This window comes from Ensifer canadensis (genome assembly GCF_017488845.2).
Lineage (GTDB): Bacteria > Pseudomonadota > Alphaproteobacteria > Rhizobiales > Rhizobiaceae > Ensifer > Ensifer canadensis.
This window is the reverse complement of sequence record NZ_CP083370.1, coordinates 2135826-2193496: the sequence shown is the minus strand read 5'-3', so window position 1 is coordinate 2193496 and position 57671 is coordinate 2135826. Positions and strand designations below refer to the sequence as shown.

Below are 57671 nucleotides of genomic sequence, written 5' to 3'. Positions count from 1 at the left end.
GCAAGGGCTGCTTCAGACGCGGGAGGATGTGGCAGAAGGCATCGAGGCCGTACCCCACGCCTTCATTCGGATGCTGAAGGGTGAGAACTTCGGGAAGCAGCTCGTCAAGCTGTGATATCGGATCGAAAACAAGAGCAATTTCGCGGCCACAAGCGGGCATGAAGCTGCGAAGGATTGCGAGTGCGTGACTTCCGTCTCGCACTCTTCATTGGTGCATCAATTGAATCGAAGGGGCGTCCAAGCACCGAAAACGCCGGGGGATGATCAGCGCTTCTTCAGCGTTAGGAGCGAAAAGGAGTGCTTCGAGGATTTCAGCCTTGGAAGGGCCAAGATCGACTGCTTCTTCGTATGACCGGCATGCATCCGTCGCAGCAGCGAGGGCCGGAAACTATCCGCCCCCGAGCCTAACGCTAGAGGGATTCCAGTAGGGAGTCGAAGCCCGGTTGGATGAGAGCCATGATCTCCTCGCCGGGAAGCTTATCGAGAGCGGCCGAGAAAATCTCCGGACCGACGCTCGTGAGATGGCCGGCATCCCTTAGGAGTTCAAGGATATCCTTGTTCGCCAATTCGCCGTCGCCGATCGGAACCCTGTACGAGAGGCAGTCAATGACATTGGAACGGCCTGCTGGAGCCACTTTGGTGCCATCGGCTATCTGGACGGTGTCGATCATACCTGCGGGTATTTCGGCGATGATCTTGTCGTTACGACCGGCACGCGTGTAGTGCCACGTATCGAAGATGATGCCGCTGTTAGGCTGCGCGGCGTCCCGGACGATCTGGTGGACTTCTTCCACCTTTCGCAAGCCCCACAGCGGCATTGCTTCAATCAAGCATTTCAGACCGTATGTCGCCGCGCGCTGGCACGTCCGAGCATAGTATTCAGTAAGCTCCGCGATCGAGTAGCGGCCTTCGGGGAAGGCCCCAATCAAGTGGATGCGGTCGACCTGAAGTTCTTCGGCAATGCGAAAGAAATCATCGGGCGAGCGATCGAGGTAGGTGATCAGGCCCTCGTCACCTTCGCTCGGAAGACCTTGCGGGACCCAGAAAACCATCGGGTCAAGATAACTAAGGCGAACTCCGTGATCCGACGCGATGTTGCGTATGTCGGTCAGAGAAAGACCGCTCGCAAGCGTCCGGTCGTAGTCGGCCGGCGAGGTGCTGATGGTGCCGTATCCGTGGCGAGCCGCCAGTTCCACGCGTTCCCGGTACGGGACCGAACGGACTTGCGACAACCAAAGGACTCTCTGATCGCTACCGAATTTCATACTCTTCTCCATTGAATAGGGGTCGTCATCGGCCCGTGGCCGCTCCGGCCGCGTGCGAGCGGGGAGGTGGTCATCGGGCCGCCGGCGAGGACTCGTAAGGAAATGGCGGCTCGAAACGCCGCCATCGAAAGCCCAAACTTCAGTTGGCTTTGTCGGCTCCGCTGATCTTGCTGATGTACAGCGCAATCAGGATGATGCCTCCGGTGGTCGCATTGATCCAATATGCGGGGACCTGCGACAACACCAGGATGTCCTGGATAAGGACCAGAAGCAGCACCCCACCACAGGCACCGGCGATAGTCCCGCGCCCGCCGTTCAGGCTGACGCCGCCGAGTACCGCAGCCGCGAACGCGTTGAAGATCAGGTTTTGTCCGAGGGATGACGGGATGGAGGCAATTCGGCCTGCCTGCAGCAGCCCCGCGAGCGCGGCAAGCATGCCGGCGACAATGAATACGCCCATCAACACTCGTTCAACCGGGATGCCGGCCACACGGGCGGCTTGCTGATTTCCGCCGACGGCATAAAGCATCCTCCCGATCCGATGTCTGGACATGAAGACAGTCAGGACAGCCAGCAGGCTGAGCGCGATCAGGAAGGACACCGGCACACCCAAGACCGTCGAATCTCCCGGGAAAGTGAGGAGCACCGGAAGGTCGGAAAGCGTTTCCCCCCGAGTCAGACCAAGGCTGATGCCACGCAGGAGGATCAACGTCGCCAGTGTCGCGATGAAGGCGTTAAACCGAAGATAGACCACGAGCATCCCGTTAAACGCGCCGATCAGTGCGCCGATCGCGAATATAGCGGTGAGCGCCAGGATCGGCGAATTCGCGAAGTTTAGGCCGGAGCCGCCCGCTTCAAGAAGGCAATAAACACCGATCATCGGCGCGAGGCCAAACGTGGATTCAAGTGAAAGGTCGAACTTCCCGGCGATCAGGACCAGCGTCAGGCCCATCGTTAGAACGCCAAGCTCGCTGGCCTGCTGCACGACCCCGTAGAAGTTGTCGTAGGACAGGAACGCGCTATTCAGCAACGTTCCCACGACTAGAACGACAACGAGAACGGGCAGGATCGCCCATTCCGGTTGGAAGAGGTCGCTGAGCAGGCGACGTGAACGGCCGACCGGTCCGCTGGCGCTCGTGGTTTGAGTGTGGGTCATGTTTCCTCCGGAGATGTATGAAAGCCTTCCATGGCTGACACGAGTTCCTCTTCGTTCATGCCGCTCTTCTCGACGACTTTTTTTCCTCGTACCCAGACTTGGACACGGTCACAGAACGCAAGCTCTTCCGGCTCATCGCTGACCAGCAGAACCGCCAAGCCCTGGCGGCGGCGTTGTTCCACTATGTCGAGGATCGTCGCCTTGGACGCGATATCGACCCCGGCCGTTGGGTGCAGAAGAATGAGGACGCTCGGGTTAGTGCTCAGCGCCGAACCCAGAAGCACCTTCTGCTGATTTCCACCGCTGAGTTCGCCTACGTTCTGTTTTACCGAATGGCAGACCACTCCCAGGTCGCTCCGGTTGTTTTCCGCGAACCTCCGGCGTGCTCGGCCGTCTATCAGGAGGCCCTTCGTGAAGGCCCTGAGACTGGGCAACGTCATATTGTCCTCGATGGACATGCCGCCAACCAGCCCTGTCTTAATGCGGTCTTCGGGGAGAAGGGCGACGCCGCTCCTCACCGCCTTCGGCGGCGTCCAGGGCTTCTCGATCTTCTTCCCATTCACCTCATACTCACCTGACCATTTCGAATAGTGGCCGGCCAGGGCGAGGGCGATCTGACGCGTTCCGGAACCATTGTGGCCAGCGAATCCGACAACCTCGCCGTTTCGTAGAGACAGAACGAAGCTGTCCTCGCAGGCATCGAGCTTTAGATTCGCCTTCAGGACGACGGGGGTCCCTGGGCTGATCGCGGGCCGGGAAACCCTTTCGCTTGCGGTCAAAGCCTTGCCAGTCACCTCATCTCCAACCATTGCGGAGACAATCTCTGCCGTGGTCAGTTTGTGGGCGTCACCGCGCATAACGTCTCGACCGTTCCGCAACACCGTCACGGCGTCACACACTCGCGGCACTTCATCGAGGTGATGAGAGATGAAAAGGAAGGTAACACCCTTTTCCCTCAGCTCGTTGACTCTTGAGATCAGCTGATCGATCTCGCTCGAGATAAGTTGGGCCGTCGGCTCGTCCAGGATAACGAACCGCGATCCCTGGCTCAGGGCGCGTGCGATCTCGACCATCTGTGCCTCGCCGACGCCGAGGTCCCGGACCGGGGTCGTCGGGAGAATCGGGATGTTCCAGCTCTCGAGCGCGGCCGATGCCTGTTGGTTCAGGCCGCGCCACGAGATCATTTGTTTGCCCTGGTATCGCCCCAGATACAGGTTCTCGGCCACCGTCAAGTCGGGCACGAGCGTCCTATGCTGGTAGACGCAAGCCACAGCTTTGCCCCAAGCGTTTCGATCGCTCAGAGCAGGCGGCGCTTGGCCGTTCAGAAGGAACGTCCCTGAATCGATCGACCGGAGCCCCGTGAGGACCGATACGAGCGTGGACTTTCCTGCGCCATTGCGCCCGATCAAGGCGTGTGACTCGCCTCGCTTGATCGCAATGGACAGCCCGTTCAAAGCGACCGTACCTCCGAAGCGTTTTACGGCACCTTGAATGGTGACGAGCTGGTCGGAAGGGCTCTCGAGGCCCTGCGGTATTTCGGGGCGAATACTCATGGCTATTCCGCGTTGCCCCAGAGGCTGGTGTCATCGACGTTCTGCTTAGTCACAATCGGCGACTGCAGATTATCGACGAAGTATTTGCCGTCCTTGACAACAATGCTGTTGTGATCGGTCGGCCCCTCCTTCATCTCCTTACCGTCGAGCGCGGCCTGCAGGTAGATGACGCCGTACTTGGCGTAGTCGGTGACCGGCTGAGAAACCGTGGCGTCCAGATTGCCGTTTCGGATGGCCTTCAATGCGCTTGCACCGCCGTCAATGGCGACGATCGCAATGTGGCCGGGCTGGTCAACGGGCACCAGGCGGCCTCGCGATTTCAGCGCAGCGGCGACCGGATCGTAATAGAGAGTGTCAGTTGCAAGGTGGATGCCGGCGATATCAGAGTTGCCGCTCATCACGGTCGATGCGACGTTCGCAGCTTGCGGCCCTTCCCAGTTCGCTGTCTGCTCGATGACCTTGCCGCTGGACACGTTTTTGAATGCCTCGTCGAACCCGTTCTTGCGATCGCGCCCGTTCGTCGTCGTCAAGCCGCCGGTAACATGGAGCACCGTGGCATTCTTGTCCGGCATCGCGGCGGCGAGTGCTTCTGCTGCACGTGCACCCATCGCGAGGTTGTCGGCACGTACCACGGCGTAGACGTCACCCGCAGCCGGTTTGTCGTCCACGATAACGACCGGCACATTCTTGCTCTTCGCGTAGTCGAGAGACGGCTTGATCGCCGCCCGGTCGACGACGCCGGCGAGGATGACATTCGCACCCGCATTGATCAGGTTGCGGAAGTCAGTGACCTGCTGGCTGGCATCGCGGTTCGCGTTGGTCGTCTGCACAACGGAACCGCCGGTAGATTTGGCCTGGTCGGTGGCGGCATTCACCAGAACGGTAAAGAATGGGGTGTTCAGCGTCGGCATCGAGAGACCGAGTTTCATTGTCTCTGCATAGCTCGGATTGCTGGCGGCGAGAGCCGACACGCAGATTGTGGTCGCGAGAGTCAGTTTAAGCGATTTGAGCACGGTTTCCTCCTCCGTTTTCCGCAATGCATTTATGCCATTTGCGAAATATGGGAAAAAGACCGAAGAAGGGGAAAGTGTTTTGCGCCTGTCGGGAAAATCCTTAAATTAATAAACCATGAGCCGGGCACGCGCTCCACCTGACAATGGGTAAGCGAATTGCAGCGATTGTCTGATGGCGCTAAGGGAGGCGGCCTAGCTTTTCTGCTTTATGAAGAGAGCAGGTCGTCCGGCATGAAGGCAAGCTGGTCGAGATCGAACCAACATGGCTGTATGTTGACAACGTCAAAAACTGCCGTCCGGTTGTTTTCGGAAGCCTGCGGGTAGGCGGCTGGATCGACCAAGCGATCAAAGAGGGGACTTGCGCATGTGTGGGCGTTTCACCCAGATGATGGAGTGGGCCGAGTTGGTACGGCTCTATCGGCTCGCCGACAAATGGTACGGCCGCAACACCCCGGCGCGTTACAACGTTGCGCCGACGCAGACCGTGCCCTTCGTTCATCAGGGCGGCGACGGAGAGCAGGAGCTCAGCGAGGGGCGCTGGTGGCTCGTCCCTTTCTGGGCGAAGGAAATGCCCAAGCACCCGACGTTCAACGCTCGCTCGGAGGAGGCTGACGTGAAGTCGTCCTTCAAGGACTCGTTCAAAGCGAAGCGATGCCTAGTGCCCGCCGACGGTTTCTACGAATGGACCAAGGGCGAGGACGGCGGGAAGGACCCCTGGTTCATTCATCTTCCCGACCGAAAGCCATTCTCGTTCGCCGGTCTCTGGGCCTACAACAAGACGCTCGACGTCATCAGTTGCACGATCCTGACGATGGCGGCTGGCGACCCCATGAGACAGCTCCACGACCGTCAGCCTGTAATACTGGCACCCGAAGCCTACGACGCCTGGCTGTCGCCGGATACGAGCACGCCGGATGCCAAGTCGCTACTCCAGCGCTACCCGGATGGTGATCTGCGGTTCCATCGCGTTTCGCGCGACATCAACTCGTCGAAGTTTGAAGGCGATCCCGGCATCAACGTGGCATTCGCGGGTGCCAAGTAATGTCCAACTTCTTCAAGGAGACGCTACCATATCTATTCACCGGCTTCTCCGGTGCGGTGTTGGCCTGGCTCCTCTTTTGGTATCTCAGGTCGCTGTTGTTCTATTGGCGGAACGGCTGGGATTTCTCCGTCGATTTCGGCCCGCCGATGGCCTGGGGCGACGAGTTCCCAACATCCGGGAACGAAATGCAGCCTCGCGAGAAGGTTCTCTGGGGTTATCCAGTCACTGTGTTGATCTGCGCCTACATTTTCGGGATGTCGGTCTACTTCTTCTGGGGCCCTTGAGGTTTTCCGCACGATGAAATGGTTCATGGTCGTCCTCGCCGGCTTGATCTCTGTGTGTCCGGCGTTCGCTGAAGACGCAATCGTCGGCCGCGCGGCCGTCGTCGACGGAGACACAATCGAAATCGCCGGTGAGCGGATTCGGCTCCTTGGCGTCGACGCGCCGGAGTCCTGGCAGGTATGCGAAGATGGCGATGGGCTCCGATATCGATGCGGCCAAGAGGCCGCCATGACGCTCGATCGTTTTCTCCAGGAGTTCCGGCCGACGCGATGCGAGACCGTCGAGCGTGATCGATACGGGCGTTTCGTGGGTGTCTGCTTTCGCGCTGATGGCGTAGAGGTCAATCGCTGGCTCGTCGAAAGCGGTCTGGCAGTGGACTGGTCGCGATACAGTGGTGGAGCCTATGCCGACGCTCAAGACAAAGCGCGGGGGCAGGCGGTAGGTATCTGGCAGGGTGCGTTTCAGTTGCCATGCGAAGCGCGGGCGCAGCGTTCGAAGCAAACGTCCGCATGCTAATAGTCTTAATGCCATCGCCTTGCCCGGAAATCACCGACCCGCGCTTTCGCTTGAGCAAGCCGGAAGCAAGTCATGCTTTCCAATCTTCCTCATGGAAGCCTTGGTCAGCCTGCTTTTCCCTAGCGTGGCAATCGTCCTATTAGCACGACGTTATCGGTGCGGTTGCCGCAATCGCAGCGGAACCGGCTGCGTAGGTTCATCAGGTATTGGTCACCCAAACGCTCCAGCACTTCGTCCTTGTTGAGCCAGCCTATGCGACCACACGCGGAGCAACGTGCACCCAACACCTCCCACTCCCGTAGGCCCTTAATCGTGTTGTACATCGCAGGGTCATGTTCGATGTAAGTGGACGGCGGAAAAGGGGCTTTGAGTCTCATCGTTCTGCTCTGCCTGTGATAGGAAGAAAATAGGAATATATTCCTAGATGAGTCAAGGTCACGGAGTCCCTGGACTGGTTCGAGCTACGGCGCGCCCACAACCGTCGCGCCGTTTTCGAATATAGCCATCTCGGTGCAGTGATGGTCTCCCGATAGCGGCGAATTCGGAGTAGCGGCGCAAGCTTCCGTCTGCTGAATGAGCGGGCTTTAGAGGAGACCTGCCGCGACCTTATCTGGTCGCGGCAGGTAATCAGGCGACGTCTTGTAGCTGCGCTTCGCCGTTGTGAAGGAAGCATGCCTTGTTGAAAAGGCCTAGATCGACAAAGTTTGGAAGACGAATATCGCGAATGTCGGGAAGGCGTTTGCTTTCGGTATCAAACGACCTGTCGATTTGCGAAATGAACGCCAGAACAACACCGGATCGTCGCGCGAAATCTCCGAGGGTCTGTACCTGTTCGGAAAGAACCGGCTTGCTCCGCTGCTGATCGAGTAACTGAAGATAGTCGATTACAGCGACTGTTCCCGGCTCCGATCCCGACATGCACTGGATGATGTAGTCCGCACTGATTTCATCAGCGGTAACAACCTGCACTCCATCGGCAACACTGCCACCATCCCCTTCTAGTGTTCTGAGGTGCCTCCTGGCCTGTTGCTCTGTGAATTCTAATGTGGACAACGACGCCCTGCGATCATCTCGGGCTGCATCAATCAGAAGCTGAAGCCCGAGCGTGGTCTTTCCATGCCCAGGACGACCCGCGAGTAGCAGCAGGTCGCCGTTATCCAGGCGCGACAGTATCGTTTCGGAAAGCGTCCCGGAAGACATCCGAGACGACAGCAGGCTCCACCTTGCAAACCCCTCTTCTCGGGCGATCTGGTCTAATGCTTCGTTCAGGGCAACATTGTTATTGCGTGCCATCAACTTGGCGCGACGTTTAAGTTGAAATATCGGTGCAGAAAGCTTCATCAAAGACCTCCATTGCGAGCCGAAACGCAACCCCTCCTAATGCGATGCTCGAACAGATGGTTCGATGATTTAGCCTCACCCTACATGTGCGATGCTTTCCCAAAAGGAGGGGGGAGGCTTGGGTCGAGCCTGCGGTTAGAAGCTAGCGAGTTGCGTGATTCGCGGCAAGCGATCACGACCGCTAAGGGCAGATAGCGGAAGAAGCGTCGTTGTAGAGTAAGAGTCGGCTCCCTCGCGTCTGTAAGGACTAGCTCATATTTCTGTTTTCGGCCCAGCAGCAGTCATAAGGGTGTGGAGGCCCGCCCCACAACGTAAGAGACGGCTTGATCCAGCGGCACGGAGGAGGTGTCAAGGATATCGCACCCATTCGCTTTTGCCTCAATTCTCAGATAATTCGCCCAGCTCATCATCTCGGGATTAGCGAGTTCGGGCTGCTGACGGTCCATAATCAGCCGCATCGCTCTTGTCTTATCATCGCAATCAACGAGGATTGGGATATAATCGAACCAACCCGCAGCCGCTGCCCCTTCAGCTAAAAATGAAAGGCGCGTTTGACCTTCGAAGACGACCTTCCGTCCCGTCTCGGCAATCTGTGCCAGCGTGCTCATCCATTCGATAGTCTTGGCCCGCTGCCACGCCTCGCTTGACCCATATTGTCTCACCATGTCCTCGAAGCTCGGCACACCTATCCGGTCGAAGAAGAGAACTTCGACGTTGTCTAAAAAGCGCTCCGCGATGGCCTGAGCAATCGTGGTCTTGCCCGAGCCAGAAGCGCCGATCAAAATAGCGGCAGGCATGGTGCGTCCTTCTTCTTCTTCTTCCCGACGCCGCCCAGAGGAACGTCGCCACGAGCAGCCGATCCTCGATCAGCTAGATGACTTGTTCCTTGGGGATACGAGCAAGAACATAACATACCGTATGGGGTCATCAAGCGCAGCGCCACGCGCGCATGCTAGCCGGAGCCGACCTGATCTTTCATCCCGCTTGCAGCGAGATTTCTTCGTTCCAGACATGGCAGGCTCTCCTTCCGATTGTCGAATGCAAGGCTGGGCTGTGCCAAGGGATCAAATTCCTAACCGGGATCGCCGACAACGGCGTCACCACTCACAAGTGCGCAGCAGCCCATGGACCGCGTTCGGTAACGGGGTTAAAGACCACCAAAATGCCGACGGCCGCTCCTCTCCAGCGTTGACACTAGCACACCGTTTCTATCCCCGCAGGCGGGGCACCCACCCGCGAATGGTAAGGTAGCAAAGACCACCAAAAATCCGAAATTAGGTAGCAAAATCCACCAGATTTGAATGTTAACAAGAGTTATCCCAAACGGGCGGCAGCGTAGCGGTACGCCGTCACCGACCTCATCTACGGTCTCTCCGACGGTTTATGCTGGTCCGCGCTGCATTCATCCAGCCGCAAAGGCTTGTCGAGTTTCGCCAGCGCCTCGGGCGTGGCGCAGGGCGGGAATCCCGCGAGCCGCATGGTCTCGATATGCCTCTGAGTCTCGGCAGCACTGAAGGCCTTATCATTGGCGATAGTCTCGATGGTGAGGTCCGGGTGACGCCGGAGTGCTTCCTTGACCGTTGCCTCCGCCTCAGCCTTTCGGCCGAGAACGGCAAGGCTGCCCGCGCGTTCGACCCACGCATATTTGCTGTAGTTGTCGGGGGTCTGGCGTTCCATCACCTTCAGCGCGTCCTCGTAGCGGCCGGCCATGAAATATGCATAGCGCAGTCCGCCGCTTGCCCATGGTTTGTAGTTGGGATTGAGCCGAACCGCGCGATCAGCCAGTTCCGCCCCGAGCGCAGGCTCACCGAAAGCGCTCGCCCAGCTAAGATAGTATGTGAGCACGGTAAAAGAACCGGGATTGAGCCGCAGCGCGATGTCGAGTTCGGTCTTGGCTCGTCCAAACTCCCCGTTTTGGGCGAGTATCTCGCCCAGTGCCGAATGCGTGGCGTCATCATTCGGATCAAGCGACACGCCACGTTCGGCGGCCTCCATGGCAGCCTCGTAAGATTGGTCCCAGTCGGCACCAAAATTTGCTGCCATACTGTACGACTCAGCGAGACTGGACCAAGCCCGGGCGTAACCCGGATCGATGGCGACCGCCTTCTTGAGAATTTCCGTCGACTCCGCAATGCTTTCGCGCGTCGGGCTAAGCTGCTTCTCGATACCCAGAAGTGTGAGTTCGTACGCTGTTAGGTTCTGTGGTTGCTTTCGCCTCGCAACACCGAGATCGACACTTTTGATCGGACCCGTGGTCATTTCGAGCTGGCCGACGATATGATTGGCGATTTCGCTTTGAATTGCGAAGAAGTCTTGCACGTGCCTGTCCCATTTCTCCGACCAAACGTGCGATCCGGAAGCCGTGTCGATGAGCTGTGCCGTAGCACGGATTCGGTCGCCCTGGCGCTGGATTGAGCCTTCAAGCACATACCGGACGTTCAGATCGCGTCCGATCTGCCGCACGTCCGCCGATTTGCCCTTATAGAGTTCAGTCGAATTGCGCGCGATAACATCGAACTCGCGTATGCGGGAAAGATCAGTGATGACGTCTTCGGTCAGACCGTCAGCAAGCCGTGCGGTCGCGGCATCGCCGCCGTAGTCGTCGAAAGGCAGCACCGCGATCGACGGCTTTGCGCTGACGACAGCAGTCGGCCAAAATTGCCAAGCGCCTGCCGCGAGCAGCAAGACAACGATGACGGCCAAGGCACCCAACATCGCCCGACGGGGGAGCATCTTGATGCGAACGTAGCGCGCTTTCCTTCCATCAAGTCTCATGCGATAGACGCGAACTGGCCGGAGGATATTTTTCACATGCTGCTCGCCGACAAAATCGAAGGTGCAATCGACCTTGCCTTGAAGATGGTCGAAGGCTGTGCCCGATATCATCACGCCGCCAGGCTCACACAACTGTTCCAGCCGCGCGGCCACATTGACGCCGTCGCCATACACATCGCCCTCCAGCAGCGCCACATCGCCGAGGTTGATCCCGATGCGGAGCACCAAACGCTCAGATTCGGTCAATCCGGCATTTCGCGAGGCCAAGGTTTTCTGGGTTTCCGCGGCGCAGGCGACCGCGTCAACGACACTGTCGAAGACTACAAGCGTGCCGTCGCCCATCAGCTTGACGGTGCGACCGTGATGCCCGGCGATGGCGGGATCGATCAAATCGGCGCGCAGGGTTCTTAGTCGGACAATGGTGCCGGCCTCATCGGCCTCCATTGCACTCGAATAGCCAACAATATCTGCTGCCAGGATCGCCAACAGCTTCCGTTCGAACAGGGGAACCTCCATCTCGCGCCCCTCAAAGATAGGTGGATGAGTCTATACCCGTCGAAGTATCGTGGCCAGCATGACCCTCTGAAGTCATCCACGATCCGGACGGTTCATGCGTCCAAAGCGATTCTCTAATTGTGCATTATATCAGCAGGTTAAGGTCCGTTCGGTGGTCTTTGCTTATATGAGGAGGGTCAATACGGAACTGTCGTCAGGGTGACATTTTTGCACTCCGTCGGTTATTGCGGCATCCACGGTCTGAGCCCGATTGCGCGACGCGGCTCGTTGCCAAGCCAAATCCAACTTATATACGGTCGCTGTTCGAAACAGCGGCACCAACATCCCGCTTGCGGGCGGACAAGGCTCAGGAGGACGATACCCTTCTACACGAGCGGCCCATTTTCAGGAGCCATGCAAAGACTCGGTTCGTCCAACCTGGATCCGCCAGGACCAATCGGATCCTGGAAGATTGCAGAATTCAGTTCGGGTAACCGATCAGGCCGCCTTTATAACCGCGCCCTCGATAACGACGCCGGCATTGACGTATTTCCACAGCGCGACGAGCAGCTTGCGGGCGAGCGCGACAATCGCAGTCTTCTTGAGACGGCCGCCGTTCTGCTTGACCCGGTCCCTAAACCACAAGGTGAGCGCCGCGTGCGGTTGATGGCGCACCCACAGCCAGGCCATCTGGATCATCGTCGTTCGTAACCTTGGATTGCCGGATTTTGAGACCCCCTGGTCATGATCGACCGAGCCACTCTGCCAGGGTGTCGGCGCAAGGCCGGCATAGGCGGCAACCTGTCGTCGGTTGTCGAAGTGACGCGACAGCCCCTCCGACCAAAGCACGGCGGTAAACTCCGGGCCGATGCCTTTCAAGGTGAGCAACATCGCCGGTGCTGGCGAGACGGCCTGTGTGGCAGCGAGCATGGCGTCGCGGGCGGCCTCGACAGCCTTGATCTGCTCGAGCAGCAGCTCCAGCCGATCGAGTTCGCGACCGATCTGTGCCTTCAAATGTGCCGGCAGCATACGGCCGTCGCCGGTCTTGCATTCCTCCAGTCGCACGCGTCGATCGCGGCGCAGCGGCTCGTAGCCAGATACGCCCTGACTGAACAGCAGGCCCTTGATACGGTTGACGTGTCGTACGCGCTCGTTAGTCAACGCTTGGCGCTCACGCGAAAGGCGGCGCCGGTCCTCTTCCTCGGGCGTCGGCACCCGGACCATCGCGCACACCCGCGGCTCGCCCCGCTGATAGGCGAGCAACGCCCGGACCAGCGCTTCACCGTCGATCCTGTCGGTCTTGGCCCGCCGCCGGCGCGAGGTTGCAATCGAGGCCGGATCGACAACGTGGCTTTCGATCCCCTCGGCCTCCAACACGCGATGGATCCAGAAGCCGTCGAGCCCCGCCTCCTGGACGACAATGATCGGAAAGCACCGCCCGGTTCGCGCCCGCGCCTTCCTCTTGAGTTCGGCAAAACGCCCCAGCATGCCGTCGACGTCGCCGGCCGCCACCGCATGCTTAGACATCTTCTCGCCACCACCCGGCGACAGCGAGGTGATGAGCCATTTCGATTGGCTGAGTTCCAACGAGACGAAGATTGCGCCAAGATCAGTCCGGATAGCGGTCGGCGCTTCGGATCGGTGAGCTGCAACGGGCATGCTTGCCTCCAAGGTAGGGTGTTTGTGGTTAGCAACCTCACCCTGCCACAGTGCCGGTCGCTATCCACCCTCCTCATAGGATCTACCTAATTCCGCCAAAAGCGGCTTACGCATCTTAATTAGAAGAGAAATTCCAGCCAAACTCCGGGAATGCCGCCTGATGTTGATCGCGCTAGTGGCAGCCTTGCGCGTGAGCCGTCGTCGGGCTTCGTCCGGAAAGCGCCAATAGCAGTCATCACCTGAGTGCCGATATCTGAGATAAGAACCCTCTCGCCACGGCCGCCCTACTGCGAGTGGCGGTAACGGAGTGCATTGACGACCGCCGAGAATGCGGGCGTTGGCTGACGGCGGCTCGGGTAGTGCAGGTGGTAGCCTATGAAAGGCTGGCAATAGTCGTTGAGCAGCACCGTCAATCTACCTACCTCGAGGTGGGCTCTGACCCGGTTCTCCGGCACGTAGGCAAGGCCGTGGCCGGCCAGCGCCGCCGTGATGATCATGCCGACGCTGTTGAATGAGCTGGCCCTCGTGCATGCAAATCACTTGTTTTCGCGCGCAGGGTTATTCTGGTCAGTTCCGATGGCACACCAAGCCTTAACGCGAACCCAGGCCATATGGCCGTTCCGTTGTTTACATACAATGTCATGGCTCCGACTTGGTATCGACCGGAAACAAAGCCTCCGTTAGCGCGCGCGATCAAGCGGTCGAGGCCGGGAACCATGCCACCGTGTGTGTGCCCCGACAGCTGAAGTGCCACACCAGAGGCGGCCGCTTTTTCTGCCATCATCGGCTGGTGATCGAGCAATAAGATGGGAGTGTTCGCAGGAGCTCTCTTGATCGCTGCGACGAGGTCCGTCGGGGGAGCGCCGTGCCCGCGGGCGGAGAAGTCTGTCACACCCGCCAGTACGACCTCAGCGTTGCCTCTCTTGAGGATGACGTGGCTGTTGGAGAGCATCCGCATTCCCAACATATCAAGATGGCGCATCCATTCTTGAAAATCGAAGAAATACTCGTGGTTTCCTGGAATTGCGTAGACGCCGTCGGGCGCTTTCAATCCCGCAAGCGGCGCGACATCGTTTCTGCGGTGGGCCACGCCACCGTCGATGAAGTCCCCGGTGATGACGATCAGGTCGGCACCGAGCGCATTGGTCCTCGATACGACCTCTTTGGTCCATGCGGCTGGGAACAGACGGCTGATGTGAAGGTCGGTCAGCTGAATCATCCGATAGCCGTCAAATTCGGGCGGCAGTCCAGCGACTGGAATTTCTATGTCGTTGAGCGGCGGCACCCTGATTGCCTGGCTGACGCCGTACGCGGAAAGGCCAATGGCCAAGACTCCGATGGCATATCGCAGGCCTGCCGGCGCAGAGGGGAAGCCTCCCTTGAATGGGATGATCGCGAGTGAGACCACATCCAGCGCGATCTGAAACACCGCCAGCAAAACGATCGCGCCGAAGAGAACATTGAAAGCAATGACCAAAGGGCGCGAAAACTCAGGATCGAAGACCGAGCCGGAAGAGAGGCGACTAACCAGATGAAATTGCGAGGTTACCAACAACAGGATTGCCAGGGATGCCTTCGCCGACCAGTTCCATGGCAGTGGCTGGATGAAGCGTATGAGGACGACCAGCCAGGGAATTCCGAAAATGAGGTGGAACATCAGATGCTTTCATTTGGCTGTGCTGTAGCCACAGCTTATAAGGTACTGTCAGTCCTATGGGCTGACAGGCCACGCGTTGATCGCAATGCTCACGCCCGATCAGCGTGGGCGATACTGCTGCATGAGCTTGCCAAATTTCCGCAGACCCATCGCGTCGGCAATGGACGGCGATATGGCGTTCGCGATCGTAAGCATTTTAAGCGTCCCGCCGCCCATGACGTGGACTTGACGACGTTTGCGGATGGTGGCGAGAATCTCGCGCGCGACCTGGTCGGGTTCGCAGAGGTCGACGCCCAGCTTGCTCCACATGTCGAAGAAAGGCGACTCGGCCTCGGTGTTGGAGGGAACAGGCCCGAAGAAGGAAAGCATTACGTTGGTCCCGGCAAGCTCGCGGTTGGCGCTTTGCACATAGCTCGCCAACGCGCCGCGGCTCGCGGCATAGGAGCTCATAAACGGCAGCGCCACCCGGCCGTCCATGGCACCGCCGACGTGGACAACCACTGCGTTACCGGCTTGCTTGCGCAGTCCAGGCAGGAAGGCCCGGGTCACGAACATGGGCCCCTTGACGTTGATCGCGAACAGATCGTCGATGTCGGCCAGAGTGTATTCCTCAATGGCTTTGCGCGGCGAGATGCCCGCAAGGTTCACCACCGCATCGACCCGGCCGAGGTGCTCGAAGGCCGCTGCCGCCAGCTTCTCCATGCTCGCCGGATCGGTGACGTCCGCGCGCTGGTAAATCGCCGAACCGTCGTTCCGGCCGGTCAGCTTAGCGGCGTCGTTCTCGCTCCGGGCCGCGAGCACCAATCGGAAGCCCTCGGCCGCGAGAAGCCTGGCCAGCGCGTGACCAAGTCCTCCGGTCACTCCGATGAGAACGGCGGTGGGTGCGTCCTTGGCTTGCTTTGTAGCGGCGGGTCCGGTTCCGGTACCGCTAATCACAGCGGTCTTTTCGTTCATTTGCGTCATTTCGTGTTCCTTCTGATGTTGATCGGTTACGATAATAGTATCTATTTTGGGCAAAAAAATTCGCCAAAGCAGCTACCCGGACCTGGCCCTGATTTTGGAAACCACATCTGCCAAAGTCGTCTGTCTCAGATGCCCATGGACGGCCTCCTCGGTGCCAACCAGCACGTCGCCCATGACTTCCTTGATGTTGGAGCTGATAATACACTCGTTGTTCACGGGATAAGCATGGATGGCAAAAGCATCTGGAGGGTTTACCGCAGCGTAGATGTCTAAGAGCGAAATCCTATTGGGGCTTCGTGCCAAGCCATATCCGCCCGACTTACCAACCGTCGTCTTCGCCAGCTTCGCCTTCGAGAGTTTAACGAGGACTCTTTTAACGAAAACCGGATTCGCATTCACGCTGCGCGCGAGAACTTCCGATGCGAAAACCCCGTCGTGATGTGCGATTGCCGCCATCACGTGGACGGCAATCGAAAATTGAGTGTTTACTGAAGCCATTTATAGATACTATATTAGTATCCATATAATGCAAGAGCCGCGCGACGGCAAGGCTTTTCTACGTGAGCTTATGTAGCACGCTGTTGTCCACGCCGCTTGCGCCAGCCCACACTAACGGGTTTGAGCTTGAATAATACGGGACGGCATCGCCCGGCTGAGGAGACATATTGCGGTGGTTGAATAGAGTTTCCTAACAAGATTCACCGTCAGGTTTCCGGTCGTTTTTCCGACATCACGGCGACATCACACGCGGCGATAGTTCGTTCCACGATCAAATGAGTGAAGGGCCATGAAATTCGTGTGGACGCAATAACGATGTCCGGTTTGGGCCGAAAGCAGAAATATGAGTTAGCTCTTACAGACGCTGTGCAGTCGTCTCTTACTCGTTGCACATAGCTCGTTTTGACCCGATCATCGGTCATCGTAGCGTTGCCATCAGAGAGCATGACATGAGAACCATCCGGGTCGCGGCCGCTCAGACTGCCGAATACAGGGAGGATACAGAGGGCGCTCTATCCGCTGCGGTCAAGCTTTCGCAACAGGCGGAAGCCGAAGGTGCGAGGCCACTTTGTTTTCCCGAGGGATACCTCCAAGGGTATATGACCGACGAAGCTTCGGCACGTCGAGTCGCGTTGGATGTCTCCTCCAGCCAGTTCAACGACCTGATGGAACGCTTCCCCAAGGTCGGGCCCACGATTGTCATGGGCTTCATCGAGGTGTCGATGGGGAGGTTATTCAACAGCGCCGTGGTCATAGATGGCGCGACTGCAGTCGGATGCTATCGCAAAAGACATCTCTTGGATGGGGAGCGCTCCTTCTCCGCAGGGACAGAAACTCCGGTTTTCAACGCGGGCGGCCTGAAGTTCGGAATAAATATTTGCTACGACACCAACTTCCCTGTAGCGGCGCAGCGTGTTGCTGATAGTGGCGCAACACTCATCGTATGTCCCGCAAACAATATGATGCGAAGAGATAGGGCTGAAATCTTCCGAAATGCCCACAACTCTGTACGCGGTGACCGATGTCGAGAGACTGGCCTTTGGCTTGTATCGGCGGATGTTACTGGCGAACGCGATGGCGGCGTATCATGGGGGCCGACAGCGGTGCTTGATCCAGATGGAGCCGTCGTGAAGCAGCTACCTTTGGAGAAGCCAGGTCTGCTAGTGGCGGATATCCCCGTCTGGCCTTGACCAAATCCATCAAGGGTTTTCAGCGCTTTGATGCCCTATATGCCCTGCATCCCTCGTCGCAGCTTCTTCGCAGCCTCTGCGACAAAAGCGAGTTCCGCTTCCGAGTTCATGCTATCTCGGGCATGGAGTAGCGCGGGACGTACCGCGTCAATAGACTTTCCGAACCGCGCCATCCATTCGAGTGGTGCGACGTATCCTCGTTATAAAAATAGTAGACGTACTCGATACCAAGTTGGCTCGTCTGTTGCCTTCTGAGCTTTTGAACAAGCGGTAGAAATTCGGATGTCTCATCCGGGGTCATGTCGGTCAGAAGCTTGAAGTGTCGCTTCGCAGCTACGATAACCTGTCCCGGCACTGGATAAGCGACGTCCTGGTGAGCATGAAAATACTGTGTCTCAAAAATTGTCCCGCCGGGAATCGGCTTGCGCCCCGACGTCAGTTCACAACTTAAACACACACTTGTAACCTGGTGGTGGGCCATATCGAGAGTCGTTCGAGGTCTGTTCTTACCCGTAATTCAAGATCGTGGTGACCGATCCGATTGTCAACTTCAGGGAGAATCTTTGACGTGATAGCTCCTATCCGCCTTGAACCTTTCTTGACAATCGACGACGCAAGACGCGTCTACAGAGTGCTCCGAAAGTTGACTGCCTGTGGGATAGATTACGCTGTCACTGGAGGTATCGCCCTGGAAGCGGCGCTCGGCACTAACCTTGGACGCCGTCGCGCCCTCAACGATATAGACGTCGTTATCTCAGGATTCGAGGGATTGCCAGCTATTCTCGGGCGCGAATTCCTCATCAGTCATGCACATCCGCATCGGCCCGTCGGCAAGCTAATCCTTCAACTCGTAGATCCGTCAGAACGCGTACGCATCGACATCTTTGGCGCGTACGGCGGAACACTTGAGCGAGCAAGAACCGCGCTGGTCGACGATCTTCCGGTCAAGACCGTAGCCTTACAGGACATTGCATGTCGTATCGCTTCGGAAATGATGTGCTTTAGCAGGGGAGATACAGTTCCGCCCAAATGCGCTGACGACCATGAACGGGCGAAACAGATCGTTGATATCGATCTCGTAGAAAAGGCTTGGGAGGATCACCGTCGTCCGATTGACCCTTTAACTTATGCTGGAGCGACCGTTCAGATTACCGACGCCTTGGAACGGCGCACCGGAAAGCTCGAAAAACAATCCTATTCCACGGATGCAGATGCCATCTGCCCTCATTGCCGCAACACGCTGCACTTCACAGTGGAGTCGCCCAAATCCATTCTTCCTATACTCGGTTACTGCTAATCCAGTCCTGATCGAGCCTGTCCCGCCACAGCGTGGACATTTGCCTCGGTTCGATAGTAAGCGCGAATTTCCCCGCACCTTCTGTGATTGAGTGAGCTTTGGCATGAGGTGTCCACCTAAAAAAGGTGGACACCAAGTGATGGAAGAAGTTCAAAAACTTGTCGTGCGGCTGGTTGGTAGGAATGGACGACGCCGGTTCGATCCAGCATCGAAGGACCGTCTTATTGCGGCCTGCCTTAAGCCTGGCGCATCAGTATCGAAACTTGCGCTCGAACACGGCGTCAACGCGAACCTCGTTTGGAAATGGATAAGGAAACACACCCAAGCCGCTCCATTCCCGCTGTCTTCGACATCGGCGTTTATTCCGGTTCAGGTCACTGCGGCGAGCAGCAAGTTCTCCTTGGAGATGCCTGCCACCTATGGTGAAGAGCTGCCGCCGAAGGCAGAGAGGATCGGCCCTCTGTCTTCCCCAGCGAAAGTGAGCGCGTCACTGCCGAACGGTGTGAGGTTGACGCTGGAATGCGGTGATGTGGACGTGTTGGCTGCACTAATCGGAGCACTGGGTCATGTTCAGACTGGGCGCTGATCTTCAAGTCTACCTGCATCGCGAACCGATCGACTTCCGGGCCGGCATCAACAGCCTTGCGGTTCTGGTCCAAGAGACGATGGCGCTCGATCCGTTTGCTCCAGCGGTTTTTGCCTTCTGCAATCGCCGTCGAGACCGGATGAAGCTGCTGTTCTTCGATCGGTCGGGCTTTGTCCTTATCCTGAAGCGGTTGACCGAGGACAAGTTCAGATGGCCCCGCCGCGAGGTGCCGGTGGTTTTGCTGACGACTGAGCAACTGCATTGGATACTCGACGGCATCGATATCGATGCGATGATCCGACATCCCGTGCGGCAATATCAGATCGCCGGCTGAAGATGGCGAATTGAGCTGTTGACGCGGCGAAGCGGTTCAGATTCAAAACTAAGATGACTCGAACCGGCGAACCTGATGTTGCAGAGCTGATGGCGCAATTGGCGGCCAATGCTGCCGAAATCGCCGCGCTCAAAGCCGAAAAGGAAGCGCTCTCGCGACGGGTCGTCAAGCTGGAAGAGGAGCTGGCACTCGCAAGGCTCCATCGCTTTGCCCCACGCAGCGAAAAGCACATTGATCGCATCTTCAACGAAGCCGAAGAGGCTGCGGACGAGGACGACAATGAGGAAGGCGATGTCGTCGATCTTCCGGACACAGGCTTGCCGCCGGTCGAAGGCACGACGGGAAAAAAGCGCGGCCGCAAACCTCTGCCGGAAGACTTGCCGCGCGAGCGTGTCGAATATGACCTTCCCGACGATCAGAAGGCCTGTCCTTGCTGCCATGGCGCAATGCATCGCATGGGCGAGACCGTTACCGAGCAGCTTCATATCGAGGTCAAGGCGAAGGTCTTGCAAAATGTGCGGTTCAAGTATGCTTGCCGCCATTGCGACCGCACCGGGATCAACACGCCTGTCGTAATTGCACCGATGCCGACGCAACCCCTGCCGGGCAGCATCGCCACGGCCTCGACGCTAGCCTTCGCGCTCGTTCATAAATACGTCGACGGCACACCGCTCTACCGTGTGGCGCAGACATTCGAGCGTGCCGGTGTTCCGATCAGCCGGGGCGCTCTCGCTCACTGGGTGATCGGTTCGAGCGAGAGGCATTTGCATCGCATCTATGATGCGCTGAAACTGCGGCTTCGATCGCAGCCTCTCATTCATGGTGATGAGACGACGGTTCAGGTCCTGAAGGAAAAGGACAAGGAAGCCACCAGCACATCGTATATGTGGGCTTATCGCAGCGGCGAGGACAGTGACCAGCCAATCGTGCTGCTCGATTATCAGCCGGGCCGCGGCCAGATACACCCGCAGGCTTTCCTCGGTAACTACCGCGGCATACTGATGAGTGATGGCTACACCGCCTGGCGCACATTGGATGGCGCGACCCATGTTGGATGCATGGCCCACTCAAGGCGACGCTTCGTCGAAGCCCTCAAAACCAGAAAGAAAGGTGGCGGACCGCCGGAACAGGCGCTCAGGTTCTTCGAACAGCTCTACCGGATCGAGAGGCAGGCGCGAGACAAGAAGCCTGACGCCGGTGAAACGCAGGCCGACTGCATTCGCCGCTTCCGCCAACATCACAGCTTGCCTGTCCTGAATGCCCTAAAGTCGTGGCTCGACGACATCGCGCCGAAAGTCGCGCCGGATACCAAACTCGGCGACGCCGTGTCCTACACCCTGAACCAATGGGATTATCTGACGCGCTACACCAGCGATGGCAGAATGCCGATCGACAACAACATTCTCGAACGTGACATCAGAGTTTTTGCCACCGGCCGGAAATCGTGGTTGTTCAGCGATAGCGTCGACGGAGCCAAGGCAAGCGCCGTTATCTATAGCCTGATGCTGACTTGCCGGGCCTGTGGCATCGACCCATTAGCCTGGTTGCGCAACGCTCTTACGGAATTACCTCAACGCGCTGTCGATGCTGAACTCGACGACCTGTTCCCGTTCAACTTCCCCAAAACGTCCAACGCATAACCAAGCCGGATACCGTTACCAATCCGAAGGCGATCCATGGGTGTCGCAGGCGTCAACGTGCGGGGAAAATCGCGCTTACGTTCGATATGCAGGACATAGGCGGACAAACCCGACGACGATCAGCGACAGCGCCTCCGGCGCTCAATATTCCTTTCGGTTCATGCTCCGAGGGTCGTTAACAATCCTCTCTCTATAGATATCGCCCGATCTTGCCCTCTTTCGCCATGGGCGTGCCTTTTGTAGCGGTACGTCGTATGCGGGATCATCTCGATCCAGCACCGCTACCGTGTAGCAGGAGGTTGCCGAGGCAGCGCAAGTTGCCGACCATTTGCCGTCGGGCCCGATAATACCAGCTGGCCCCTTGGCGGCCTTTTGCGCAGGCGTTGACGCGCTGATCCACAAGCAATTCAAGCCTGCATGCGCTCGCAACGCGACCTGAAAGTGTTCAGGGATTCCATAGGAGGAGAAGAGCACGACATCGGCGGCAAGACGTTCGTATTCGCTGAACACCTCGGGGAACTGGGATTCTATACAAATCGCACAACCGAAACGATATCCGTCGGCCTCAAAGATTATTGGATCAGTGCCGGGGGTGTACCAGTCATTCACCTCGCTGTTCGACAGAAACCGCTTGTCATATCTGGTGAGTAATTCGCCAGCCGCCGAGAGAACATACAGGCTGTTGTGGGGGCGCGACGTCGTCGACAGCATGTGTGCCCCACCGACGACGGCGTAGATGCCGAGCTTGCCGCAAAGTTCGCCAATGCGCCTTAGCTCTTCTTCGTGCGTCCGCCAATCAAAAGACAGCCACGCATCGGGATCGGCTATCTGAGCCTTGGAATACCCAGAAAGAGCTCCTTCGCAAAAGCTGACCAGCCGTACCCCTTTCGATGCGGCGTCGCAGAGCAGTTGTTTGATGACCGCAGCGTTTTCGGAGAGGTCCTTTGTTACAGCAGTTTGGGCGGCGGCTATCTTCACGTCTGATTCCTCTCAAATATCGTCACCAACATTGTTCGTCGACTTTAGGCACTTGAGAACAGCAAAATCTCGTCAGCCTGTTTCATGCCGGAATATGGCTGATCGCCATTATCTGCAAGCAAGGGTCAACGCACAGTTGCGCACCAATTCTTTTGATCCGATCATCAACACAGCCTCGGTTGTCGCGATTCGATTGGAGAAGTCATGTCTGGCACCCAACTATCTTTCGCTGAAAAGGACAGGATCGTTCCTGGTGCTCAGTGGGACGAGTTGGTGCCGGGCGACGTTGGCTGGTCGTCATCGCACTTGGCCAGCCTTGCCCAAGTTTTGGCGGACGGTCGCTCGACAGCACTCATGATCGTTGAAGCTGGCCGCGTCGCCTTCCAATGCCCGTGATGCTGGAGGCAAGGATGCGATCACGGGAATGGTTACTCGAAAGGAGAGCGGCGGCTCTCGTTGGCACTGTCGAGGACGGCGCTTTCTCAGAGCTACGGAAGACTTTCGTGATCGAAACCGAAGACCTGATCACGACCTGCCGTCGATCCACGTTTTATTCCTCGGATGAAGAATTCAAGACCCGAGACATCGAGATCATTTGCAGGCGCGGGAAGGAAATCTTGGCCATCGCGAAGTTCCGAGAATGGGATACCTGCGGAGGTTATTTCTCCGACGGTCAGAGCTTCGTCATGTCGGCGGACGAGAGAACGCAAGCCGATTATGAATGCGCCGAGATGATCATGGACCACTGGGTGGAAGATGGTCATCCGCTCGAGAGCGGCGAGCCGTTGATCATCTTCGACCGTCTCGTGATTGCGATCCCGTATACGGGGATTTGGCCCGCGCTGACGGCTGCCATCGACAAAGCCTTCAAACGTAGAGGAGGAACGATGGTGCTCAAGGCATTCCCGCTCGAATGGGAGGGGGCCGCAGATGGCCGCCCCGTAGCGGACGAACCTATGTTTGCCCGACGTCTCACGGCCATGCGGAAACTCTACAGGCAACGGTTAGGAATGCAGGACATCCCAGATAACTCGGATGGATGGATGTGGAAGGCGATCGGTCATTCCATGCCGCCAAGCTCGACGAAGGTGAACCGATCCGAGGGAATGGTCGGCGATCTTGAAGGCTGAGGCGAACTTCGCAGTCACCTTGAAGCGCCGTCGCTCGTCTGCGCGCTCTTTCCGCGCCAGTAGTGATCGATGATGTGTTGCCCGTTTCTGACGATCCGCTCCCCGATCTCGGGATCGCCGTCTTCCAGCGTGTCGGGATCGCCTCCACAGAGGCGGACAAACAGCACCTGCTGCGCGGCGAAAATGAAATAGTCCCGCTCCGTCGGCGGGATGTCTATACCAGCCGACCGCACCTTATCGGCCATCTCCATGGCGGCATCGTCGATCGCCTTGTAGATGGTGTCGAGCATGGTCTTCTCGACGGTCTCCCTGATCTCCATGAAGCGTTTCTGCTCGGGTGTCGGAACGGGGCAGCTCTTAGTCGACATGCGCTTCTCCATGTTCATATCGGTCTTGGCGTCCATGAGCATTTTCGGCCCCAAACGGTCACCAGTTAGAAAGACCGCCGCTTCCGCTCGATCATCGCGTCGACGCGGCTTCCCATTTCTACCGTGGGGATCATCGGCTCTTTCAAACGGCGCTCAAGCAATTCGCGAAGCGCTTCCGTCTCGACGGTCTCAGCCTCCGTTTTCCGACGGAGGAGTTCCAAGCCCTGCTGAAGAACAGAACTCATGCTGGGATACTGGCCGCTCTTCACCAGCGAACGGGCAAACGCATCCTGCTGGTCGGTCAGCGAAATCGACGATTTGACACTCATCGACTTATCTCCCTCGAACCGAGTTTCCTGCTCGGACTGCCGAATACCATAAATGGGCCCGACAAACACGTACTTTGCGACGCCCGCTGCTTGCGCTTAATTGCCATCGCGCTTGGAAAAACTCTGGCATACCCAATACGGCCTGGATGACTTGCGTTGTAGCGGTGTTGCTTGAAGATGGCCCAATGATTCCTGGCTGGCCCACAGGGCGGCCTGATCAAATTATCGCCTATCTGGCAATTTCCCACAGACGCCGCCGACCGTCAGGCGCGTCCTCGCAGCGGACAAGACATCCCGTTCGAGCTTGTTGAGACGTCTGGCAAGCCGGCTGGACAGCAACAGCGCGAGCCCTTCCGCCGCAGTTTCGAGACCGTCACGGGAAACGTAATGCTGGCAAACCTTAGTCGCGAGATGGGTGTCTCCGTATCTCGAGGAGTCTCCAAAATTCCGCGCCGCAAATCGCGGCCTCCGAAAACCTGTATGGTGGCAGGCCAACACTGGCGGCGATCAGTCGTTGCGATCTCTTGCAGTCACACGGGCATCGCATCGATCTAAACCGTCCGCGCACATTCTCTCACATCCGCCTACAACGGTTCGTCGAAGCCTGCAAAGGTGGAAGCTTGCCTTAAACCTCGTCACGAGCGCTTTGCGTTACCATAGATTTGGCATGACTTACATTCTACAACGATGATCTGCCCCTTGAGAGACCGCAATGTAGCAAAGTCAGACAATTCCGCTATCCGTCTGGCTATCGCGTGCTAGCTGCGCCAGCCGAAGTTTTTTCTGGTTGCTCATTCTTTGCTCATCAGGTCTCGCCGCCGACTTTTAACGCGTCGTCGCCCGCAGAAACTATGCGAGCGGTTGATCGTTTGAAAGAGGCTCCACCGCTGCTGCCAAGTATGAGAAGTCACCTGAGCGGAGACGATCAGTTATGCGATTACCCGCTGGAACTCACTCCGCCGCTTCCTCGCCCACGGCACCCTCGAGATCGACAACGCCGCTGCCGAGCGGGCGATCCTGAGCGGCCTTACTAATTAACGCTTGGGTTGATTGCCTCTGCACTAGACCTACAACCATCTTTGTGCATTGACTTGCGAGATCAGGGGGCGGGCATGAACAACACACCAAACGCAAGTCAGTATTCAGAGCAGTCGATTTTTCAGAGTAGTCTTTCGGTTGAAGCAAAAATAGAACGCGCTCGAACAGAGCTGCTTGATTTCTCTGCCCGCAACCGTTTGCTAAATGTGCCGCGGTTCTCGAAGAGCGCGAAGACCATTGATATTGTCGACGAGCGCGCTGCAGAAGTCTTCCGCATTCTCGTGTCCGAAGGCAAGGCGATGACCTTCCTCGCGGGGGCAAAGGGCAGGGAACAGAAGGAAGGCGAGGGTACAGAAGAGCTTATCGAGCTTGCCCTTCCTGACGATGACGACAGAGACGATGCAGGTCGGCTCCTAAGGCACGCAGATACCAAATTACAGACCAGGATGACGCCAAACGCTTTGCAAAAGCGGCTCCTCGACCTGTACTTTGACGCTCGGACACTAGAGGAAGAGCAGGGTGTCAACATTCTGTATCTCGGTCTCGGTACGCTGAAGTGGATCGACCCGAACAATGCCAAGAACGTTCGCTACGCGCCCCTCGTCCTCGTTCCAGTATTGCTCGAGCGCGGTAGCGCGGCGGAACGATTTAAGTTGCGCGCGAGGCAGGAGGATTACGCCTCGAACCTCTCCCTGGAAGGTTTCCTCGACCGGGTCCACAAGATTAGCCTGCCGAGTTTCGAGGCGTCGGATCAGTTTTCCTTTGACGACTACGCCTCTCAGGTGGCTGCCGCGATTACCATCAAACCCGATTGGTCGGTCCAGCCCGACGACATCGTGCTTGGGTTCTTCTCATTCGCGAAATTCCTTATGTACCGTGACCTCGATCCCAGCCTCTGGCCGCAGAATGCGAAACTTACCGATCGTCCGCTGATAACTTCTCTGGTGTCGGACGGCTTCACGTCGTCGGATGGACTTCTCGCTGAAGACGCAAAGATCGACGGTCACATTTCGTCCGCAGAGATGACGCATATCGTCGATGCGGACAGCTCACAGACCGTAGCGATCCATGAAGCGCGACGGGGGCGAGACCTTGTGATCCAAGGACCGCCTGGGACGGGGAAGTCGCAGACCATCGCCAACATAATCGCCGCCGTGGTGGCCGACGGGAAAACCGTTCTATTCGTCGCCGAGAAGATGGCAGCTCTCGAGGTTGTAAAGCGACGGCTGGATCAGGCCGGGGTTGGGGAGGCTTGCCTTGAGCTCCACTCGAACAAAGCCAACAAACGGGCCTTGCTCGCCGAGCTGCAGCATACGTGGGACCTTGGCGTTCCGCGCGGAGAGAACGTAGACGCCATCGACCGCAGTCTTACCGACGCTCGCGACGCGCTTAATGGCCATGCCGAAAGACTTCACGCCGTGTACCGTCCTTACGCCCTCTCGCCGTATCAGGTGATTGGACATCTTTCGCGACTTCGCCGTCTTGGCATGCCGCCTTCTGATATTGAGTTGACAGGCTCGGTGAATTGGGAACCGGATACGCACAGTCGGATTGTCGCCTTGCTGTCGGAATTGGGACAGCGCATCGATGACATCGGGGTCCCGTCCGAGCACCCTTGGCATGGCGTCGGCCTGGTCGGGATCACGCCCCTAGACCTCGAGCGTTTGGTCGTTCGCTTGCGTGACGCACTTTCGAACTCGACATTCCTTGCCGGGAACATGACGTCCGTTGCCAATGCGCTCGAGCGATCTCCGGCGCGGACAATTGCTGACTTTAAGCCCGAGATCGAGATTGCGCAGCGGGTAGCTACACGCCCGGAAGGCATCGAACCCGAGGCGCTTGGAAATGCCCTTTGGGAGACATCGCTGCCGAAGATCGGGGGTCTTGTCCGAGAGGGAGCTCGATTTGAACAATTGTCGGCAAAGGTCGACGCGCTGGTGGTTGACGCGGCTTGGCAATTCGATCCGAGTACTCTTGTCGAATCGTTCCGTAAGTTGCCGCCAGGTTTCCCGCACTCAGGTTTTGCTGTTATTGCGCAGCTGAGCAATCTGATACCGCGCTTCCTGAACACTGCGGCTTCGTTGCGATTGATGCTTGGGATCAACGCCTCGCCAACCCTCGGATCAGTTGCACGGCTGCTGACAATTGGACAACGTGTAGCGGACGCGCCGGACGTCAGTCCCGACGCGTTCGTCGCCGCGATCTGGGAGCGCGGTCTGGAGCAGGCCGGCGATCTCGCCGAAGCGGTATCGATCTACCGCCAAATACGGTCCGAGCTTGCAGGTCCGGTCGCGAATCAGGCTTGGGACATAGACCTGATAGGTGCGCGCACCGCAGTCGCTATGCACGGCGAGAAATTCTTGAGGTTCATGAGCGGTGACTGGCGCAAGGCCAGAGCACTCCTGAAAACGGTGATGCCGGAAATGCCGCCCGCCGAAACTGTGAGATTGCTCGATCTGCTGCAGAAGGGAAAGGAAGCCCGGGCAACCATCAAGGACGGCGACAGCCTTGGTCGATCCGCCTTCGGCGCAGACTGGAGAGGCGAAAAGTCCGATCCCAAGCCGCTCGAAAGCTTGGTGCTCTGGATGCGGAGTCTGCGCGGCGTCAGCGCGGAAGCACGCGCTATCGCGAGCAGGCTGACGGATAAGTCAGCCGTCGCTGCACGCTGTGAGCAAGTCCGCTCGTTGCTGGAGGAAACCCGCCGACAAATCCTCTCGCTCTGGGCTGACCTTGGCGAGGATACGGCATCGCTGTTTCCCGACGCGATCGACGCGGAAGAGCTCGCCTTGACTCAGGTGGCGTCACTTCTGCAGGAAGTCGCCTCTGCCGAAAGCGCTTTTGCAGGGCTGCAGCGCGGGACGCTCCCGGACGCCGCCGCCCGCGTTTCAGCGCTTGAGGCTCTCACGTCAGCCCAAGAATTGCGGCGCAACCTCGAAGCTTCGGACGCGGACGGCAAGGCGGCGTTCGGCTCTCTCTGGGCAGGTGCCAAGACCGACTGGAACAAGCTTGCTGGAGTCGTGGCATGGGTTTCGACAAATCCCGACATTCGGCCGCTTGCATCACGTACTGGCGATCCGCGCGCCGTTGCCGACCTCGCTCTCAAGGCCGGCAAGGACGGCGACGAATTTCTGACGCGAATGACGGGCCTGCTGGAGTTTTTGAAGACAGACCCGTCGACGCTGTTTGGATCGACCACGCTAGCCGACGTCCCGATGAGTTCGGTCGAAGCCAAGCTGGCACGCTGGATCGAAAACGAGGAGCAGTTGTCGAAGTATGCCGCCTACAACGGGCGCTCGCTCGACGCGTCGAATGCGGGCGTCGGTCTGATCGTCGATCGGCTTCGTGACGGGAGATTGGCGACCGCAAATATCATACCGTACTTCGAGATGGCCTATTATGAAGCGGTTCTGCGTGATCAGCATGCGCAAGACCCTGAACTCGCTCGTTTCGACGGGGAGGTGCATGGTCGGTTGGTGTCCGAGTTCGCCGAACTCGATCGCAGCCGAATGCGGTTATCGCGGCTGGAGGTTGTCCGTTCTCATCATAAGAAGATTCCGTCGGTAAGTGGCATTGGCCCCGTGGGCATTCTTCGCGGTGAAATGGCACGCCGTCGCAACCACATGCCCATTCGCCAACTGATGCAGAAGGCTTCACAGGCGGTTCAGGCGTTGAAGCCAGTCTTCATGATGAGCCCGTTGTCGATCGCGCAATTCCTACCTCCAGGAGTTCTGGAATTCGATCTCCTTGTGATGGACGAGGCCAGTCAAATTCAGCCCGTCGACGCCCTTGGTGCCGTCGCGCGCGCCAAGCAGGTCGTCGTCGTTGGTGACGAGCGACAGCTGCCGCCGACCCGTTTTTTCTCAAAGATGACGTCCGACGGTTCGGACGACGACGAGGAGCAGGACGGAGCCAGAGTTTCCGACATCGAAAGTATCCTCGGCCTTTTCTCCGCCCGAGGACTTCCTGAGCGGATGCTCCGCTGGCACTACCGCAGCCGTCACCAATCTTTGATCGCAGTATCGAACAGCCAGTTTTATGACAGCAAACTGTTCATCGTGCCGAGCCCGTATACACAGGAAGCCGGGATGGGGCTTCGTTTCCACCACGTGCCCAACGGTGTTTTCGAGGACAGTGTGAACAAAGTCGAGGCCAAGGTCGTAGCGGAAGCCATCATCCGTCATGCGCTCGAGACGCCCCACTTGTCGCTGGGCGTGGCAGCTTTCTCGATCAAGCAGCGCCGTGAAATCCAGGACCAACTCGAACTGCTCCGGCGGCTTAATCCGCAGACGGAAGAGTTTTTTCATTCGCACCCGAACGAACCGTTCTTTGTGAAAAACCTGGAGAACGTACAGGGCGACGAACGCGACGTTATCCTGATATCCGTGGCCTACGCGAAGAACCCGCAAGGGTATATGAGCATGCGGTTTGGGCCGCTTGGAGCTGAAGGCGGCGAGCGGCGTCTGAACGTTCTCATAAGTCGCGCCAAACGGCGTTGCGAAGTGTACGCCTCGATCACGGACGAGGACATTGACATCGAACGCGGGAAGGGAAAAGGAATCTTCGCCTTTAAGCTCTTCCTGCATTTCGCGCGGACCGGACGCCTTTCGATGGCAGCCAGGGCCGAGCGCTCGATGGACAGCGTCTTTGAGGAACAGGTGATGGCTGCGCTCCAGGAAAAGGGGTATCAGGTCCATCCGCAGGTCGGTATTGCCGGATTCTTCATCGACCTCGCCATTGCCGACGAGAGCGTTCCAGGGCGCTATCTGATCGGTATCGAATGCGACGGGGCGTCGTATCACGATGCTCGATCTGCTCGTGATCGCGACCGCCTCCGCCAAGCTGTCCTCGAAGACCATGGCTGGACGATACACCGCATCTGGAGCACCGATTGGTTCCAGCGGCCCAGGGCCGAGCTAGATCGTGTGGTCAATGCAATCGAACGTGCCAAGGCCGACGTGATCTCCGGTAGCTCTGAAGCTGGGCGCAATAAACGGGCGGTACCTGTGGAAGTCGTTACGATCGAGCGGACGAACGTGACGGAGGTCGGACTTCAGCAGGTTGTTCAGGACGTGGATTCGTCGTGTCACTACAAGGAGGCCGAGCTGCTGCCGGAGGCCTCGACGGAACTGCATGAAGCACCGACGGGGCTTCTCGCTAACCTCGTGAAGCAGACGGTGGAGGTCGAAGGTCCGATCCACACAGACGAAATCGTCACCCGCATAAGAACGGCATGGGGCCTGCAGCGGTCAGGAAGTCGTATCGATGCTCAAGTAGGAAATGCCATACGCATCACGGTCAATTCAGGGGAGGTTCTGCGCTCCGGCGCGTTCCTTCTCTGGCCTGGTGCACCGATTGGCCTCCGGGATCGTACTCTCGCTTCCTCGCCTAGCCTCCGGCGGCCTGATCTGCTTCCGCCGATGGAAATTGACGCGGGCTTGAAGGCGCTCATCAATCAGAGCCTTGGCGCGACCGAGGATGAGGCGGTGAATGCAGTCGCGCGAGGACTGGGGTTCAAGGCGACCAGCGCGCAACTCCGCGAGGTGATTGGCGCTCGAATTGTCGCCCTGAAGAGGGAGGGCACTCTCGAAGACAAGCATGGAATGCTGACTGCGGGGAACGGGACCGGCACTGTATGACGAACTATCATGGCGGATCAGGCTTACGCGCCACGCTACGTGTAAGCGCCACGGTTGCTGTTTTGGTTTCGCTCTTTAGCGTTGTCGACGCGGCGAACCTGCCATGCAGTGGCAAGAAGGGTGGAATCTCTGGCTGTCAGGGCGATACCTTTATCTGCAATGACGGGTCTGTCAGCGGAAGCAAAAAATCTTGCACGTCATACATGGGGACAGCCGGACTACTTCAGACAGGGAGCGCTGAGATGGTTCCGTCTTCCGACAATGACTGCAGTTGTCGGTCGGGCGCATTTTGCACGGGACCGAGGGGCGGTAGGTTCTGTATGACCGATAGCGGGGAGAAAAGCTATTTCAGAAAATGAAAGTCATTGCCCAATATTTTCATTCGCGCGACGTCTGGGCATTGCCGAAATTCTCTTGACTAAGAAGGCATCGGTATCGAACTCGCCCTTAACATGGGCGAATCCGGCAGTCGTCATGATCGGGAGCCCGAAACGAACGTCACGGACTTTACTTCATTCATCGAACTGCAAGGGATACGCTACTCGATGCGCTCAGCTTCATGAAGACACCAGAGCTCTTCTCCGTCTTTTACGGGGATCGACTACCGGCTCATGTGATTGAGCATTGGGTCCAGAAGCTGCTCGATTTTAACTCTAATCACCGACTCCGCGGCATCTCATCAGAGGATTGCCGGGTGTGCTCGCCCTAATTGATGCTGAACGCGACAGGTATTACATAATGGAACGTCAAGAAGACGACATCGATTTCTTGATTAAGAGATTCGTTCATCCGCTGTCGAGCGACGATCCCCGAGCAATAGGAATGGCTCGGGAGCAGGCGCTCTTCCAGTTGTTCGCCAAATGCGGATTTAAAGTTCGGGACCTGACACGTGAACGGACTGTGCCGCTAGACGGCGCGTTTGAAGCTGACTTTGAAGGCAAGAAAATCAGCTTTGCCTTAGAGGTGAAAGGCGTTGCGCGCCGCGAAGTAATTCGCAAAGCGCTACAAAGAACGGAGGAACTGCGGAAAGAAGCTGGATTGGACAGAGCGCTTGTTGTTTTTTCCGACGAACTCCCCCCAGAGGCGACGCGCTACGCGCAGGAAATTGGGTTGGGTACAGTAGACGCTCTGGGTGTTTCGGAGCTTCGCAGCTGGCTTTGGAAGAATGTTCCCTGGGAAGATCGCCCCAAAGGCGACATTGATGGTCCGACGTGTGCTGTGATCATCGATAATGCCATGAAAGCAATTGCTTTGAGGCTATCGCGAGCACCCGATGAAATTAACAAGATTACATGGCTCGATTTAGAGCGAGTACTTCGAGAAGTGTTCGATGGGATGGGGTTCGACACAACCCTCACGAGGTCAACCAAAGACGGCGGCTTTGATTTGTCGCTGGAAATCGATCACGGCGGGGAGATGCATCGTTATCTCGTCGAGGTGAAGCACTGGCTATCAAACAAGCCAGGTAGTCAAGAACTTGCCAAGCTGGTCCATGTAACTGCCCGAGAGCAGGCCCGAAAGGGCATACTTTTATCGTCATCGGGGTTCACCAGCACCGTCTATGAGGGGATCACCGAAGCTGAACGCAAGACCGTTGGTTTGGGAGCCGGGTCGAAGATCATTGCGCTCTGCCACTCGTACTACCGCTTGAGCAGCCCGCTGTGGGCTCCCGCGAAAAGCAATATCGACCTACTACTTGCCGATCTTCAATGATTGAGATTTGCGGAACTTCACCAACGCTGAAACGAACTCTGTGCGTCGCAACTTGGCTTCCGTCGCAGACCCGGCCATGTCGCGTATTCTCCACAGGATAGCCTAAGCCTGTTCAGGCTACCCTGTGCAGAATGACCGGTTTTCGATCCGCAGCTTGTCATTGAAAATTAGGACCAAAGCTCTCCATTCCAGGTCGCATTGCATTGTTAGGAACAAGCCACTAATCTTGGTTTAGTCGTCAGGCGGACCGGGCGACTAAGAACATGAGGCAGCCGAAACTGCCCGAAGAATCTCCAAGCGGTATCCAAGCCGCCCGCCATTTTCCCCTGTGAACCGAGCGTGCGTCGTTTCTGGCGCGGCTCATGGCTGTTTGGAGATGCAATGAAGTATGCCCTCGTAGAAGGAATCCGTCTGGAGGCGACGGCAGGCGTTCGCGGCACGTGCCCCGGATGCTCGTCGCCCATGATCCCCAAGTGCGGTCTCAAACGACTGCGCCATTGGGCTCATAAGAGCACCGTCGCCTGTGACCACTGGTGGGAGCCGGAAACCGAATGGCATCGCGGCTGGAAGAACCAGTTTCCTACTGAGTGGCAGGAGATCAGGCATATCGCGAGCAACGGCGACGTCCATATAGCCGATGTCAAAACGGCGGGCGGTAGCGTCCTTGAGTTCCAGTATTCAGCTATCACCCCCGTAGAGAGGGCATCTCGTATAGCGCGGCGATCAGGATGAGACGAATCTCACCTTGATTGCCGCCGCGCAATCTCGCGAGGCCTTCTATGGCCGCATGGCGTGGATCGTGAACGGCAATCGGCTGAAACGCGATCTGCCGTCATTCCAAGAGGCGCTGACCTATGCTCCATCGGCGGAGACTAAGGCACGCGCATGGCTTCTGTCGGATCAAACCTCGGCGATCATCGGACGCTGGAGGGGAGGCAGTCACCCCGTGTTCCTGGATTTCGGCGACGCTGACTTTTCGTCGCCTTGGCTGCCTTCTACGGGATTGATTTGGTGGCTGACCTACATTCCCCGCGGGCGCGTCATCACAACGCCTGTCCATCGGCAGAGTGTCAGCGACCATTTCCTCTCCGGCGCGCTTATACGTGGCTTTGCCAGCCCCACGCAGCCTCCGTCTCGGCGATCGGGATTTCCGGGGTTCGAGGCATACCGTGCAAGAAATGATGCCCGCCGATGGAGGTTCTGACCACAGTTCTCGTAGATCGTCGCCCATGTGACAAATCAGGCGACGCCGTGACCGAAACCCAGCACGACCGAGATGATGAACAGCGATATGGCTACGGCATCGCCCCTTGCTTGAGAGAGGGGCGATGCCGTTTCATGTGGCAATCAACTAGGCTTCGGCCAATTTGTCCGAAATCTCTTGGATGACTTTTCTGACTTCCGAGTGGGTTTCAGTGTCGTGAACACCGCTGTAGGTCACGGACGCGCCATTCCAGATGCTTCCTTTCGTGACAAGCATCACCTGGCCGTTGAAGAGCCGCACCACATTACGTGCGGTGTCCGGAATGTCTTCTTCATCAACACTTCCGCGTTCAACGTAGTCGCCACCTCCAAGATCGAGCAGTTCTTCTTGCCGCCAGGCACGAGCGCGCTCGGCTCTTTCGTCATCACGGGCGACAGCAGGCGGCAAGTCATCGAGTTCCAGCATCAGGAAGGACTGGGCCGGATCGGAAGCGAGCCGCTCCAGAACCAGACGACGAGGCTTAGCGATGATTGCGGAACCGCTGAAGACCTGGAATTCGATGCAACCGCGTTCGACACTCTTTCTGACAGACAAGAAGTCGAAACCGCCACCAGTCGGTAGATGGGCGTGGTTTTTGTTTGAGCCCATAAAAGGAGACATAACACGGACAATATCGTCGATGTCGTCCCAAGAAATTGTCGCATCGCCGTCGGATGCAAACTGATTGATTGTGTCCACCCACAGGGAGCGGGCGCGAGTGTGAAAGTCGCTAGAATTCATAGCTGCTGATGTCCTTGCATTTGGTGGGGGCGCAGGCTCATTCGCACGCGAAGGCTGCGCTTGGCGTGGAGAAAAGTCTGGTAGCCGGCGATGCTGGCTGCCTCATCAAGCGCAGCTGTGTGCTTCTATCCGCTTTGCAAGTCTCTTAATTCCGTCGATGGACGAGGGACGAACCTTTGGGGTCGGCATGCCGATTCTCCAGCTCCAACGAGTGTCGCCCGCTCCACTCCCGAGCCCGAACCAGACATGGACGGGTAGGGATCATTTCGACAGTGCCGCTAGCAGCTTTGCGTTGACGGGCGTCAGGCTCCTGTCGTGAGCCTCTACCAAAATAGTGTCCTCAGTTCGCTTCTACAAGTGCCCTGACCGCGACGTACGCGACCGCGTGTTCTACTTCCGATCGAAAACCCTGTTGAAACAATCCGGAAGGCCGTTCAGGCGCTATCCGTCTGTCTGACCAGTTGGTATTGGATTCGGCACGAGGTCTCCCCTCGCATACGCGCTGTAGGAACTGCGGCGTAAGAGCGAATGTATCTACAATATCGTGCGCGCCACGTATGCCTGAATGCACATGGCGTGATTGGAGGGAGACCTCGTGCCACACCCCTTGCGCGTTTTCGGCGGCGTCAGCTTCCGCGTCCGCATACCTTCGGAGATGACGGACCTCACCACGTTTTTAGACCACCTTTGTCTGTCGGAAGCCGAGCTGCGCAAGATTTGGTGGTTCCGGGGGCGGATGTACAAAGACTTTCCCCTTCTTTCGAAGTCCGGTAAACCCAGAATTATCAGCGCGCCTGATCGGCGGCTGAAAATGCTACAGAGGACGATCGCGCCACTTCTCGATCAAATCTACTCGCCCAGAAATCCAGTCCATGGATTTGTCCCGGATCGATCCGTCAGGACTAACGCGACCTCACACCTGAAAAGTAAGTTCGTCGTAAATTTGGATGTCGAACGCTTCTTTCCGTCCATTTCTGAAAACCGTGTTGCGGGTCTTCTCAAGGCCGTCGGGATCGACGAGTCCGTCGCAGTCGTGGTTGCTCGTCTGTGCACCAACCAGGGGGTCCTTCCGCAAGGTGCGCCGACCAGCCCGGTGTTGTCGAACATGGTGTGCTTCAAACTCGACAAGGAACTTCAAGCGATCGCCAAGGCGGCACACTGCATTTACACGCGCTATGCCGACGACGTCACGTTCTCGAGCTATCAGCCACCTGGAGGCCTGTTCGCTGAAGGCGTTCCTCCGACAGGCAATTTTGTCCCGGACCTGCTCTCGCCGAGGCTGATCGGGGCGTTCACGAACAACGGGTTCAAGCTCAACCCGAGCAAATCGCACTACGGCGACAAGCACAGCCGCCGGATAGTGACCGGGCTCAAAATCAATTCCGGTTTGAACGTTGACAGGCGTTTTGTCCGGAACATAAGGAGCACTCTGTATTCGATCGAGACCCTGGGCGCAGATACCGCGCAGAAGAAATTCGAAGTCGAATACGGAGGGAAGTGCCGCCTTAGCCAACACTTGAAAGGTGAGATTTCATGGCTTGGAAGCGTAAAGGGGCAATCCGACCCAATCTTCCGTGCGATCGCTGCCCGCTTTAATTCCTCGTTTCCTACGCAGCCCATCAAGGTTTCACCGACCCGCGCGCAAATCAGGAGTCGAGCCGTATGGGTGATCGAACACTTCGAGGGCAAATTTGCCCAGGGAAGTGCTTTCTTTTTGAAAGACGTGGGTTTGGTTACCGCCGCTCACTGTATTGAGGAGGCGCTTGGACAAGAGATCGATGTCTATCATCCCTCGAAGCCATCGAATGTTTTCAAGGCACGGGTCAAACAGCATCACACCGTCCGCGACCTTGCGATCTTGGACCACGAGATTCCTGCTCACGAATTCTTCGAGCTCGAAATGGCGACTAGAGCGCCGTCACTCGGAGACGCGCTGACGGCGGTCGGATATCCAGGTTATGGACCTGGGGACAGTTTGAATGTTCGTTCAGGCCACATCAGCAGCTTCGCGGTAAAGAGTGCGGTTCCGCTTATCGAGGTCACACAAAAGCTAACCCAGGGCATGTCGGGAGGGCCAGTTCTTGATGACGAAGACAGGGTAGCTGGTGTCATTCACAAGGGTGGCCCCGAAGAAGGCAGGGACTTCGCAGTCCATATAGATGCTTTGACAGCTTGGCTCGATGGGCGCTAGCCCGCGCGGACATGCGGGAGAGAGGACGGGTCTCGATCCGAGGCTTGTTGCCGAAACTAGGGTACCTTGATATCGCGGGAGTTACCTCGCGGCAGAGTTGAGCTGCGTGTTCGACGAACCTATATGCAGGGGACACTGTCTCCAGCATACGGCATTTCATGACCCTCGAGGAATTCACGGCGCAACTGAACGGCTCCACCTTCTGGAAGGAGTTCACGTTCTCCCAAAACCAATTTTCGCCGCGGCCTGGCGACGAAATGGAGTTGGCCGATAATGTTGTCTGGCTCGGAGAAACTGCATTCGTCATCCAGATGAAGGAGCGGGAGAAGCCGACCGACGAACCGGACGTCGAACGACGCTGGTTCAAGAACAAGGTCCGCGGGAAGGCGATGAGCCAGATCAAGGATTCGATCGGCTTTCTCCGGGAACACCAGAGCATCTCGATCACCAACGGACGGGGCCGCCGCTATGAGATTCGCGGGGCTGACATCCTGCACCTTGAGAAGATCGTCATCTACGTCGCAGGCCCATCGTTGCCTGAGGAGTGCAGGTCTGTCCGTTATCACGTCAGCGAAACAGCGGGCTTCGTCCACGTCTTCGAGCGGAACGACTACAGCTTGGTCGTCGAGACGCTCGCGGTTCCCGACGAAATCCGCCGCTACTTTGAATACCGCCAGAAGGCGCTTCTCACGCTCGCCGAGACCAAGGTGGCGATTGTTGAGGCGGATGTCTTGGCGGCTTACCTGTCCGACGAGGTGCTGCCGTCGCCCCAATCGCATAAGGCGCTGCATCGCTTGGTCGACGACGCTGACCAGACCGACCTTTCTCCGATCATGAATCGCCTCGCCGATCACATTCAGAATCCTGACGATAGCGGCGACTACTCCCGCATCTTGCTGGAGTTCGCGAAGCTGCCGAGGTCGGCGTGGAGAGCCGCCAAGCAAAGGCTGGACTTGTCGATCGAGGCGGCCAAGCGCGGACGGTTCGAACAGCCGTACAGGTTCTATTTTCCTGCGACGGATTGCAGTTTCATGTTTTCGCCGTTCCCGCCTGGGAAGCCTACGACGGGATTTGAAGGGGAACTGGCTCGCAGGACGGGCCTCCAGACCCTGACGGAGGCCGCGAAGTACATGAGCAAGGCAAGCCGGGGTATCGGGGCCCTCGTCTCGAAGGATGGTGAGTTCCTACATCTGGACTGGTGCTTGGTCCACGAACCCTGGGAATGCGATCCTGAGCTCGATGCCCTTTTGGCGTCGAACAACCCGTTTCGCGATGTGAGGGAGAAGCGGATCGACGGATTTTACTTCGTCAGCGAGTAGGTCAATCGTGGGGAAACATGCAGGACATCGTTATTCGGAAGGCCACTGCAAAAGACGTGGCTGATATACGGGGCTGGCTCGAGCTCGAGTATCAGGAAACCGGCGAAGGCTTCTTTTGCAATTGGCGAGTAATTGAAGCCATCCACGACGAGGCCATGCTTGATGTCCTCGTACTCGGCAGCGAGGCAGTAGCCTTCGTCGCCGACGGGCGGAAGGGACCGGACATCGTGGCGGTCCGTCCTGATCTCCGAGGCAGGCGTCTCGGTCGGCTCGCAGCCGAACACGCGCTCCAAAGCGCGTATGATCGCGGAAACAGCGTCGTTCACATCGAATGCGCTCCTCCGACATCCATCCCGTTCTGGCAAACGATGGGGTTCACCATGCTCGCGGACCCCGATGGCAATCGAAGGAATACGCGAGCCTACAAGACATTGCCGCGCAAGCTCATTGCGCCGAAGGGACAGCCATTGTCGTTTTCGATAAGGCTTTATCCAGAGCAGCGCGACTGGAGCAAAAACACGGAACCGCTCGCTGAAATCGCGGGAGTAGGCTCTAAAGTCGGCAACACCTTGCATCTTCCCGAGAGAGCGATCCTTTACCATCCCCAGATCGAAGCCAACTTCGACAGCGTTATTGGCGTCCAGGTCGGCGGTCAGGAAGTATTCGAAGGGAAGGTAAAGCGGCCAGCCGCGGAGCTGTTGGGGGTCGAAATGGACCCTTGCCGCGAATACTACATGGACCGGATCATCGTGGCTTGATGAGGATGTAAGGGGCGCGGGCGACGCGCAAGCGTTGTCCGCACGGCCCAGTGCTGAAGGATTTTCGAGACTCTTTTCCTCGACGCATCCAGGGCATCTTCCGAGGATCGAAAGGAGATTGCTCAATGAACGTATCAGATATCGTTGAGAAGATTGCCCAGATGCCTGAGCGCCGGACGGATGTGCCGACGCGACCACCGTTGGAAGTCGTTGCTTTCGTCGTAAGGTGGTCACGCAACCTGAAAAATTGGAAGGTATCGACGCTTGCCGACTTCGCTCGCGTCTCGATCTCAACTGTCGAAAGGGTGGAACGTGAAGAGAGGATGAGCGAAGAGGCCCTCGATAGGATCGCGGTCGCGCTTGGTTACGAAAAGGGGGCCTATCACGCACCCCGGATACCCCTCGGACCAGAGAAAGCGTTTGAAAGCCTTGTCGAGACCTACGGCCACCTCGAAGAGGTTGCCGTCTCTCCTATGAAAACCCACCGTGCGATCCGCGAAGCCGCCAAATGCGATGGCATCCTCCTACACAGGCCGGATGTCCCGCAAACGTACGATGACGATATCGCCAACCTTGCCGAATACCTGGACCTCGCATCCTTCGTTTTAGCTGAGTGGATTGAGAGTTCTTTCGACGACGATGCGTATTCCGATGAAGCCGGCCATTGATTCCGATTTGAAGCCGGCCAGTCATTCCGATTTCATTCCGGCCGGCGTTCCGATTTGAAGGCGGCCATTTCTCGGACTGATCCTGGGTCTGTTTGATGTTTGGATCGGGTTTTGTTTCAGGTCAAGTTTGAGGTGTTTCAGCGGCGACCAGCGGACGCTGTTTTCGCATGCTGTCGCCGGTCAGATCGATGCGGTATGCGTTGTGAACGAGGCGATCCAGAATGGCATCGGCGAGCGTTGGGTTTGCAATGATCTCGTACCAGTGATCCAGAGGCACCTGACTGGTGACGATTGTCGAGCGACGCTCGTAGCGGTCTTCGATGATCTCGAGGAGGTCACGCCGCTGATCATCGTTGAGTTTTTCCGGTCCCCAATCATCAAGAATAAGCAGGTCGGTCTTGGCGAGGGATTTGAGGATCCTGCCGTATCGCCCGTCGCCCCTTGCAAGGGCAAGAGTTGCAAACAGCCGCGGGACGCGGTGATAGGCGACGGAGAAATCCTCGCGGCATGCTTTGTGGCCGAGTGCGCAGGCCAGCCAACTTTTGCCAACACCGGCTGGCCCGGTGATGAGAAGACTGTGGTGCTTGCGGATCCAGTCGCAGCCGGCAAGCGCCATGAACAGATTGCGATCGAGGCCGCGTGCAGCACGAAAGTCGGCATTCTCGATCTGCGCGTCGTGGCGAAGCTTGGCAGCCCTGGCGCGGGCTTCGAAGCGCTTCTGTCGACGCATGGTGGCCTCGCGTTCGAGCAACATGGCAAGCCATTCTGCATGCTCGAGGCCACGTGCTTCTGATTGTGCATCGAGCTCCTGGAAAGCGGCTGCCATGCCGTAAAGGCCGAGTTCGCGCAGCATGTCGATGGTGGGGTTGATCAGCAATGGTGTGTCTCCTCAATGAAAATAATCAGGGCCACGCAGGTTGGCGTGATCGATAATGGCGGTCGGTTCGGTGGAATGGCGCGCGGCCTTGTGGTTGGCGATGAGCGAGGCAATGCTCTTGCAGTTCAGTCCACCGATCTCGACGGCGCGGGCTGAAACGGCCTCAGCCCGATTGCGTTCGATGTCGCGAAACAGCCGCAGGACACCCAGGCATGTTCGAAAGCCCTGTTCGGGATGAGGACGGCTGGAAAGAATTGCGATGACCAACCCTTCGGTCTGAGGGCCGATGGATGCGGCCCAGCGCCGAAAGCGATCCGGTGTCCACTCGGCATAGCGCCGGTGGGAACTGGGCATATGATCCGGATCAGTTCCATGGCGAGGACCACCATAGCGGCGCTGATGCACGGCAATGCGCTTGCCGCGGTGGAAGATCTCGATGGTGCGTGCCGTTGCCCTCAGATCGACCTGCTGGCGAATGAGGCTGTGCGGCACGGAATAAAAGAAAGTCTTGAACTCGACGTGGTAATCCGTCGAGACGCGGACCAAACGCCATTCGGCGAATTCGTAGTCTTCGCTCGGAAGACTTGCGAGTGCGGCACGCTCAACGCTCTCAAACAGTTGCCGGCGACTGACGCCCAACCGGCGCATGACGTGGCCGTTGATGCGATCGAGTGCCTGGCCAATGGCAACATTGGCCTCAGCAAGCGAGAAAAAGGTCTGATTGCGCAATCGCCCCAGAATGCAGGACTGGGCAAACCGGACGCCATTCTCGACTTTCGATTTGTCCTTCGGCCGTCGCGGCCGTGCCGGAAGAACACCGACGGCGTAGTGCGATGCCATCATGCCGTAGCTGCGGTTGATCTCGGGATCGTAAAAGCTGGCACGACTGACGCCTGACTTCAGATTGTCGGGAACGATCAGCCGGGGAACGCCTCCAAAGAAACGAAACATCCGGACATGCGAGCCGATCCAGTCGGGGAGCGTTTGCGTCCAGGTCGCGTCCGCATAGGTGAAGCTGGATGCGCCGAGCACCGCCACGAAGATCTCTGCCTCGCGGATCTCGCCGGTCTTGCGATCGACAATCGGGATCTTCTTGCCGGAATAGTCGACGAACACCTTGTCGCCGGCCGCATGCTCCTGGCGCATCGTCGGCGAAAGCCGCTGCTCGAAACCGCGAAAGAGTTCGCAGAAGCGACTGTAGCCATATCCTTCGGGATGCGAGCCACGATACTCCTCCCACAGGATGAGCAAGGTGACACCAGGCTTCTTGAGCTCGACAGCAAGATCGGCCCAGTTCGGCTCGACGCGTCTCCTCGCGCCCTGTTTGACGCCGTTGCGAGTGAAGAGCTTGTTCGCAAGCGCATCGTCGGTCAGTTCGCCCGGCAAGGGCCAGGTCAATCCAACCGCTGCTGCGCGCCGCAGATTATCCTGCACCGTACTGCGCGCTATTCCCAACACGACGGCAATCTCGCGGGAGCTCGTCCCGCTTCCGGCAAGCCGCAGCATTTGTCGTAACTGTCTCATGGTCAGCCTTCTCTTTGCCGGCATCAAAATCTCCACGTTTGTCGTGGTGTAATTGATGCCAAAGTTGCTGACCCAGGAGGTAATGTTCAGTGCCGAAAACCGGCCGGTCTTTGATTGGAACGGTGGCCGGCTTCAGATCGGAATGGTGGCCGGTCTTTGATCGGAATGGCGGCCGGCTTCACGTCGGAATCCGCAGACGACGAGCCGTCGAAAGCTGTACAACGACATCCTTGACCACATCAAAGGGATGGAGAGGCGGGGGCTGACCGTACTCAGCGGCGTTATGCCTGTGCCGCAGCCAGAGCTTCCAACTTGGAAGATCGCGGTCGTTTCGGTCACGCCAAAGCTTACCGACCCGGGCGCAATCAAACGGAGTCATGTGTACGTCGACAAGCGAAGCGTTGCTCTGCCTATGGCAGGCGAACCTTGAAAACGGGATCAGCCCAACACATCTACAGGCCATCACCCGTTATCGATGGCTTGCCGCAGTGACTTCGTCGCGCGCGACGCTGTCCGGGTCTACGAAGGGCGCTCTCCAGAGATGGATCGAGCGCCCTTCCGTTGTTCAAAGCGAGGTTTTACATCGATAGTCCCGGGGTAGATTCGGCGTGTCGTCGAACTGACCGAGTATTTTCGCGGGCATGTGTCTTAGCAGAGCATCTGAGTTGTCCAAGCCAAGCGCGAGGGCCGTCTTCACAGTAAAAAGCTCTTTCAATCGAACGGCGGCTGCTTGCGGCACCTGAAATAGGCCGAGCCACTTGTAAGTATCGGCGTTTTGACGCGGTAGAGCCTGCTTGAACTCTCGCTGCGCTCCCTCCGCAACGAGGGGAGCAATGACTGATATCCTCTCGTACTGAACGTCAGGAGAAGGGTGAGCGTGGGTCAGCATCGATTCCAGCATTCAAAGGTATGTGGCGGCGAGTTCAATTGTTTCCGGCGGACACGAAGCTAAGTGCTTGATTCACAGCGGTAGCCAGTTCAGTCGTTTATGGCGGGCCACAGCTGCGGAGACCGTGATCTTACTTGGTGCTGTCCGTATCATGGACACACTTGCGGAGACAGATACATGACCTGCGGGGGGATGAAACAAGCGGCGTCGATACGGATCAAGTTTCACACGCCCGGACGTCGACAAGGCTACCGGCGCGACAGCGCCTCGACCCGCTACTAACTGTCGCCCGCCGCTGTCGGCGCGGGCCTTCGCCGCCGCCGTCCGGTCGCAGTGGGCGATCGAGAACTCGCTGCACTGGGTCCTCGATGAGACCTTCGGCGAGGACAGGTCGCGGTCGCGGCGCGACTACGCCGCCGAGAACCTCAACGTCCTGCGGGGCGCGGCGGCGTCCTTGCTGTCGGAGGTCCCCGACCGCCTTTCCATCCGCCGACGTGATCGGTGCGGCGCGAGCGGGGAATATCTCGAGGCGATACTCGCCGCCAGGCCAATCCTCCGCGCCGTTCTCGCCTTCATCAAAAGCACTTGGCCGGCCTGGGAGCGAGAATATCAGGCGGAGATGAGCCGTCGGAAGCGGAGCACAGCTCAATGACAGCTGGCGTGCGTCATTCGGGTCAACGCGGCAGCCGCGCGATGCCTTCGTACAGGATCAGTGTCGAACCACCGTCACGTCACACCCACAGTTAAGACGTCACGTGCTGCCTTCTGATCCTTTACGCTGATCCCTTCGAAGATTTCGGTGAACTCCAAGCGTGCGGGCGCGGGATCGGTGAGCTTTTCGAAACTTGATGCGTCAATCACGATCTTGGGCGATCTCTTGTCCCGAACCTCTTCGAAGGCCCGGGCATAGTCAAAACTGACAATTGGCTGGCCGTCTTTCGTCATTTCTGCCGCTATCCTTGCAAATCGTACAAAGACGTATTCTCCGATATTCTGACGGGAGTATGAGTACTTGGTCATGTTCATACCTGACCCGGAAACAGCTCGGTTCGGCCATTGCACGGTTTTCGCGAGTGCTTGCAGGAGACCAACCAGTACCTCGCTGTCGAACCGCATTCGAAGGAGGTAAAGTGCGAAATACAGCGCGGTCTCGCGATGTTCCTGATTTTTCGAACTCAGGTCCATTGTGATCATTCGCTTGAGCGCAGGGACGTCAAATACCTCGGCTCGGAAGAATCCGTAATAGCGAAGCAGCACCTGGATCGGGACCTGAGCGTCAGCTAACCCTTTCTCCTCGCGGTACTTGAATATTTCCTCAAGTAGCAGCTGGGGAATCTCCCCGCTGAACCGCTGCATCCCCCTGTCAACATACGCCAGGAACTCTTGATAACCTGGGCTTTGTCTAAGGAACGCCAATATCTCTGGATTTAGGTTTTTGAAGATCGATTGGACTGGAATGTCGTGTTTTTCGGCGCTCTCGAGCCTGCGCGCGACAAAAAACTCCAAGAATGATCGATGGGAGAAGTAATAGTTCTGCCCGAACTTCCGCTCCAGGAACGACCCCGTGAAAATTTCGCGGTAAAGCGTGTCTCGCTCGTAAGCGGGGTCGTCGAGAAGGTTGCGCCCTATGATCGATTCGGGCACAGAATCAGCTGTAAAATACAGACGCCGCCCATCAAAGGAGTCCCAGAGCCACCATGCGATGCGCTCGATGATCCGCTCCCGTTTTTCGGCGTCGATCTGCTTTCGAACGATCTTCTCGCCTTCGCGCTCGCTAATTCTAGTAGCCGCGATTGAATAGAGGCCGTAGGTGGTGAAATTCTCGAGCTTCACATTCGGATCAGCCGCGATGTCAGCGTAGATTTTGAGGTGAACGGGTCGGTGAAGATCGCCGTTTGCCCTAATTTTATCGAAGTCTGTCACACGATCGGAGACCCACATCTCGATCTCGGAAAGGTCAGTCAGTTCGACGGGATGATGTCGACGAAGATATCTCTCGAGAAATCTTGTAACCTCGTCGTCCGAGAACTGTGCCAAGGCGAGTTCGGAGTACCTGGGTGCGCCCGGTATGCGAATCACGTTTTCGCCCGCTATCCGCTGGCCCCGCAGTATCCAGGCGTGCTCGCTATCGGAGAGAAATGCGTTGGGTCTTCCCGCAACGATAATCTTGGCCCTACCTTCCAGAAGCGAGTGTATCTGGGAAAAGTTGTACTTGAAGTCCGCCCAGGACAGTGCGTGCTTCATTTCGTCGAAGCCATCGAAGATGACCACGAACTTCCCTGCACGGTTCAACTTCTTAAATTTGGCGAACGAGTAGTTTTTCGTATGGTAACGGCCGGCCAACGTCTTGGCGATGAGGCCGTCCACATCCGTCTGGGTTGCGATATCGGACAGCCGAACGTAAATCGGGACCCTGGAGGAGGGGTCGTCGAGATAGCGGTCTGCCAGTTCCCTCGTAAGGAACTTGCAGTATGAGGTCTTTCCCATCCCATAGCCGCCAAGGATTGCGACCGGCGTCTTCGAAGGATCGGCCACCCACGCAATAATGCGTTTGTGGAGTTCGTCGCCACCTTCGATCGAGGACTTGATATAATAATTCTCAAGGTCGCCTTCGCTGAAAAGGTCGCGAACCTCCCGGCAGTACCGACGGAAGCCGAGGAGATTGTCTTCGAATTCTTTGATGGAGAAAATTTCCAGCCGACCGCGCCTATCTTGAGCGTAAGCCTTCGCCTCCGGCGAGTAGTCGAGCCTTGAAATGACGAAGACACCTGTAACTTCGCCTTTCTCGTACAAAGACATGTAGTCGGCCCAGATCGCGTTCAGTTCCCCCTGCGACATGTTCTTGGCGAGATTTTTACATTCGACAGCGATCCTTTGCGGACGGAACTCGTCGTCCGTTTGCAGAAGGATGTCGACTTTTTTGGTGCCGATGCTGACCTGAGACCCTGAACTTCCTCCAAATTTTGGTAGAGTCCGTCACATTGAGGAGACGGACGGAATGAAGCGTGCACGGTTCACGGAACAGCAGATCATCGGGATACTGAACGAGCAGGAGAGTGGCCAGAAGACGGCCGATGTCTGCCGCAGGCATGGGATATCGGAGGCAACCTTTTACAAATACAAGGCGAAGTATGGCGGCATGGATGTTTCCGACGCCAGGAAGCTAAAGGCTTTGGAAGATGAGAATGCCAAGCTGAAGAAACTGCTCGCCGAAGCAATGCTGGACAACGCGATCCTGAAGGACGTCGCATCAAAAAAATGGTGACGCCCGATGTGAAGCGAGATGCGGTGGCTCATGTCTGCAAGGAGCATGGTGTGAGCCAGCGTCGGGCGTGCGAGGTTTTGTCCATTGACCGGTCGAGCATGCGATATCGCAGTATTCGGCCTGATGACGCCCATATCCGGGATGCCATGAAGAAGGTAGCGTCAGAGCGCCGCCGTTTCGGCTATCGGCGCATCCACGTGATGTTGGATCGGCAGGGTATCGTCATGAACCTGAAGAAGCTCAGGCGGCTCTATCGGGAAGAGAAGCTGACCGTCCGCAAACGCGGCGGGCGCAAGCGTGCCCTGGGAACCAGGCGGCCGTTGGGATTACCATCGCGTCCCAATGAGCGCTGGAGCCTGGACTTCGTTAGCGACGCCTTCACCGATGGTCGCCGCTTCCGCGTCCTGGCCGTTGTCGACGACTTCACCCGTGAGTGCTTGGCGCTAGTCGCCGACACGTCACTCTCAGGGCTGCGGCTTGCTCGGGAGTTGGATACGATCATCGCACGGCGCGGAAAGCCAAGGACCATTGTCTCTGACAATGGCACGGAAATGACCAGCATGGCCGTTCTCAAGTGGTGCCAGGGCACACACGTCGAATGGCATTACATCGCACCTGGCAAGCCGATGCAGAACGGTTTCGTTGAAAGCTTCAATGGCAGCTTCCGCGACGAATGCCTCAACGAAACCCTCTTCTCATCGCTGACACAGGCGCGGACGGACATCACAGCGTGGAAGGAGGACTACAACCGAAACAGACCACACTCATCGCTCGGAAATATCACACCCAGCGAATTCGCAATGAAAATGGCTATGGAAAAACAGGCCGCTTGAAGTCAGATTGAAACCAACGACTCTCCTGAAAAATGGAGGGAAGATGGGTCTCACGTCAATGCGGATTTCACGCGTTATTTTGTGGCCTTCCGCTTCGAGAAGATCGATCACCTGGTCGCGGAGCGCGTCACCGATTTGGGTGGTGGAGCGAGCTGTGCGAGCGCGTACGTCGTCATGTCTGTCAGCCAAATTGTTCCCCCAAGTGCCTAGCGCTCACCTATGTTTGTTCAGTTATCAGAAGGTTGCTGATGGTCAAGGGATCGCAACCCAGCGACGCCGAGGTTGTCGAATCCCCGTCCACGCGGGCTCGGAGGCTCTGAGGCAAAGGGACGGGGGTGGTTCCGTCTATTCAGGGTCATGACCAAGCGCGAACGATACGTCCACGACCGGCTGCCTGTGCTGCCTCACAGTGACGAACACGAGCAGTGGCTTCAAGGAAGCTTCGAGCACTCATGGTAATGCGGTCGCAGACAATCTCGACACGGCTTCTACAACGCGAGAGGCACGCCCGCGACCCGGCAATTTATAGTCAACATTGATTAGTTGTCTGTAATTGAGGGTTGCCGAATATTCTGGTAAAATATTCGCGCACTAATTGTGGAGGGGGCCATGCGCAAAGTGGTTTTGACGCTAATTTTTGCCTCTCAATGTTTGGCGTCTGGCCTGAACGCAGCCGAGGTCAAACGAGAGAAGATCGCCCAGTGGGGCGATCCTTTGACTCCGCCCCAAAGCCGCACGAGTTGCATTGGGTACGCAAGCGGTGACTGGCCGTGGGGCGGCGGTTGGAAGACTTGCAACGAATGGAAGACCGAGTGGCGACACATGGAGGTGGAAGCCTTTTTGGTCGTGTCAGGCCCTGATGACTTACACGACGCAGCTAAGAAAGCGACCGAAGAGTGTATAGCCACTACAGCAGCGGCGGCTATCGGGGCTGGTTTTGCGACCGGGGGCAGCGCGGCTCTCGCCGCAGCCAAGGTGGCATTTCCGGCTTGCATGGCAACGAAAGGTCAGCAGATCGCTGACGAGTACTCGTTGAATGTGGAGACTCTCAGTTACTGGACCGACTGGGGCTAGCGACGTGTCTTAGCCTTTGGAACGTCGCATCGATCGGTCGCCACGCAAACCCACGGCGCGCATGTTTCAAGTCGAATGGGGACTCTCTATGGACGAAGCAAGTAAGCCGAATGTGGATTTGAAATACCGTCCCCGTCTGCGCGATACGCGGCAGCTGGGGGACGGTAAGCCGGAGTTACTTCGGTCTGCGCCGGAAGCGCGCACCTCCTCTCGGTTGAGGATTTCAAAACCTGAACATTTCATCGGCCGCAAGGGGTACGAACAAGCTTTCCTCGCTGATTTCAATGTTGGCATTCCGCAGCCTCAAGGCGAAAAGCTACAGGACATCACCCCAGTTGCCGGAGATAGATCGGGGAGGCTCGACTACGAGCATTTTTCCATTGTCATGTCAGGCTCTCGGCGAATCGCGATGTTTACCGCTGCGAACATCGAAGGAGCTCGGTCGGTATCGGTCTCCCGAGGCGATGACAAATGGTTCCTCGACGGGCGGATACCCATGGATTCTCAGCTGGGGGAAGGCCTTTACATTGGGAACCGATTAGATCGTGGACACTTGGTGAGGCGTGAAGACCCCAACTGGGGTCCGGCCGCAAAAACGGCGAATGCCGACACGTTCCACTTCACCAACTGCGCCCCGCAAATGGACGTAGTCAACCAGCAAACGTGGCTGGGGCTGGAGAACTACATCCTGCAAAACGCACGCGCTTGGAAAGAGAGATGTTCGGTCTTCACTGGCCCCGTGCTTGGCAAGCACGACCTTCGGTACCGAGAGGCGCAAATACCAGCCGCATTTTGGAAAGTGCTGGCTTTCCTCGGTGACGACGGCAAGCCCTCGGCGACAGCATATGTTGTGGAACAGGACAAGGAACTCTGGGGTCTCGAAGCCGCCTTCGGCAAGTACAAAACATACCAGCGAAGTGTACGGAAGATCGAAGAGGTAAGCGGTATCTCGTTTGGGAGCCTTTCCTCCTACGACGCTTTTTCAAACGAAGAATTGGCGCTGGGCGGATTAACCTTGAGCGCCGAGTTGAAAACACTTTCCGACATTCGTCTGTAACCACGCATCAATTGACCACTCGTCGAAAAATGGAGGCAGCCGTGAAAGACCTCAAGTTGGACTGGGTTGTATTCAAAGCCGTTGCCCCCGCAGTGCGCGGCAAGCCGGGCCCCGCTGGAATACCAATTGACATCCAACTGGCAGGCAGCGCGAAGACGAAGGAAAAGCAGACGCCGTCGTTCGAAATTGAGAACGCCGTCATGTCAGTCAACGAGACGCGGGATCGGTTGCAGCAGAAAGAAGTGTGGGATGCTGTTCTGCGCATGCCAATCAATCTTATACGATCAGTGAAATCAAAGCAGAAAAACGAAAAAACGGCTTGGGGAATCGAGGAGGTTGGCGCTGACCGATCAGAACGTGAGGGTGCCGGCGTGACGGTTGCGGTCCTAGATACCGGAATCAACAAAGACCACCCGGCATTCGACGGAACACTCATTGTTCATCGCAATTTTTGTGACGGTGAACCTGACACAGACGTCGATGGTCACGGGACGCACTGCGCGGGTACTATTTTTGGAAAAGACGTCGGTAAAACGCGCATCGGTATTGCCAGAAAGATCGACCGCGCGCTTATCGCCAAGGTGATTGGCGAGAACGGCGGCGCGTCCGACGCTATAATCAAGGCGATCCTGTGGGCGCAGTCGGAGGGAGCTCATGTGATCTCCATGTCCCTCGGCATGGACTTTCCGGGCTACGTGCAACGTTTGGTTCAGAAAGGACTTGATATCCCAGAGGCCACTTCGCTTGCGCTTGCAGGGTACACAATGAACCTACGAATGTTCGACAAACTGTCACGCGGGATAGCCGGCGAAGGCGGGCTATATGCTGGGTCCGTTGTAACGGCAGCAGCCGGCAACGAAAGCAAAATGCCACGTTACACCATTATGGTGGCTCCGCCCGCCAGTGCGGAAGAGTTCGTCTCAGTCGCCGCTCTTGGTCGCGGGAAAACCCTCGCCGACTTCTCGAACGTCGGAGCCAAACTCGCTGCGCCTGGAGTGGACATCCTTTCCGCAAGCTTGAACGGTGGGCTTGAAACGATGAGCGGAACAAGCATGGCGACACCCCACGTTGCGGGTGTGGCCGCACTTTGGACTGGCGAACTTCTTGCGGCAAAGAAGGACGCCAGCGCCGCCAAGGTCATCGAGATGATGAAGGCAAAGGCAACAGGTCTCCAGCCTACGATCAGTGAGAGGGATGTCGCATGGGGACTGGTGCAAGCACCATGACACGCGAAGCTCGTCGAGCGGCTGCTCATTCGCGGTTGGGCGGGCGTCTGAGTTCTGCGAAAAACTCCGGGATCGCGATGATCCTCCCAGCTACGGGAGGGAAACATGCCGGAATGGGGATTCTCGTCGGCAAGCGGCATGTCATCACCTGTGCGCATGTAGTCAATGTCGCACTTGGCCACGAGGATACCTCCCAGATTGAACCAGGTCCTGAAAGCCGTGTGGTCGTAAGGTTCCCTCTCGTCGGCGATCGGCCGGAAATCGTGGCCGGAATCACCAGATGGCGTGCGCCTGGAATGTTCCCACGTGACGACATTGCCCTTCTGACCCTGGAAACCGATGCCCCGGAGAGCGCAGGAACAGCGATACTGGCGGACATTACCGGAATGCAGCTCGATAGCGATCGGCTGAGCGTCTTTGGGCTGAGCAGCGATCGCTGGATTGGCAACAATGTCGATGCCATCTTCATGGGTTCAACCACGGCTGCATGGATACAGATCGACGCCGTTGACAGCGCAGGAGCATTCGTCGAGCAAGGCTTTTCGGGGGCGGCCCTGTGGAACGCCACGCATCAAGTCTCGGTTGGAATGGTTGTAGCGAAACTGGTCTCGCCGACGGAAAAGATCGCTTACATGATACCGGCATACGATCTCGCCGCCGTCCTCCCGGAGCTGTCGATCGAACGACGGGACATGTCATCGTCCTTCGCCCCGACATGGACGATTCTGGCTGCGGTGACGTTCATTTTGGTTTTTGGCCACTTCGTCGTCCAACGTGGCGCGAAGAGCCTACAAACTTTCTCGCTCGGTGGCGACAACACTCTGCTCGCCGCGTTTTGGGGTATGCATATCGTTGCCGCACTGATGCCGGTGCTGATGTGGTTGCTATTCCGTTTTTCGACAGGGTTTCGCCTGCACAGCTGGTGGCAAAGGGTGCCCGCGTTTGGTCGGCTATCCTTAGTCCCGCAACCTTCAACCGGGCGGTTGTCCGCCCTCGCGACTATACTTTTGTTCGTCGTACTGCCTTTCGCGGCCCAGGCGAACTTCTTTTCACATTTCCTCGATGGGAAAGTCTTCGTCAAACCACTGCATTTTTCATGTTCGTTCGAGGAACTTGAGCAAAGGGGTATGACGTGCGACCGACACGAACAGCTGTGTTGGTTTGATAGCCCGCGGAGGATGGCACTCGTCAATACGTGCAGACCATTTGTTGCCGCTCCTTACTGGAATACCGCATATCGATTTGGGGACAGCCCGAAGCCAATGGACTGGGTCACATACTATCCCATCCTCCAGCCGTTTGTGATTATCCTCTTCACCTGGGTCGCGTCGCTTTTCGCAGTACTCGCGCTTTCGAACGCCTTCCGCGATCCGCCCGGTTCGGACCGGCGGAGACGCAAGTAGATGTTTACTAGCCACTGCATCCTCCGGAGCAGGCAGAACCATCATACGCCGGTATTAGGTCCCTATACCCCCGACTGATTTCGGCCGTTCGACATGAACGGCATATTCCCGGCCGAGGCGCGCTAGGTCTTGGCGTTGACGTCTGCGCAGTACATCGGAGAGAATCATGGCTCAAAATCGCGGCCCCCTCGCGGGCAAACTTGCTTTGGTAACGGGCGGTTCGCGCGGCATCGGAGCGGCTATCGTTAGAGGGCTGGCCCAAGAAGGCGCGGACGTCGCGTTCAGCTACTCGTCCTCGAAGGACAGCGCTCAGGCCGTTGTCTCTGAGGTTGAAGCAATGGGCCGGCGCGCGACGGCCCTTCGAGCCGATCAAGGAAGCGTCAGTGAGGTTGCTGAACTGGTGAAGCAGGCGCACGCCTGGCAGGGTACCCATCGAATAGCCGATGATCAGCATCCGCATCATCAGCTCAGGGGCAACCGAAGGACGACCTGTGTTGCTGTAGAACGGCTTCAACTGTGCTCGCACGCTGTCGAGGTCGAGATGGCGGTCTATCCCGCGCAGCAGATGGTCAGCACGGACGTGATCTTCGAGGCAGAAGTCGTAGAAGAGCTGCGCCGGAGCCGCCTGACGTCCCACCATTCAATTGATCCCCTGCAAATCACTCAGAGGATTGAATCACGCGTCCCAAGTACCGGCAATACCGAGTTTTTCAACAGTATCGGCCCGAAGCGGTCATTCGCCTAATCGAGCGTGAAGTTGGGAAGCTAGTTGAAGGAGCCGATCCATCTCGCGATGCGAGTGGAGCACGGCTACCGGAACATTCGGCCCGTAACGATCTATTTGCTTGATGAAAATAGGTGCGTATTTTTTCTCGAAGTTCCAGATATAGGAGAGGAACTCTCGATCTGGCAGTGGCTCAGGACAACCGTCAGCTAGACATTGCCGCTTCGTTCTCGCGTGCATCTGTCTATTGTCTATCCACCTGCGTGCGTCTTGATGAATTCGACCACCGGCTTTAGCCACGAAAAGAAAGCGTATCGGTCGGACAAAGAGATTAGGAGTTCGCTGTACTTAAACAGCCACACGACTGCTAGCGCTCCAATGGTCGATTTTACGCCATCGCGAGCGGTTTCGGCGAGGAGTGACGAGACAGAGCGCGGCAAGGAGGATAGGAAGCGAAGGCCCTGTCGGCAGACCTCAGAAACACTATTTGAGATACTCTGGAAAATCGAATAGTCGACCTTGCCCCGCTCGCCGAAGTCGCGCTTGTCCTCAGCCATATCATCCAGGGCTGCTCTGACGTCATCATCAAAAATTGAATCGTCTGCGGCCTTCTGAAAATCGCGTAGCGCAGCGCTGCTGTCGCCGACAGCTGTGACTTCTTCGTCGCGGGAATACTCTTTCCACGCATTGAAGTTCCGAAGGAAAATGTCGCATTGGAAAAGCGCAGAAATCACTTGCCTTGCCAAGGAGGCGGTAAATTCATCCGAAATGACGTCTTTGAAGGAGTTCGCGACCCCCACATAGATACCGAACCTAATCGGAGAGAAAAGTTCGAAATCGCGACCGATCTCGCCCACGCATTTTTCAAGTGCTCTACTTATGCGGGGATCGCCGTTTGATCTTTCAAACTCCGTGTAGGTGTCTAGCAAGACCTCGTGTAGCGCGGTTGCTGCTTCACGCATACCGACGTCGCTAATGCGGCTTTGAAGGTGTGCGTCTACCTTGCGCCGGATATTGGTGGTTGTCGCCACGACTTCGAGCGGTGCGAGACGTTGCGGGGGAACCTTCGACAAAAGCTGCAGAACGAGGTCGCTACCCATTTGACTGGGGTCCGTCTCGATCAGTTCTTCGGAAATATCGTAGAGCTTCTCCAGTGATTCCTCGAGGTCGTAAAGAAACGGCCAACCCAGGCCGACTGCACTCACCTCAGTAACAACCTCGCTCAGAATTGAGACGCAGGCTTCGATCTTGGAAAAGAAGTATTCCTTATGGTCGGCGAGCCCTTGCTGTAGAACTCGACTATCGACCGACGCGCGCATCCCGTCAATATCTGCAGCATAGTTCCAAAATTCTACTTCAAAGTCGTCGAATGCGCCTTCGAACGCAATCACGTCTTTGAGGACGTGCTTGGAAACGTCATAGTTTCTCTGGTCATATTCTCCATCGAGACTGGCCTTGCACCAGTCCAATAGTTCCCTATGAAGTTGAAAGACATTAGTCTGGGCATCGAGAAATCGTTTCAGCTTTTTTTCTGCTGTGGCGTATTCGGCTGATTGGCGCGCGCTCATTCGACTCTCGCGTGGGTTGCCGACGATACATAGTCAAAATTGTTATGCTTTGGGAGAGTCCTTCGTGTTCGACGTCTTGATTTTTCGGTCTTATACCCCGGAAAAACGCTTCGAAAGCCAGCGGGCGGCGGATTGGCCGCGGAATTGGCAGAACTGTTGGGAATTCTTAGTTCCGAGCCTTCAAAATCTGAATCTGTGGGGAGAGTTGCCGCTGAGACTTGGACCGCGCTGAAGGCTAAACTGCCCTCAAAGATATAGGGACGCCCGACGATTCAGTCCTGGGGCTCGCCAGAGGTATTTATAGATGGAGGCCGATGAAGTTTTGCCTGATTCACGCCCGACTTGATTTTTACCCGGCGGCCGAGCGGTTTGTCAGGCGAAATGAGAAATTGAGGGGTCAAATCTTCACTTCGCTTGACACGGTTTGAAGCCCATCGCGTCGAGGACGAAGCCGAATGAGGTTTCCTTTGCTGACTTTTGTTGGGCCTTACGGCGTGGTAGCCGCGTCATCTCGATCCCCTACAGTTCGAAGGTGTACCTTGGGCTCCGTGCAGCCATCCGGCAAGGGGGAATAGTTCCCGTCCGAATAAACCGATCGGCCCGGTTGTGCGACACTGCCACATGCAGGTTGACCGGGTCAGAAATGTTATCGCTGCGGGCGTTCGCGCGCCGCGTTTCCGGGCGAAAATCTCATTGGGATGGGCCTTTAAGCTGAGTGCTTACAGGGAGAATACTGCCGCTTTAAATTGCATACAGCAACGAATATAACGCGGCTTAGGAATGCGGTACGGGGACTAAGGGGGCTGCGTTGTTTGATATCCTTGGAACGGTTATGCTTGGGGCGGCGGGGGCCTTCCGCATTAACACCAACCTGCGCAAGTGGGTGCTGATTACGTCTGGCATCGTCCTTGTTCTTGCCGGTGTGTCCCTCCTGGCCATCCTGTTTTCTCCGCCATATGCCTATCCCTACCGCACCAATCTCATCGGGATCGGCGTGATATTGGGCTTGATAGGGCTGTTCGGTTTTGCGGCCGCTGTTTCTTCCTACCTGCCGGAGAAATCCCTGAACGCGGCGCTGCATCCGGATGAAGCCCTTTTGAGCTGGCTGAAGAAAATGGGGGAGGTGGAACTGACGCTCGGGCCTCCGACGAGGTCGCAAGCGGCCAAGCAGGAACACAAGCCCTACGACATCATCGAGGGTATCCAATCCAACCTCGGCCACCTGCTCGAATATTACATCATCAACAAGGGCCAGGCCAAAAGCAGCTTCCGCGCCAGCACGACCTCGATTGCCGTAGGCTTCCTGACCATCATCGGCGGCATCTGGCTGTCGTATGCCGGTAGGCTGTCCGACAACAGCGCGGTCTACATTTCGGTGCTGGCCGGCGTCATCCTGCAATTCATCGGGGCCGCGTATTTCTACCTCTACAATCGCAGCCTTGTGCAGTTGAACTTCTTCTTCAACCGACTGGCGCTCATGCAGGACACCCTACTCGCCATCCGTCTCACCGAATCCATTCCGGAAGGCGAGGCCAAGCACAAGGTGCTGGAGAAGCTGGTTTTCACGATCGCCACCCGTGATCCGAAGACTCCGCAGTATGTGCTGGACGATCCAAAGCCAGCGCCGCGAACGCGCACCTCCAGGGCCAAAATGCCGTCCGCTGATGCTGCATGATCGACACGCTTCCGTGGCATAGAAAACACGATACGGGCACCGGAAAGTGTGCCAGCTTAACGGCATGGGCCTCGCACCGGACCGCGCCGACCTGTCGAGTGCCGGTTCGGCGACAAACAAAAGAGGGTCCGGCGTGTGGAATGCCCTTCCTATTGCGCTGTAATTCCGGCCGATGTGCCGTACGTAGCAATTACCCCAACGCCAAGCTGCTCTACGGTGAGATAATGTGCTTTGCACAGGCTGACTCGCTGGGGCGTGCTGGAGGATGACAGTCAGATTGTCGATATCCGGCTGAGCTGGGGTAGGGCGGAGGAGGGCAAGGCGGGTGAATGCCGTGTCGAACTGGTCGAGGCCGCTTCAGCCAAAATGCTTTAGATCGTACTTCCTGCTGGCCTTCCGCACCGTCTCGATGTCCACAACCTCGGTGAAGTGCGAGGTCTTGTCGAACTTCCATTCGCGGCACAGCATGATCCGCTCGTAGGGCTGTCTCTTGGCCTGATCGAAATGGCAGACTACGTGCGGGTAGTCGTAATATTTGTCGCCCTCCCAATCAACGTCTACGATGCCTTCGTAGGGGATGAATCCGATGCACCAGAACTTCTCCCCGTCCTCGCCCTTCAGCCAGTCCCGATACCGCCACTTGTCCTCGCCAATGGATACCAGTTCACCGATGCTGAGGCAGACCATGAACCCGCGTTCGTAGGTCTGGACCACCGGAACCTTGAACCACGGGCTGATGCCCTGCTTCTTCTTCGGCTTGGTGCTGTCCGGATAATCGTCCAGGCGGCTGATGTTGCGGATGATGACTTGGGTGCTGAGTTCCTTGTGGGTGTTGACCCTGAAGAAGTCCTCGAACTTCGGCTTCCATTTTTGCCTTAACTCCAGACGCTTTGCCGGAGTAAGGTCACGCCGGTTGCCGCGGAAAAACCGCCACACGCCGCGCAGCGTATCCAACCCAAACTTGATGCCGCTTATGGAAAAGAAGTCGAGCATGTCCGAATCCAGTGCAGAACGCGCAAAACAAGCGTCGAACGAGCCGAAGTATCACCATTACGTTCCGCAGTTCTACCTCAGCCGGTGGGCCAACAATGAGCGGAAAATCTGCCGATTCAGCAAGCCGTATGACCGGATTGTCCCCAAGATGGTGGGTTTGAAGCGCACGGGCGGGCAGGAGAAGCTGTACGAGCTGAAATCCGTAGCTCCAGAACACTCGCAGTGGGTGGAGAAGGGGCCGATGTGGGAAATGGACACCTACGGCAGCCAAGCGCTCGAACTGCTTGAAGCTGGAGAAATCGCGGGCATGACGAAGCAGGAGCGCAGCAACTGGTCGCGCTTCCTGATGTCAATGATGATGCGCGGGCCGTACGATATCGAGCTTATCCGCAAGAGCTATGCCGACGAGTGGCAGAAAAACGTCCCCGAGATTATCGAGAAACTGCAAGTGAGCGATAACGAGATCACGCGCGGCCTGGCGGACAAGGTGCCGGAGATGTTGGCGGCCGACGGCCCGCTCATGGCGGACTGGGCACTGGAAATGGCGGTTGGCATGATGGACCACACGGGCATGGGCGGACTGCTGAACAAGCTCATTTGGATGGTGCGGGACGTGCCAGAGGGTGTTCCGGAGCTTCTGACCTCCGACCGGCCCATCATGGCCTCGGACACCATGGTGCTGCACGACGATTACATCCTAATGCCGATTGGCCCGCGCAAGCTGTTCCTCGGGGTCACGACGCCGGAAACGGAATATCGGGTCAAGCAATACAACATCGCCACACAGGTGACCGCCGTCAACCGCTTCATCGTCGGGCAGGCGCAAGAACAGGTTTACGGTACGGATGATGCCCAACTGGACTTCGTGCGGGAGCATATGAGCCAACGGTCTCGGCCCTCGCTATTCGAGCGTCTGGCGAGGTTTCGGGAGCTTAATCCGAACCCAAAAAAGAATGAGCGGTGTTACTTCAGCAAGACGGGCTGAAGTGCCGACAGCGATAGAACAAGGCCGTTCGTGTAGTGGGCGCTCACGTCACCGTGTACGATTCCGACGAGGCCGTTCTTCGTTACCGCCGGTGCGCCAGACAAACCGGGTGAACTTGGCTTGGACAAGACAATGCTTGCTCCATGAACCTTCGTGATTTTGTGGGTGATTTTCACGGGGCTCATCGGACCACCGGAAATTCCG

49 protein-coding genes and 4 pseudogenes (2 of these 53 cut by a window edge) are annotated in these 57671 nt (G+C 57.3%); 30 read left to right on the top strand and 23 right to left on the bottom strand.

Annotation, left to right across the window (positions count from 1 at the left end; genetic code table 11):
• On the top strand, positions 1-115 hold the end of the coding sequence (locus tag J3R84_RS10740) for an NADP-dependent oxidoreductase (protein WP_203528297.1). Its footprint begins 890 nt before the window's first position; 115 of the gene's 1005 nt are visible here — the last part of the coding sequence; its start codon lies off the left edge, out of view; its stop codon occupies positions 113-115.
• A 295-nt stretch (positions 116-410) separates the two neighbouring features.
• Here J3R84_RS10740 and J3R84_RS10735 read toward each other — a convergent pair whose 3' ends face one another.
• The 4 genes from J3R84_RS10735 to J3R84_RS10720 form a co-directional block, all read right to left on the bottom strand.
• On the bottom strand, positions 411-1265 hold the full coding sequence (locus J3R84_RS10735) for a sugar phosphate isomerase/epimerase family protein (protein WP_203528299.1): 855 nt from the start codon (positions 1263-1265) through the stop codon (positions 411-413).
• A gap of 139 nt (positions 1266-1404) precedes the next feature.
• Positions 1405-2421: an ABC transporter permease gene (locus J3R84_RS10730; RefSeq protein WP_203528301.1), complete on the bottom strand. Its 1017-nt coding sequence runs from the start codon at positions 2419-2421 to the stop codon at positions 1405-1407.
• Entirely contained in the window at positions 2418-3974 is a 1557-nt protein-coding gene (locus tag J3R84_RS10725; protein ID WP_203528303.1) for a sugar ABC transporter ATP-binding protein, read from the bottom strand. Before J3R84_RS10725 ends, J3R84_RS10730 begins: the two co-directional genes overlap by 4 nt.
• A 2-nt stretch (positions 3975-3976) precedes the next feature.
• Positions 3977-4987 carry a sugar ABC transporter substrate-binding protein gene (locus J3R84_RS10720; RefSeq protein WP_203528305.1) on the bottom strand — a complete coding sequence of 337 codons (1011 nt, stop codon included), beginning with the start codon at positions 4985-4987 and terminating at the stop codon, positions 3977-3979.
• Between the two features lie 364 nt (positions 4988-5351).
• Between J3R84_RS10720 and J3R84_RS10715 the strand changes: the two genes are divergently transcribed.
• The 4 genes and pseudogenes from J3R84_RS10715 to J3R84_RS38735 all read left to right on the top strand — a co-directional run.
• Entirely contained in the window at positions 5352-6029 is a 678-nt protein-coding gene (locus J3R84_RS10715; protein ID WP_203528307.1) for an SOS response-associated peptidase, read from the top strand.
• Complete coding sequence (locus J3R84_RS10710) at positions 6029-6313, top strand: hypothetical protein (RefSeq protein WP_203528309.1); 285 nt, start codon at positions 6029-6031, stop codon at positions 6311-6313. The genes J3R84_RS10715 and J3R84_RS10710 overlap by 1 nt, the downstream gene beginning before the upstream one ends.
• Before the next feature lie 13 nt (positions 6314-6326).
• On the top strand, positions 6327-6827 hold the full coding sequence (locus tag J3R84_RS10705; protein ID WP_203528311.1) for a thermonuclease family protein: 501 nt from the start codon (positions 6327-6329) through the stop codon (positions 6825-6827).
• Positions 6828-7267: 440 nt separating this feature from the next.
• Positions 7268-7360: pseudogene (locus J3R84_RS38735) on the top strand (pyridoxamine 5'-phosphate oxidase family protein); the annotation flags it as partial.
• Positions 7361-7454: 94 nt separating this feature from the next.
• Here J3R84_RS38735 and J3R84_RS10700 read toward each other — a convergent pair.
• From J3R84_RS10700 to J3R84_RS10665, 8 genes and pseudogenes are all read right to left on the bottom strand, one after another.
• Positions 7455-8120: a DNA helicase gene (locus J3R84_RS10700; RefSeq protein WP_435526090.1), complete on the bottom strand. Its 666-nt coding sequence runs from the start codon at positions 8118-8120 to the stop codon at positions 7455-7457.
• 329 nt (positions 8121-8449) lie between these two features.
• Positions 8450-8965: an AAA family ATPase gene (locus J3R84_RS10695; protein WP_203528314.1), complete on the bottom strand. Its 516-nt coding sequence runs from the start codon at positions 8963-8965 to the stop codon at positions 8450-8452.
• 565 nt (positions 8966-9530) lie between these two features.
• On the bottom strand, positions 9531-11459 hold the full coding sequence (locus tag J3R84_RS10690; protein ID WP_203528315.1) for an adenylate/guanylate cyclase domain-containing protein: 1929 nt from the start codon (positions 11457-11459) through the stop codon (positions 9531-9533).
• A gap of 477 nt (positions 11460-11936) precedes the next feature.
• Entirely contained in the window at positions 11937-13097 is a 1161-nt protein-coding gene (locus J3R84_RS10685; RefSeq protein ID WP_203528316.1) for an IS110 family RNA-guided transposase, read from the bottom strand.
• A 284-nt stretch (positions 13098-13381) separates the two neighbouring features.
• A pseudogene (locus J3R84_RS10680) lies at positions 13382-13609 on the bottom strand (LysR substrate-binding domain-containing protein); the annotation flags it as partial.
• The gene (locus tag J3R84_RS10675) at positions 13591-14754 is read right to left on the bottom strand and encodes a metallophosphoesterase (RefSeq protein ID WP_203528317.1); all 1164 of its coding nucleotides are present in this window, start codon (positions 14752-14754) and stop codon (positions 13591-13593) included. The gene J3R84_RS10675 and the pseudogene J3R84_RS10680, both read right to left, overlap by 19 nt.
• A 99-nt stretch (positions 14755-14853) precedes the next feature.
• Positions 14854-15717: an SDR family NAD(P)-dependent oxidoreductase gene (locus J3R84_RS10670; protein ID WP_203528319.1), complete on the bottom strand. Its 864-nt coding sequence runs from the start codon at positions 15715-15717 to the stop codon at positions 14854-14856.
• Between the two features lie 72 nt (positions 15718-15789).
• Positions 15790-16215, bottom strand: coding sequence for an Rrf2 family transcriptional regulator (locus J3R84_RS10665; RefSeq protein ID WP_203528321.1), 426 nt, complete (start codon positions 16213-16215; stop codon positions 15790-15792).
• Between the two features lie 449 nt (positions 16216-16664).
• Here J3R84_RS10665 and J3R84_RS10660 point away from each other — a divergent pair, with 449 nt between their 5' ends.
• The 5 genes from J3R84_RS10660 (at position 16665) to tnpC (ending at position 21262) form a co-directional block, all read left to right on the top strand.
• The gene (locus J3R84_RS10660) at positions 16665-17405 is read left to right on the top strand and encodes a carbon-nitrogen hydrolase family protein (protein ID WP_203528323.1); all 741 of its coding nucleotides are present in this window, start codon (positions 16665-16667) and stop codon (positions 17403-17405) included.
• Between the two features lie 598 nt (positions 17406-18003).
• Positions 18004-18702 (top strand): hypothetical protein, encoded by a 699-nt coding sequence (locus tag J3R84_RS10655; RefSeq protein WP_203528325.1) that lies wholly within the window; start codon positions 18004-18006, stop codon positions 18700-18702.
• Between the two features lie 136 nt (positions 18703-18838).
• A complete protein-coding gene (gene tnpA, locus J3R84_RS10650; RefSeq protein WP_171521485.1) occupies positions 18839-19288 on the top strand; it encodes an IS66-like element accessory protein TnpA in 450 nt (149 codons plus the stop codon).
• The gene (gene tnpB, locus J3R84_RS10645) at positions 19269-19622 is read left to right on the top strand and encodes an IS66 family insertion sequence element accessory protein TnpB (protein WP_171521484.1); all 354 of its coding nucleotides are present in this window, start codon (positions 19269-19271) and stop codon (positions 19620-19622) included. Before tnpA ends, tnpB begins: the two co-directional genes overlap by 20 nt.
• A 53-nt stretch (positions 19623-19675) precedes the next feature.
• The gene (gene tnpC, locus J3R84_RS10640) at positions 19676-21262 is read left to right on the top strand and encodes an IS66 family transposase (protein ID WP_203528327.1); all 1587 of its coding nucleotides are present in this window, start codon (positions 19676-19678) and stop codon (positions 21260-21262) included.
• Positions 21263-21403: 141 nt separating this feature from the next.
• Here the strand turns inward: tnpC and J3R84_RS10635 are convergent, their stop codons facing one another.
• Positions 21404-22240: a carbon-nitrogen hydrolase family protein gene (locus J3R84_RS10635; protein WP_203530066.1), complete on the bottom strand. Its 837-nt coding sequence runs from the start codon at positions 22238-22240 to the stop codon at positions 21404-21406.
• Positions 22241-22444: 204 nt separating this feature from the next.
• On the opposite strand from J3R84_RS10635, the gene J3R84_RS10630 reads away from it, so the two are divergent.
• Positions 22445-22636, top strand: coding sequence for a hypothetical protein (locus J3R84_RS10630; protein WP_203530065.1), 192 nt, complete (start codon positions 22445-22447; stop codon positions 22634-22636).
• Between the two features lie 107 nt (positions 22637-22743).
• Complete coding sequence (locus J3R84_RS10625) at positions 22744-23370, top strand: hypothetical protein (RefSeq protein WP_203530064.1); 627 nt, start codon at positions 22744-22746, stop codon at positions 23368-23370.
• Positions 23371-23384: 14 nt separating this feature from the next.
• Here the strand turns inward: J3R84_RS10625 and J3R84_RS10620 are convergent, their stop codons facing one another.
• Both J3R84_RS10620 and J3R84_RS10615 read right to left on the bottom strand, forming a co-directional pair.
• Positions 23385-23774, bottom strand: a complete 390-nt coding sequence (locus J3R84_RS10620; protein WP_225906579.1) for a hypothetical protein — start codon at positions 23772-23774, stop codon at positions 23385-23387.
• A 29-nt stretch (positions 23775-23803) separates the two neighbouring features.
• Positions 23804-24067, bottom strand: a complete 264-nt coding sequence (locus J3R84_RS10615) for a ribbon-helix-helix domain-containing protein (protein ID WP_203530063.1) — start codon at positions 24065-24067, stop codon at positions 23804-23806.
• 924 nt (positions 24068-24991) lie between these two features.
• On the opposite strand from J3R84_RS10615, the gene J3R84_RS38730 reads away from it, so the two are divergent.
• The 6 genes from J3R84_RS38730 to J3R84_RS10590 all read left to right on the top strand — a co-directional run bounded on the left by J3R84_RS38730 (position 24992) and on the right by J3R84_RS10590 (position 33658).
• Positions 24992-25105, top strand: coding sequence for an IS66 family transposase (locus J3R84_RS38730; protein WP_203530068.1), 114 nt, complete (start codon positions 24992-24994; stop codon positions 25103-25105).
• Positions 25106-25179: 74 nt separating this feature from the next.
• The gene (locus J3R84_RS10605) at positions 25180-30741 is read left to right on the top strand and encodes a DUF3320 domain-containing protein (RefSeq protein WP_203530062.1); all 5562 of its coding nucleotides are present in this window, start codon (positions 25180-25182) and stop codon (positions 30739-30741) included.
• Positions 30738-31100 (top strand): YdcA family protein, encoded by a 363-nt coding sequence (locus J3R84_RS39240; RefSeq protein WP_494338018.1) that lies wholly within the window; start codon positions 30738-30740, stop codon positions 31098-31100. Before J3R84_RS10605 ends, J3R84_RS39240 begins: the two co-directional genes overlap by 4 nt.
• Before the next feature lie 379 nt (positions 31101-31479).
• On the top strand, positions 31480-32454 hold the full coding sequence (locus tag J3R84_RS10600) for a restriction endonuclease (RefSeq protein ID WP_203530061.1): 975 nt from the start codon (positions 31480-31482) through the stop codon (positions 32452-32454).
• Positions 32455-32835: 381 nt separating this feature from the next.
• Positions 32836-33186, top strand: a complete 351-nt coding sequence (locus J3R84_RS10595) for a competence protein CoiA (protein WP_225906578.1) — start codon at positions 32836-32838, stop codon at positions 33184-33186.
• Between the two features lie 13 nt (positions 33187-33199).
• A complete protein-coding gene (locus J3R84_RS10590; RefSeq protein ID WP_225906577.1) occupies positions 33200-33658 on the top strand; it encodes a hypothetical protein in 459 nt (152 codons plus the stop codon).
• A 147-nt stretch (positions 33659-33805) separates the two neighbouring features.
• On the opposite strand, the gene J3R84_RS10585 is transcribed toward J3R84_RS10590, so the two are convergent.
• A complete protein-coding gene (locus tag J3R84_RS10585; RefSeq protein WP_203530060.1) occupies positions 33806-34438 on the bottom strand; it encodes a hypothetical protein in 633 nt (210 codons plus the stop codon).
• A 595-nt stretch (positions 34439-35033) separates the two neighbouring features.
• On the opposite strand from J3R84_RS10585, the gene J3R84_RS10580 reads away from it, so the two are divergent.
• From J3R84_RS10580 to J3R84_RS10565, 4 genes are all read left to right on the top strand, one after another.
• Positions 35034-36629: a trypsin-like peptidase domain-containing protein gene (locus J3R84_RS10580; protein ID WP_239637555.1), complete on the top strand. Its 1596-nt coding sequence runs from the start codon at positions 35034-35036 to the stop codon at positions 36627-36629.
• A gap of 158 nt (positions 36630-36787) precedes the next feature.
• The gene (locus J3R84_RS10575) at positions 36788-37948 is read left to right on the top strand and encodes a homoserine kinase (RefSeq protein ID WP_203530059.1); all 1161 of its coding nucleotides are present in this window, start codon (positions 36788-36790) and stop codon (positions 37946-37948) included.
• Between the two features lie 17 nt (positions 37949-37965).
• Positions 37966-38706: a GNAT family N-acetyltransferase gene (locus J3R84_RS10570; RefSeq protein ID WP_203530058.1), complete on the top strand. Its 741-nt coding sequence runs from the start codon at positions 37966-37968 to the stop codon at positions 38704-38706.
• Between the two features lie 125 nt (positions 38707-38831).
• Complete coding sequence (locus J3R84_RS10565; protein WP_207932895.1) at positions 38832-39374, top strand: helix-turn-helix domain-containing protein; 543 nt, start codon at positions 38832-38834, stop codon at positions 39372-39374.
• Between the two features lie 121 nt (positions 39375-39495).
• Here the strand turns inward: J3R84_RS10565 and istB are convergent, their stop codons facing one another.
• The 3 genes from istB to J3R84_RS10550 form a co-directional block, all read right to left on the bottom strand.
• Positions 39496-40251: an IS21-like element helper ATPase IstB gene (gene istB / locus J3R84_RS10560; RefSeq protein ID WP_203530155.1), complete on the bottom strand. Its 756-nt coding sequence runs from the start codon at positions 40249-40251 to the stop codon at positions 39496-39498.
• 12 nt (positions 40252-40263) lie between these two features.
• Positions 40264-41775 carry an IS21 family transposase gene (istA, locus tag J3R84_RS10555; protein ID WP_373688562.1) on the bottom strand — a complete coding sequence of 504 codons (1512 nt, stop codon included), beginning with the start codon at positions 41773-41775 and terminating at the stop codon, positions 40264-40266.
• A gap of 1615 nt (positions 41776-43390) precedes the next feature.
• Positions 43391-45502 carry an NACHT domain-containing protein gene (locus tag J3R84_RS10550; protein WP_207932894.1) on the bottom strand — a complete coding sequence of 704 codons (2112 nt, stop codon included), beginning with the start codon at positions 45500-45502 and terminating at the stop codon, positions 43391-43393.
• A 160-nt stretch (positions 45503-45662) separates the two neighbouring features.
• On the opposite strand from J3R84_RS10550, the gene J3R84_RS10545 reads away from it, so the two are divergent.
• The 6 genes and pseudogenes from J3R84_RS10545 to J3R84_RS10520 form a co-directional block, all read left to right on the top strand.
• Positions 45663-46762, top strand: a protein-coding gene (locus tag J3R84_RS10545) for an IS3 family transposase (protein WP_144239139.1) whose coding sequence is annotated in 2 segments (ribosomal slippage) — positions 45663-45915 and positions 45915-46762 — 1101 coding nt in all. Because the reading frame shifts where the segments join, the coding sequence is not laid out codon by codon here.
• A 609-nt stretch (positions 46763-47371) separates the two neighbouring features.
• On the top strand, positions 47372-47836 hold the full coding sequence (locus J3R84_RS10540; RefSeq protein ID WP_203528222.1) for a hypothetical protein: 465 nt from the start codon (positions 47372-47374) through the stop codon (positions 47834-47836).
• 88 nt (positions 47837-47924) lie between these two features.
• On the top strand, positions 47925-48893 hold the full coding sequence (locus tag J3R84_RS10535) for a DNA/RNA non-specific endonuclease (RefSeq protein ID WP_203528220.1): 969 nt from the start codon (positions 47925-47927) through the stop codon (positions 48891-48893).
• Positions 48894-48934: 41 nt separating this feature from the next.
• Positions 48935-50119 (top strand): S8 family peptidase, encoded by a 1185-nt coding sequence (locus tag J3R84_RS10530; RefSeq protein ID WP_203528218.1) that lies wholly within the window; start codon positions 48935-48937, stop codon positions 50117-50119.
• A gap of 113 nt (positions 50120-50232) precedes the next feature.
• The gene (locus J3R84_RS10525; RefSeq protein WP_203528217.1) at positions 50233-51522 is read left to right on the top strand and encodes a trypsin-like peptidase domain-containing protein; all 1290 of its coding nucleotides are present in this window, start codon (positions 50233-50235) and stop codon (positions 51520-51522) included.
• A gap of 166 nt (positions 51523-51688) precedes the next feature.
• Positions 51689-51889: pseudogene (locus tag J3R84_RS10520) on the top strand (SDR family NAD(P)-dependent oxidoreductase); the annotation flags it as partial.
• A gap of 30 nt (positions 51890-51919) precedes the next feature.
• Here the strand turns inward: J3R84_RS10520 and J3R84_RS10515 are convergent.
• Together J3R84_RS10515 and J3R84_RS10510 are read right to left on the bottom strand one after the other, a co-directional pair.
• A pseudogene (locus J3R84_RS10515) lies at positions 51920-52162 on the bottom strand (transposase); the annotation flags it as partial.
• A 335-nt stretch (positions 52163-52497) separates the two neighbouring features.
• Positions 52498-53814: a hypothetical protein gene (locus J3R84_RS10510; protein WP_203528216.1), complete on the bottom strand. Its 1317-nt coding sequence runs from the start codon at positions 53812-53814 to the stop codon at positions 52498-52500.
• An 808-nt stretch (positions 53815-54622) separates the two neighbouring features.
• Here J3R84_RS10510 and J3R84_RS10505 point away from each other — a divergent pair.
• Positions 54623-55489, top strand: a complete 867-nt coding sequence (locus J3R84_RS10505; RefSeq protein ID WP_203528215.1) for a TRADD-N-associated membrane domain-containing protein — start codon at positions 54623-54625, stop codon at positions 55487-55489.
• Positions 55490-55846: 357 nt separating this feature from the next.
• Here J3R84_RS10505 and J3R84_RS10500 read toward each other — a convergent pair whose 3' ends face one another.
• The gene (locus J3R84_RS10500) at positions 55847-56482 is read right to left on the bottom strand and encodes a hypothetical protein (RefSeq protein ID WP_203528214.1); all 636 of its coding nucleotides are present in this window, start codon (positions 56480-56482) and stop codon (positions 55847-55849) included.
• Between J3R84_RS10500 and J3R84_RS10495 the strand changes: the two genes are divergently transcribed.
• Positions 56481-57467, top strand: coding sequence for a DUF4238 domain-containing protein (locus J3R84_RS10495; RefSeq protein ID WP_203528213.1), 987 nt, complete (start codon positions 56481-56483; stop codon positions 57465-57467). The genes J3R84_RS10500 and J3R84_RS10495 overlap by 2 nt on opposite strands.
• Here the strand turns inward: J3R84_RS10495 and J3R84_RS10490 are convergent.
• A protein-coding gene (locus tag J3R84_RS10490; RefSeq protein WP_203528211.1) for a trypsin-like peptidase domain-containing protein crosses the window boundary here: on the bottom strand, positions 57446-57671 show its 3' portion. The gene runs 386 nt beyond the window's last position; 226 of the gene's 612 nt are visible here — the last part of the coding sequence; the start codon falls outside the window, past its right edge — the gene reads right to left on this strand; it ends in the stop codon at positions 57446-57448. The two genes, J3R84_RS10495 and J3R84_RS10490, sit on opposite strands and share 22 nt — an antisense overlap.

Bases quoted from the DNA above. Each gene is read 5' to 3' on its own strand.
- J3R84_RS10735 (WP_203528299.1), bottom strand. From the start codon at position 1,265: ATGAAATTCGGTAGCGATCAGAGAGTCCTTTGGTTGTCGCAAGTCCGT.
- J3R84_RS10730 (WP_203528301.1), bottom strand. From the start codon at position 2,421: ATGACCCACACTCAAACCACGAGCGCCAGCGGACCGGTCGGCCGTTCA.
- J3R84_RS10725 (WP_203528303.1), bottom strand. From the start codon at position 3,974: ATGAGTATTCGCCCCGAAATACCGCAGGGCCTCGAGAGCCCTTCCGAC.
- J3R84_RS10715 (WP_203528307.1), top strand. From the start codon at position 5,352: ATGTGTGGGCGTTTCACCCAGATGATGGAGTGGGCCGAGTTGGTACGG.
- J3R84_RS10710 (WP_203528309.1), top strand. From the start codon at position 6,029: ATGTCCAACTTCTTCAAGGAGACGCTACCATATCTATTCACCGGCTTC.
- J3R84_RS10705 (WP_203528311.1), top strand. From the start codon at position 6,327: ATGAAATGGTTCATGGTCGTCCTCGCCGGCTTGATCTCTGTGTGTCCG.
- J3R84_RS10700 (WP_435526090.1), bottom strand. From the start codon at position 8,120: ATGGCACGCAATAACAATGTTGCCCTGAACGAAGCATTAGACCAGATC.
- J3R84_RS10695 (WP_203528314.1), bottom strand. From the start codon at position 8,965: ATGCCTGCCGCTATTTTGATCGGCGCTTCTGGCTCGGGCAAGACCACG.
- J3R84_RS10690 (WP_203528315.1), bottom strand. From the start codon at position 11,459: ATGGAGGTTCCCCTGTTCGAACGGAAGCTGTTGGCGATCCTGGCAGCA.
- J3R84_RS10685 (WP_203528316.1), bottom strand. From the start codon at position 13,097: ATGCCCGTTGCAGCTCACCGATCCGAAGCGCCGACCGCTATCCGGACT.
- J3R84_RS10675 (WP_203528317.1), bottom strand. From the start codon at position 14,754: ATGTTCCACCTCATTTTCGGAATTCCCTGGCTGGTCGTCCTCATACGC.
- J3R84_RS10670 (WP_203528319.1), bottom strand. From the start codon at position 15,717: ATGACGCAAATGAACGAAAAGACCGCTGTGATTAGCGGTACCGGAACC.
- J3R84_RS10665 (WP_203528321.1), bottom strand. From the start codon at position 16,215: ATGGCTTCAGTAAACACTCAATTTTCGATTGCCGTCCACGTGATGGCG.
- J3R84_RS10660 (WP_203528323.1), top strand. From the start codon at position 16,665: ATGAGAACCATCCGGGTCGCGGCCGCTCAGACTGCCGAATACAGGGAG.
- tnpB (WP_171521484.1), top strand. From the start codon at position 19,269: ATGTTCAGACTGGGCGCTGATCTTCAAGTCTACCTGCATCGCGAACCG.
- tnpC (WP_203528327.1), top strand. From the start codon at position 19,676: ATGACTCGAACCGGCGAACCTGATGTTGCAGAGCTGATGGCGCAATTG.
- J3R84_RS10630 (WP_203530065.1), top strand. From the start codon at position 22,445: ATGTCTGGCACCCAACTATCTTTCGCTGAAAAGGACAGGATCGTTCCT.
- J3R84_RS10620 (WP_225906579.1), bottom strand. From the start codon at position 23,774: ATGGACGCCAAGACCGATATGAACATGGAGAAGCGCATGTCGACTAAG.
- J3R84_RS10615 (WP_203530063.1), bottom strand. From the start codon at position 24,067: ATGAGTGTCAAATCGTCGATTTCGCTGACCGACCAGCAGGATGCGTTT.
- J3R84_RS10605 (WP_203530062.1), top strand. From the start codon at position 25,180: ATGAACAACACACCAAACGCAAGTCAGTATTCAGAGCAGTCGATTTTT.
- J3R84_RS39240 (WP_494338018.1), top strand. From the start codon at position 30,738: ATGACGAACTATCATGGCGGATCAGGCTTACGCGCCACGCTACGTGTA.
- J3R84_RS10600 (WP_203530061.1), top strand. From the start codon at position 31,480: ATGGAACGTCAAGAAGACGACATCGATTTCTTGATTAAGAGATTCGTT.
- J3R84_RS10595 (WP_225906578.1), top strand. From the start codon at position 32,836: ATGAAGTATGCCCTCGTAGAAGGAATCCGTCTGGAGGCGACGGCAGGC.
- J3R84_RS10585 (WP_203530060.1), bottom strand. From the start codon at position 34,438: ATGAATTCTAGCGACTTTCACACTCGCGCCCGCTCCCTGTGGGTGGAC.
- J3R84_RS10575 (WP_203530059.1), top strand. From the start codon at position 36,788: ATGACCCTCGAGGAATTCACGGCGCAACTGAACGGCTCCACCTTCTGG.
- J3R84_RS10570 (WP_203530058.1), top strand. From the start codon at position 37,966: ATGCAGGACATCGTTATTCGGAAGGCCACTGCAAAAGACGTGGCTGAT.
- J3R84_RS10565 (WP_207932895.1), top strand. From the start codon at position 38,832: ATGAACGTATCAGATATCGTTGAGAAGATTGCCCAGATGCCTGAGCGC.
- istA (WP_373688562.1), bottom strand. From the start codon at position 41,775: ATGAGACAGTTACGACAAATGCTGCGGCTTGCCGGAAGCGGGACGAGC.
- J3R84_RS10550 (WP_207932894.1), bottom strand. From the start codon at position 45,502: ATGTCGCAGGGGGAACTGAACGCGATCTGGGCCGACTACATGTCTTTG.
- J3R84_RS10540 (WP_203528222.1), top strand. From the start codon at position 47,372: ATGCGCAAAGTGGTTTTGACGCTAATTTTTGCCTCTCAATGTTTGGCG.
- J3R84_RS10535 (WP_203528220.1), top strand. From the start codon at position 47,925: ATGGACGAAGCAAGTAAGCCGAATGTGGATTTGAAATACCGTCCCCGT.
- J3R84_RS10525 (WP_203528217.1), top strand. From the start codon at position 50,233: ATGGGGATTCTCGTCGGCAAGCGGCATGTCATCACCTGTGCGCATGTA.
- J3R84_RS10510 (WP_203528216.1), bottom strand. From the start codon at position 53,814: ATGAGCGCGCGCCAATCAGCCGAATACGCCACAGCAGAAAAAAAGCTG.
- J3R84_RS10495 (WP_203528213.1), top strand. From the start codon at position 56,481: ATGTCCGAATCCAGTGCAGAACGCGCAAAACAAGCGTCGAACGAGCCG.
- J3R84_RS10500 (WP_203528214.1), bottom strand. From the start codon at position 56,482: ATGCTCGACTTCTTTTCCATAAGCGGCATCAAGTTTGGGTTGGATACG.